The following is a 57,671-nucleotide window of genomic DNA, read 5'->3' as shown; positions in this document are numbered from 1 at the left end:
GATACAACTACGTTTTTGAACTCAGGGTTGATTTTCACAACTTTGAACTCCATAGTTTTTCCTACGAACTGATCGTAATCTTTAATTGGCTTAACGTCAATTTGAGAACCTGGTAAGAATGCTTCGATTCCGTGAACGTCAACGATCATACCACCTTTAGTTCTAGATTTAACAAAACCGTTAACGATTTCTCCAGTTTCGTGAAGTTCGTTTACTTTATCCCAAGCTTTAAGCGTTCTAGCTTTTCTGTGAGATAATTGTAATTGACCAGTTTTGTCTTCTCTCTTGTCAACCATTACTTCTACCTCGTCACCTACTTTTAGGCCTTGGTTGTAACGGAATTCGTTAAGAGAAATAACACCTTCAGATTTGAAGTTGATGTCTACGATAGCTTCTTTGTCAGTTAATCTAACTACTCTACCAACTAAAACGTCATTATCGTTTAGGCTGTTAAGAGATCCGTTATAGATTTCTTCTAAATCGCTTTTTTCTTTTCTCGCATCTGCATCAAGACCTGATTCGAAAGAATCCCAATCAAATTGTTCTGGTGCTACGTTTTGGTTTAAAATAACCTCTGCTGAATTTGTCTCTTTTGACATTTTCTAATAAAATTTGTATTCCTTCTTTTTTAACGGTTTGAATAAATGTGGATTTAAAAAATACGGAAGTAATTAATTATAAGTATTTTACTCATCAAACCTTTTCGCCACAAAAGTGGGTGCAAAGATAAAAATTTTATTTGAGATAAACAAGAGCTTTTGTGTTTCAGAATTCTTCTTTAAACAACTGGCATCCAGGGAGTTTATTAAAATATTGAAGGATTTAAAAATTTAAAGATTAGGAAAGATCCGAAGGTTAGCTCATCAATGTTTTTTCTAAAGCTCTTTCAAATTCTCTTTCATTTTCATGGTTATAAAACGGTACAGCAGTAATTAAATATTCATCTGTATGAATGGTAATGGTTTTCTTTTCACCACCCATCTCTCTCAAAAAATCGTCTTTCCATTTATCGTAGTCAAGTAAATGAGTTCCTTTTGGCTCTATAAAAACCTGGTAGCTCAACTGTTTGTCTTTTCTCTGACTGCAAAACAAAATAAAATCCGGTTCAAAAGCACGTCCTAATTTATCAAAGATCTTAACTTCTCTTTCATTACGGATCAGATGAATATCCTGAAATTTTTGGTTCAATCCTTTAAAACGCCTGGAAAACAACTCTACAAATCTTTTTTCTTCACTGGTTCCATAATTGGCATTATAAGCATACCAGGATCCTTCAGCAACTACATTCTCCTGACCATCTGCTTTTATACTGCCTTTTGTGACCCGTATTTCTTTATCTCTGAAAACCTTATGAATAGGTTGCGCCTGAAACGATGAACCTTCATAATCAGGAGCATTATGTTTAATATCCGCTTCTATAGTTTGCAATAATCCATTCAGTGCCTGAAGGTAATCAAAATGTGAAATTTCCTGAAGACGGCTTTGCGTTCCATAGAATATGATTTCCATTCCGCCCAAATACTTCTCATCATCTATAAAATCCCAGATGGATGTTATATTAGGGAAATAGCGGGAAAGATTATCAAAATAATAAAATGGATTTCTGCTTAAGGCATATCTTATTACATGTTTCTGAATATCCTGAATTCTGACGCCTTCAGATTTTATGTTTTCATCAAAAAGCACAGATTTCTCTAATTCAAAAAACACATTGGATGTTTTTCCGCTTCCAGAAGAAAGCTGATGCCTGAAATTGGGTCTACTCATTCCAAGATCTTCAAAAGACTTTATTTTCGTAAAACTTTTGGGGATTTTTTTATTGGAAAACACTACTCCATTTTTATATAATTCTGTGGTTTTAAATATGGGTTTTAACTTAAGTTGTTTGGTTTCAAGATTAGCTTCATCTTCATATATTCCGGAGTCTACCAATGCTTTTTTAAGTTCTGAGATATATCGGCTGTCTTCTTTCGTATGATAATATAGTTCTTCTAAAATTTTCAGATCATTTGCAATATCATCATCATATTTTCGTACAAACTTATCTTCTCCTTCCCGCACTGTAAATGGATAATACCTTGCTCCACGACCAATTAACTGAGCTTCAGAAAGAGTTGTTTTTCCTGGTTTACCATCCTTTCCGTCACGGTCTTCATACAATCTTACAATATCAAATAAATTGAGAACATCCCAGCCTTCATTAAGTTTCTGCACCGCAAATACAGCACGGATTGGGTTGTTTTCTTCTTCCAGTGTATTGAGTAAAATCTGGTTTTTCTCTGCTTCTGAATCATTATTGGCGCTCAGGCAATTTTCTTCTCTGAAATGAGTACGTATCCGTTTTACAATATCGCTTTTTGAGATTTTTCTAGCTTCAAAAAAATTGAAAGCCTTTTGAACAACAGGAACAGTTGAGGTTTTCCTGATCTTCTCTATTATCTCTTCAGAAAAATCATCAATTAATTTGTGAAAATTTTCTTTATTCTGCTCAGATTCTTTAATGGTTTTCTTGGCTTTGAATAGAATAACAGGTTTCAGATTAATATGATGGGTTGTCGCCAATTCCTGTCTGTACAAATTCAAAATCAAAGCCTGAACAATCCTTTCCTGCTCGTCATACAGGGAACGGACAAGATTAATTTCTTTAGAAAATTTATCCGTCCTGAACTGTGCCAGATCATATTTATAAATGACTTTATCTTTGTATTTCTCTGTTATTTCCCGGCTTTCATAATCCAACGTGGCTGTGAATTCCAAAAGGATATTCTCCAAATTCTGATGTAGGATCTGCAAAACAGTATCCTCCCAGCTTCCGAACAGGTTCCCACTTTTGGTACCACTATTCAGGTGATGAGCTTCATCGGCAATCAAGACGATCTTTTTATCCTGAAAATCCTCATAGGTAACACTGTTTTCTTTGGTATTGTTTAAATCAATGTGAAGCTGCTGAATCGTAGTAAATTTGATATTGATATTTTCGTGATCGGATTCATCAAAGTTATCAACCTGTTTTAAAAAAACTTCTTTACCATCAATGATTATTTTATCCCGGAATAAATATTTAGAAGTCTGCGGATTGAGAAAGTTATCTTTCGTTTTCTGAATAATATTATTACTATTCACAAAAAACAAAAAATTACGATATCCTTTCTGATAAAGATGAAGCATCAAACCACCCATAACCATTGTCTTTCCACTTCCTGTTGCCATATTATAAAGAAGATGTAAAGGTTTTCTGGGTTTGCAGTCAAAATCTTCTCTTTCAGTATATAAATATCTTCTGAATGCTTCTTCCTGATAAGAACGGATACTGAACTTCAGATTATCATTGATTCCATTAGGCAAAGCAACTTCCGCCAAAGCTTTACGAGCAAACGGATTATTGAATATTTCATGTAAAAATGCCATCTGATTACTTTTTAAGTTGATAAAATGCTTTCGTTACTTTTTGCTCTTCCGGAGTACACTCAAAGTTTCCATCATTAAGAGAAGAAAGATTGACATAGAGCTGATTTTTATCGAGCAGTTCGCAAAGGTGTTGCTTTTGTTCCTGTAGGCTTAACTTTTTAAAATCTTCAATATATTTCTCCTGCTTTTGAATATCTACATTATAGTTAAGAAAAGATTTCGCTTTCATCTCTTCCCAAATCTGAAGAAGCGTTTCTTCATTCTTTGCTTCTTCTATTTTTTCGATGAAGGTTTGGTTGTATTTTTTGAGTTCGAGGTAAGTATAATTCATTCCCTCAAATCTGTCTTTGATAATCTTATGTGTATTTTCGAGTTGCTCAATCAGAATAAATTGTCGTTCCAAATAATTTGATACAAAACCTGTCGTTCCACTACCTGCAAAAAAGTCTAGTATAATATCGTTTTTATTTGTGTGAGCTTTAATAAATCTTTCTATAAGTTTGTAAGGCTTTTCAGTTAAATAACCCGAACGTTTTTTACCATCAACTCTAATTCTTGCTGCAACAGCCATCTTCCACCAATTTTTATTTTTAATTTTTTCATATTCATCATAAAGATTAGACATTTCCTCTACAAATTCCTCTTTATCTCTCCCCATTTCCCACCAATCTTCAGGAATTTTTCCTCTATCTGTATATTCACTGCTTACATTTGCATTCATTTCATTATTAAAACCACCAACATGAACTTCGGACGACATTCGAACCTCGTCTCCATTAAAAATCCAGTCAGAAGTAGATTTTGAATACCATAAAATATTATCATGTTTTCTATTATACTGTTTCATTTTAGGAGAGCCTGGCCCATGGTATGCCCAAATTATTTCATTTCTAAAGTTCTCTCTATTAAACACAGAGTCTAATAAAACTTTTAAATAATGTATTTCATTCCAGTCTGCCTGAACTAATATACTTCCATCATCTGTAAGTAAACTTTTTGCAATATCCAATCTATTCTTCATAAAAGTTAACCAAGAAGAATGATTAAACCTATCATTATAATTAAAAGAATCACTTCCTGTATTATAAGGCGGATCTATATAAATAAGCTTCACTTTTCCTGCAAATTCTTTTTTCAAAGAATGCAATGCTAAAAGGTTGTTTCCTTTGATAATCAGGTTATCAGTAATCGTTCCGTTTTCATTTCTGTTGAAAAGAGATTCTTCCCTGTGGTCTGAATGACAGAGTGCCTTTTCACCACTTTCATCAAAACGTTTGGCATTGGTTAGTACTTTTGGATCCAGCAGTTCTGTAATTTCATCCTGTGCCAGTATTTCATTAAAGAAAATCTCTTCTCTTTTATCTTCCTCACGGCTTTGCCCTCCTTCCAACACACAATCTTTGAATGGCCAGACCAAGGATACTTCATTGCGTTGTTTTAAATGCTTACCATCAATCGTTAATCCTACTTTGTTTTTGAATTGAGTATAGCTGTCATTCAAATAATTCTTCTGTTCAAGAAACTGGATGAAAAGATTTTGTTTAAATACCCAGATATCTTTTACTTTTACAAAAAATTTGTCTTTCAAATCCGAGTCTTCTAACAGCAATCCGATCAGCTCTTCATCAAAGTTTTGGGCTTTATTCAGTACTACCCATTTTTTGATTTCTCCGTTATCAGAAACATAATTAGGTTCTTTCTTAATCTGTTTTTCAAGAGTTTGATAGAGTTTCATGGCTTTAAGTTTTTTATTGCCTCAAAGCTACTATCAGCTGATAGTTTAAAATTATGGGAAACCATAAATAGTCTAAAAACGCCAATAGTGAATTTTGCTAAGCAAATCATTCATCAATTATTATAATGTGAAAAATCACCGGTTCTGCAGATCGTTTATTTAACACCAATCTATATTAAAAGGCTTCGACTTCGCTCAGCTTGACCATGTATAATTGAATAATATGGTATTAACAGCATAGTAGTGGTCATGCTGAGCGGAGTCGAAGCATCTATAACTAGTGTAGAAGGCAAAATAAGATTCTTCATTTCGCTACGCTCCATTCAGAATGACAGCATTCCCAATCAAAGAAGAGCAGTAATTCCTCCCTACTCTCAAACCCTCAAACTCCAAAATTCACTACCTTTGTACCCATGGAACTACAATCAATTTATCAAAAACTGCAGATTCAGGATATGAATCAGATGCAGAAATCTACTTATAAAGCGTCTGAAAACAATACTGATATTGTTTTGCTCTCTCCTACCGGATCCGGAAAGACGCTGGCTTTTTTATTTCCGGTTCTTAGAAATCTGAAAAAAGATGTTCAGGGAGTACAAGCTTTAATATTAGTTCCTGCCAGAGAATTGGCGTTACAGATTGAACAGGTTTTCAAATCGATGGGAACAGATTTTAAAGTATCTGTTTGCTATGGTGGACATGATAAAAAGATTGAAGTCAATAATTTAATTGAGGCTCCAGCTGTTTTAATCGGAACCCCGGGAAGAGTTACTTATCACGTAAGAAATAACAATTTTGATCCGAAAACAGTTAAAACTCTAGTTCTTGATGAATTTGATAAGGCTTTGGAATTAGGTTTCCATGATGATATGGAATTTATTTGCAGTTCTTTAAAAGGGCTTTCTCAAAGAATTTTAACGTCTGCAACTGCGATGGATGAAATTCCTGCATTCACAGGGTTGAAAGATGAAAAAATTATTAGTTTCCTTAAGGAAAATGATGTAAAACCAGACATTCAACTGAGAAAGGTAATGACTATTCCCGAGGAAAAACTGGATACACTATTCAACCTTGTTTGTAAAATCGGGAACAAAAGAACTTTGATCTTCTGTAACCACCGTGATGCAGTAGACCGTATCTCTGAACTTCTTCACCAAATGGGAATCGACAGAGAAACTTTCCACGGGGGTATGGAACAGGACGAAAGAGAACGTGCGTTACTGAAATTCAGAAATGATTCTGCAAGAATACTTATTACGACAGACCTTGCAGCCCGCGGATTGGATGTTCCGGAAGTAGAGTCTATTGTACACTATCAACTCCCTCCTAAAGAAGATGCTTTCATTCACAGAAACGGACGTACTGCAAGAATGAATGCAAAAGGTTTTGTTTACCTGATCATGAATGAAGATGATAATTTTCCCTTCATCAAGAATGATACTCCTGAAGAAAGTGTTGCAGGATTTACTAAGGTTCCGCAAAAAACACCTTTCCAGACCATTTACATTAGTGCAGGAAAAAAGGATAAAGTCAATAAGGTTGATATTGTAGGATATTTACTTAAAAAAGGAGAACTACAAAAAGAAGATGTTGGAATCATTGAAGTAAAAGATACTACCTCTTACGTAGCTGTTGCCAGAAATAAGGTAAATGCTCTTTTGAGAAAACTTCAGAATGAAAAACTTAAAGGGAAAAAAGTGAAAATGGAAGTAGCTTATTAAAATACCTCTAATCAGATATATTTTAAAATTGCCCCGAATTCATGAATGATTTATTCATGAATTCGGGGCAAAAAATTATTTTATTCCTCTCACTCTCATTGGAAAAGTATACACCGATTTTGAAGCGGTAATGAATAAAACATCATTATTTTCTCCTCCAAAAGTTACATTGGACGTCCATTTTTCAGGAATTGAAATGTGATAAATCTTTTTCCCTTCACGGTTAAAAACATGTACTCCATCGCCGGTTAAATAAAGGTTTCCGTGTTTATCTAGGGTCATTCCGTCTGAACCCATTTCACAAAACAGTTTTTTCTCAGATAGTTTTCCTTCGTCTAAAATATCATAAACATAAGTTTTCCCGGCATCAATATCTGAAACATAAAGTTCTTTTAAAGTTTCACTACCTACAATTCCGTTGGGTTGTGTGAAAGTATCCAATTTACTGATCTTTCCTTCTTTATTCCTATAGTAAAGACTTTTATTAGGTATTTCCTGTTTGAAATTTGTCCAATAGTCTCTTTCATACAATGGATCTGTAAAATACATTCCTCCAAAAATATCATTCCAAACATCGTTAGGTCCATTAAGTCTTTTACCTTCAAAATTACTGAATAAAACCTCAACTTTTTTGTCCTTCGAAATCTTCCACATTTCTCCGTTATCATCTGAACAGGTAATCAGGAAACCGTCTTTATCAAAGTGAGTTCCGTTTGCTCTTCCTGTTTTATCTAAAAATTCGATGACCTGATTGGTCTTCCAGTCCCAATAATAAATTTTATCATTAGGCTGATCCGTAAAGTAGACATTCCCTTCTTGATCTGCTGACGGACCTTCTGTAAAGCTAAATTTATCCGAAATCATTTTCGGTTTTACTCCTTCATAAAACATTTTACTGGTATTTACTGATTGGCAGTTTACCAATGCTAAAACCAAACCAATCATTCCTATTTTACAGATATTCTTCATTCTTCATTTTTAAAGCTGCAATTTACGATATGCTTATCGGTTTCAAAAATATTTTCTCATTTTGATTTATTATCAATCTTAAAACATAATGTCCTAATTGTCCTATTTTGGAAGTAGATCATATTAGTAGTTCAATGATATAATCCGGAGCTTTGCAGTAACAGAATCAATAAGTTTTTTCAAGCAAAAAAACGGATGGAAAAACAAAATTGATCAGGATGAAAAATATTACCAAAATACTTTTATAGCATACGACAATGAGCGCAGAGTCTAACAACATCAAATCCTTGGAAATTGAAAATGAAGAGTTTAGAAACTCCGTGGGAACAATGGATGAAACCGGTAAAAGAAAATGGATCTTCCCCCGAAAACCAAAAGGAAAATACACCAATTACAGAGACTATACCAGTTATGCCTTATTAGCTTTATTCTTTGGATTACCTTTTATAAAGATTAATAACAATCCTTTTTTCCTCTTTAATGTTATCGATAGAAAATTCTTTATCCTTGGGCAGCCTTTCTATCTTCAGGATTTTTTCATTCTGGCATTGGGAGCGGTAACTTCTGTTATTTTCGTGATGCTGTTCACTGTGGTTTTCGGAAGAATATTCTGTGGCTGGCTTTGTCCTCAAACTTTATTTATGGAAATGGTTTTCCGTAAAATAGAATATTGGATCGAAGGTGACCGAAATAAGCAGATGAAGCTTGACAGACAGGAATGGGACGCTGAAAAAATCAGAAAAAGACTGACAAAATGGGCTGTATTTCTTTTGATTTCGATAGTTATTTCAACCTTTATGTTCATGTATATTGTAGGCTATGAGCAAGTTTTCCAGATTATGCTTGAAGGTCCGTCTGAGCATCCTTTAAAGTTTATCACGATGATCTTTTTTACCATGACATTCTATTTTGTTTTTGCATGGCTTCGTGAGCAGGTATGCACTCTGGTTTGTCCTTATGGAAGGCTTCAGGGAGTTTTAATAGATAAACAGACTATCAACGTATATTATGATTTTAAAAGAGGCGAAGGTCGTTCAAAATGGAGAAATAATGAGGACAGAAAAGCGGCTGGAAAAGGAGATTGTATTGATTGTAACCAATGCGTGGTAGTCTGCCCTACGGGGATTGACATCAGAAACGGACAGCAATTGGAATGTGTAAACTGTACCGCATGTATTGATGCCTGTGATGAGATCATGGATAAGGTAGGTCTTCCAAAAGGATTGATCCGTTATGCTACAGAATCTGAGATTGAAAATAGCGAAAAGTTCAAGTTTACTTCAAGAATGAAGGCTACGACAGTTATTTTAGCTTTATTAATCGGATTCCTTGGATTTTTGATGTATGACCGTGGTTCTATGGAGGCTAAATTCATCAAACCTGCCGGCTCTACATTCTTTATTAAAGATGGTAAAATTACCAATACTTTTATCTATACTCTATTGAATAAATCTAATGAGAAAAAAGTACTGACTATAAAAGTCATCACTCCTGAGAATGCAGAAATCACCTATTTTGGGTCTGAAAAAATCATTTTAAAAGGTGATCAAATTCTGAAAGGAAATATCAATATATCTTTCCCGGAAGATAAAATCAAATTCTCAAAACAAAATATGACCATTGGAGTTTTTGATGAAAATGGTAAGCTGGTAGATTCTTTTGAGACAAATTTTGAAGGACCATTTAAGCTGGCATTATAAGAAAATTAATCAATAACCATAAAAACTTTGAATTAAATTAAGCCTTATATTTCCTCATAAACTGAGTAGGAGTCATTCCGGAGCTTTTTCGGAAGACTCTTACAAAGTAGGAATATTCTTCATATCCTAACCTGAAAGCAATTTCAACCAGACTTTCATCCAGGTACATCAACATTCTTTTGGCTTCAAGCACTACTCTTTCCGTGATGACCTCTGTAGCTGTCTTTTGCACCACGGTCTGCGCAATACGGTTAAGGTGTTTAGATGAAATACCTAACAGATTTGCGTAATACGCAATTGATTTCTGTTCTGTAAAATGCTGTTCAACAAGACTCTCAAAATCCTGATAATGTTTAAAGTACGAAAGCCCTGCAGAAGAAGCCTGAACATCAAAATCTTTTGTAAATAAACGGGTCGCGTTGATGAAAACCTGAGACATCAATGACAAGATAAAGCCATCTTTCATAATATCTTTTCTCTCGTGTTCTTTTCCCAGCTCCTGAAATAAGTGAATATTCTTAAGCAGTTCCTCTGCATCCAACTGAAGTTTTCTGGGAAACGATACAGATCCAAAAAATGGAAAATTTCTAAGTTTCTGATTCACGTAATGCATTTCATAATACTCTTGTGAGCAAAAGAAAATGTAACCGTCTATATCTTCTGATAATTCCCAGCTATGAATCTGCCCGGGTGAAAGAAAGAAAAGGCTACCTTCCGAAACATCATATTTTTGAAAATCGATCTCATGAATTCCTATTCCTTTGGTAAATAGAACAGCTGCATAAAAATCATGTCTATGTGGCTTTTCTATATGCTTATGCCCTACTACCAAATGATTTTTCATGGTATTAAAATAAAAATCTGAGGGATTTTTACCTGCCTGAAAAAGGTCGATATGAAGGACAGAAATAGAATTCATCACTTATATTTTATAAGAAAAATTGATAACGACCTATAAAAGTACTATAAATAATGCCACGCAACAAGTTTAGAAACAAAAAAGGACCGACAAGAATGTCAGCCCTTTTATAAAATATTCACAGTGTTTATTTGATAATCAATTTAGTATTATATATTCCTTTCTGAGAGTCAATGCTTATCACATATACTCCTTTAGGTACATTTACATTAAATTCTTTAGTGTTATTCCCTTCGCTTTTATAGGATGAAGAGTAAATCAATCTTCCACTAGCATCAAGCATAGTCACTTTTATATCTCCTTTTATATTTTGAGATTTGATGAAGAAATTTCCGTCACTTGGATTAGGATAGATTTTAATATCATCAGCTAAAGGTGAAGCGGCATCTTTGGTTCCTAAACTTTGGGTTTCCTGTGTACACACTTCAAGAGACCAGCCGTTAATGCTTCCGGTAGTTCCTTTGACATTATCTGTAGCATATAAATTCCAAACTCCCTGAGCAGAATGTCCTTTGAATACATTTAAAGGTTCATTAGATTTTACCGCCCCCTGAACAGGTGATGTACACCCTACAGTATTTCCTGTATCACTGAAACTTCCCGTTATCCCAGATACTCCTGGGCACTCTCTATTCCATAGCAATGCAGCAGTTCCTACCGGGCTTTCAATACCAATTGCTATCTGACCAATATTAGAATGAGTTACATTTGGTGTTACTTTAATCTTAGTAATAGTTCCGTTATTGTTTACTGTTAACGGAATATTTACTCTTGGCGCTGAAATTCCATTACCTCCAGGTCCATCAGGAATTGCAACTGTGCCTGCATTATAAGTATAAGTAGTACATGTTTCACCTGTCACGGAATAATCAATAACAAAACTTGGGCTTACCGTATAATAAATATTTCCTACTGCTTCTATCATTATAAATGCATTGGCAGAAGTAGATCCTGCAGGAATTATCACTTGTTCTGAACCATCGTTTGGTGTGTTAGCAGCAAGTGTTGTAAATGTCTGTCCTCCATCTGTAGATAATTTAATATTAACATTTGCTGTATTAATGGGTGCCTGATTAGTATTCGCCACATCCCAGGTTACATTAAATGCACTTCCTGAACTTGCAGATTGCCCGAATGAAGGCGCTGTCACCTGAAAAGGTCCTGCTCCGGCATTTACCGTTACCAGCATATTATCATTATTGGTCTGCGGGGCTAATGGATTATTATTTCTTACTGTTAATCTGAAATTTAGGTTTCTTCCTACACTTGAAACAGATTCCCAACGGGTAGATAAAGCTCCCGCCAATACTTTATTAAACTCAGGTAAATATCTTACCGGTGTACTTTTTGGAGGAAGAGATCTGAAGTTAGGACCTGAGGGTTTAGCTGGATATGCAAGAGAATTCATACCTGTTTGAGAATTGGGGGCATTATTCATTTGCTCCCAAACATACGTGTATGATGAACTGTTGCTATCATCAGTTGTTCCTTTTAATATATATGGAGTAGATTTTGGAATAATATAATCTAACCCTGCATTTACGGTAGGAGCAGCAATCCCGAAGGGTGTTGTTACTCCACAGCTTATATTGCTTATTCTGTTCTTTATTTCTGTTAAATTATAAGTATGGTAATAATCATTAGAATTATACTGAATATCGTAAACTTCACCCATAATTCCGGTATAAGCCATAATAGTACTTCCTCCTCCAGGTTCCATTTCTGATGACCCATTACCATTTAAATACTTGGAAAATGTGTGATTAGCTCCCATTTGATGCCCCATCTCATGCGCTACGTAATCGATATCGAACTTATCTCCTTCCGGAAAATTGTGGGCTGTCCATCCTCTTCCCGGCTTACTACCACATAAAGCATCAAGATAGGCAGATCCATTACCACCTTTCTTATCCAATAAGTGTCCCATGTCAAAATTCACAACAGGAATAACAGAAGTTATACCTACATGGGCTTCGTCCGGACCTGCAGTTGTTGTGTAAGGATCTGAAGCTGCATCTAAAAATATAATAGCGTCATTATTAGCGATCAGATTAAAATGAAGTGATAGTTCTTTTTCGAAAACACCATTTAACCTTGTTAAAGTAGCATTCATCGCGGAAAGAACTACTGCTTTCTTTTGAGCATCCGATGCTGTTACCGGAGTTCCAGCTGCTGTTAAATGATATTGTGCATATTCTCCTGTACAGGAAAGAGCCATTCTGAAAACATTAAAACCTGCTGTTCTTCTATTTGTTTCGCCGGCGCTTTTTTTTTCAGCAGCGCTTTTTTCTATATGATCAATAGTAGAACATTCAAAAGGTTCTTTATCCTGTCCACGTTTTGCATTAGAATCAAAAACTGCATAAACAGTTCTGTCTTCAGTATAAGGTTCAATAAATTCTGATATTCCCGAACGGGTAATCATCGAAGAAAACCCTACAGGTGACATACTGAACCTCAAATAAACAGTAGGATCTTCTACACTGGTCCCAACATAGGATTTAATATCCGGAAACTTAGCCTGTAATTCCGGTGCCATATTGGAAAACTCCCAAACCTGAAATCTTTCTATCTTTCCTTTGGCTGTAGGAAGAGAAACAATAGCTCCTTTTTCATTTGAAAAACGTTGAGGGGCATTTTTCAATGCAATTTTAAGTTCATCAGTATTTAAGGAGTAAAGTCCAGAAAACTCAAGGTTTTCCTGTGATTTTTTTACTTTTTGGGATTTAATTTCAGTTCTCGTCCATTGTGAGTACCCTAAAAAAGGAACCAGAAATGTTAAAATGTAAAAATAACGTTTCATATCATTATAGCTTTTTGAATTTAACGAAATTACACAAAAAAAGTATTGAACAATTATTTTTCACACAATAAAGAGTAAAATTCCCGTCACCACATTACTAAATATGATAAATCCTTTATAAAATATATTTGGATGAAACTTTAAAAAATTTTTATCTTTGAAGTTTAGGAGCTGTAAAATGAAAATAAACTTACCTGATAAACTGTATTATTCTATAGGAGAAGTAGCCAAAGCATTCGATGTAAACACTTCATTAATACGTTATTGGGAACAGGAATTCCCTATTATCAAGCCTAAAAAAAACAAAAAAGGAAATCGATATTTCACTCCGGAAGACATTAAAAATCTACAGATGATCTACCATCTGGTAAAAGAAAAAGGATATACTTTGGACGGTGCACGTGTTGCATTGACAACAAATAGTAAAATTTCCGAAACAATTACGATTATTGACCGCCTTGAATTTGTAAAGGCTGAGCTTTTAAAGCTGAAAGAGTCTTTAGGAGATAGTCCTGAATAATTTAACTGCTTTATAATTCTTAACGACTTGTTTTCATTCAATATTGGTTGATATTGAATATGGATGTCATGTACCTGGTTTCTGATTAAATGACTATTTAAAATAACATTTTTTTATCAGAAATTCTAAGTAATAATTTATTCAATAAGTTTAAATATTCCTATAGAAAACTTACAAACCTTTTAATTTAAAATCAATTACAGACATTATATATCTTAAACTTAACCATTTAAACCTTCGATATTGCTCCACTTTGTTTTTATCAATATGTTTACTGCATGATGAGAAAAAACTATTACCAGAAACTGGCATTAATGGTTATTGTACTGACTATTTTATTAGCCTTTCAAAAATACACCAGCAAAAGTAGAGAGTCTTTTCCTGATGTAAAGTTTATTGCAGCTTCAACTTCAGTTAATTTATCAGACTTTGATCCTAATATTTTAAATGAAGAACAATGGCAGAAACTTGGTTTTTCTGAGAAACAGGTCACTACTATTCTCAAATACAAAGATATTATTGGCGGAGCTTTCACCTCAAAAGAACAACTGAAAAAATGCTATGCAATTTCTGAAGAAAAATTTGAGCAACTTGAATCTTTTATTTTGCTTCCTGAAAGCAGTGATAAAAGTAAATCCAAAGAATTTAATACGTTTGCAAAAAAAGAAATCAGTATCTCTGGAAAATTTAATCCTGATAGACTTTCTTCTGGAGATTGGATAAAGATGGGTTTCAGTGAAAGACAATCCGAAGCTATTTTAAAATATAAAAATTATTTGGGTGGAAGTTTTGTGAGTAAAGAGAAATTCAAGGAATGCTTTATTATTTCTTCTGAAAATTATAGTAAACTTGAACCTTATTTGATTTTACCTGCAAAGACACCGGAAAATTTCAAATCCTTTGCTTCCAATTATGTTGAAAAGAACAAAATACAATATCGTAATTTTGATCCCAACACACTGAATATTGATGATTGGAAAACTTTGGGTTTCTCGGACAAGCAAGCTAATATTATTGTTAATTACCGTGACAGAAATCTCCGTGGAAGTTTTAAAAATCTTGAAGATATACAAAAGTGCTTTGTCATTTCTACTGAGAAATTTCAGGAGTTAAAACCTTATATAAAACTCAATTCTGCAACAATAAAAAAAGAGGAAACCAGACAGGAAAAAACAGATTTTTCAAAAACGGATCTTAATGTTATTACATTTAAACAGCTTATAGAATTTGGATTGGACGAAAGAGGTGCAGGCTCAATTATTGGTTTCAGGAAAAAACTACGCGGTTTTATGAACAAAGAACAGATATTAAGTACTTATAATATTGACAAAGAGGTGGTACAAAAGTTACTTTCTATTGCTCCTCTTGACAATTCTAATGTTCCGAGATACACTTTAACAGACGCTCCTGAAGAATGGTTAAAAGATCATCCTTATTTCAAATATTCTGCTGACAAAATTATATTCTACCGCACTACCTATCCTGATGATAAGAAAATATGGAGGTTTCTGAAATTAAAGCCTGAATATGAAGAAAGAATGAGACTATATTTAAAGTAATCTGATATTTTTCAGCGAATATAAAACACCCCAAAACAGTATCACTATCTTGGGATGCTTTTAATATTCAAAATTGGATTATGCTTTAATGATGCATATAACTGCTTGGACCATTGGTTCCTTCAATTGATTCAGGAAGTATTCCGTATTTGCCACGTAGATCAACTGTCCCTAGCGTTTTTCCTGACTCGATTTCAATGACGCTAATGGTTCCGGAATTCAAATTAGGTATATTCAAGAGGTTATTCTGTACCGCCACAACTTCTTTTCCTTTTTTGGTTTTAAAGAAAACCATATGGTGGGCTCCTTTATCTGCTGTAAGGGTTTTTAAAAGTTTTAATTGAGGAAGATTACTGATGTCAAAGACAAGCACTTTTCCTGGGTCGGCAAAGCTTACGTAAAGTCTGTTATTATCATCAATATACATTTCGAGAGTCCAGCCTAACCCTTGTGTACTTCCATCAAATATTTTGGTAAAAGCATCATATTTTTTGGTTACGGCATTGTATGGGGCAATCCAAATATCTCCTCCAAGCATGGTAGTAGCAAGGGCATATTGTGGAAATTTACCACGAAGCAACAACACTTCTACAGGACTGGACATATCTGTTGGTGAATCTGCAATCTGATAGGTTTCTTTTAACTCGTAAGTGTTTAAATCCAGCAAAGTACACGTATTTCCAAAACCACTGGTAAGGTCTGGATGAATTGTGGAGGTAACCATCATTAATCCTTTTTCTTCATTTACAGAAATGCCATGCGGGTACATAATAAATTTATTTGGATTGTCCTGAATTGAAGCTTTAATGGTTTTGATAAGCTTATTATTACTGGCATTAAAAACACCTACACTTCCATCTCTTAATCCGCCTGCTCCGCCCATGAAAGTCATAAAAAATCTCCCGTCATTGGTGAAAAATAAATTTTCTCCTACCGTATTCTCTCCTGTATTGATAGGTGTAGCACTTACTAATTTTGGTTGTCCGATTTTGTCCTTTTCACTTTTTATTTCATATAGATAGCTTCCACCTAATGCAGTTGTATACAGCTTGTTTGCATTTTGATTATAATAAATATGATGAGGCAGTACACCTACACCTAATTCAAGTTTACTACTTATATTTCCAAAGTCTGGAGCTTCAGGATCGAGCTCTATGACAGCAATACCATCTGATTGTCCCGTGAGGCTTCTATAGTCAATATAAAAAGCTGTATCATGTGGAATCTCTGGGTGATTATCATGTTGACAATTAGAAAATATCATCAGAATCATGATAAATGAGGGAATGTAATTAAATTTTAATTTCATGGTTTTCAATTGTTTAGTTGTTTATATAAATATAATACTATTCCAATAAAAAAACTTAAAATATTACACCAATATGTGAATTTAATAAAAATTATTCATTATCACTTTAATAATTTGATCATAAAAAAAGCAGGAAAATACTTCCTGCCTATCATTTATATCTGATATATAATCTTAATCAATTGTTTTACTTGAATCTGTGAGTAGTTCATTTAACGAATTCAATTCATCATCTGTTAAATCTCTCCATTTCCCGATTGGGAGATCAAGTTTGATATTCATGATACGAATTCTCTTCAGTTTTTTTACTTCATAGCCAAGGTATTCGCACATTCTACGGATCTGTCTGTTTAAACCTTGTGTAAGAATAATTCTGAAATTCATTTCATCAATTTTCTCAACCTCACACTTTTTGGTTACTGTATCCAAAATAGGAACTCCATTTCTCATTTTTTCAAGAAATCTTGGAGTAAGGGGTTTATCTACCCGTACAATATATTCTTTTTCGTGATTATTTCTTGCTCTCAATATTTTATTTACAATATCACCGTCGCTGGTTAAAAGAATAAGTCCTTCACTTGGCTTATCTAACCTTCCAATCGGAAAAATTCTTTTCGGGTGATTAATATAATCTACAATATTATTTTTCTCACGTTTTGTGTCTGTAGTACAAACAATTCCTACCGGTTTATTAAAAACAATATAAACAGGCTTCTCTTGTTGCTCTCTGATAGGTTTTCCGTCTACTTCCACAAGATCCTCATCGGAAACTTTAGTTCCCAATTCAGGAATCTTACCATTAATTTTTATTCTTCCTTCTTCCAACAGCTTATCTGCTGCTCTTCTAGAACAGTAACCTACTTCTGATAAATATTTATTGATACGTGTCTTTTCCATTAGTCTCTTCCGTAAACGGTATAATTTTTATTACTGAAAATGCTTATTCCATAGCTTAATCCGATGAAAAAGCCATCATGCCCTTCTTTCAGTTTATGTGATTCAAAAACAATTCCTCCTTCCTGGCTTAATTTCTTTGAGTAGGAAACCTGCATTCCAAATCTTGCTCCCCAGAATTCAGTGCCAGAAACTGCAGAACTGTTAATCTGTTTCCCATAATTCACATCAATATAAAAAGGACGATCACCAGGGGAAAAAATAAATTTCGGCTGAATAACCCAATAAATCAAATGATAATTATCCTGAGCAAAACTGTATTTAAGTCCGGTTCCAATGGCAAAGTTAGGAAGAAAATTATATCCACCAATAGCTGTGATACCATAGGTCAAATTTCCTAATGCTGAAGGAGTTTCAATGTATTGTGAATCGTTTTTATTCTGAGACTTGTTATTAATATTAAAGCCAACATTCAATGATGGATTGAAATAAAAATCCATTTTTTGTTTTTTCTCTGTGTCTTGAGAGAATGCTTTAATACAGGTAAATACAATTAAAAAAAAGGATAATTTTATTTTCATTCGCCTTGGAATCTAAAGTCATTATTTAAAAACTGATCTGTAGCATCTTCGATTTTATAATCTCCGATTTTTGTTCTTCTCAATTGTGTTAAATAAGCTCCTACTCCCAATTCCTGTCCTATATCATGAGCAAGACTTCTGATATAGGTTCCTTTTGAGCAACCTACTGTAAAGCTTACCAAAGGAAATTCTATTTTAATACCCTGGATATAATGAATCGTTGTTTTTCTTGACTTCATTTCTACCTCCTCTCCTGCTCTGGCAAGATTGTAAGCTCTTTCGCCATCAATCTTTATGGCAGAATAAACGGGAGGTTTCTGTTCTATTTCTCCAACGAATTTTTCTAAAGCTTCTTTTACCAGCTCTTCAGTGATATGCGAGATATCCTGATGCAGAATTTCCGGTTTTTCAGTATCATAGGATTCTGTCTGTACACCTAATTTGATCTCTGTCCAGTATTCTTTTGGAGCATCCTGAATTTCAGGAATTTTCTTTGTGAATTTTCCGCAGCAAACGATCAAAAGCCCCGTAGCTCTTGGATCAAGGGTTCCTGCATGCCCTATTTTGAACTTTTTAGGAAGATCAAACTCCCTTTTAAGTTTATATTTCATTTTATTGACAGCCTGGAAAGAGGTCCAGTCCAAAGGCTTATCTAATAAAAATATGTATCCTGATTTCAGTTCTTCCGCTGTCATGAATGGATATGATAATTTTTTATTTAAAGAAATAAAAATAGATTAGTAAAGCGATTCCTACAAAGATTCGGTACCATCCCCAAGGTTTGAAACCATATTTATTAAGGACTCCGATGAATGCTTTGATCGCTATTAATGCAACAATAAACGCTACAACATTTCCAATAACAAAGATCATAATGTGATCTTGTGATGCCATGATCATTTCATATCCTTTCTGTGGATTTGGAGTTTCTTTACCCCAAGTCTTCACAAAAACCGAGTACACTGTCACTGCAAGCATCGTAGGAACAGCAAGGAAGAAAGAGAATTCTGCGGCTGCTTTTCTGGTCAATCCCTGAGTCATTCCACCAATAATAGAAGCTGCACTACGGCTTGTTCCCGGCATCATCGCCAGACATTGCCAAAATCCTATGGTAACAGCTTTTCTTATGGTAATTCCTTTTTCATCATCAATTTTAGGGTTTTTGAACCATTTATCAGCAAATAGCAATACTACTCCTCCTAATACCAATACGGAAGAAATAGCAATCTGATTTCCAAGAACAGCCTCAATCTTATCATCAAATAAATATCCTAAAACCAATGCAGGAACTACCGCAAAAGCCAGTTTGAAATAAAACTGAATATTATTTAAATCAAAAAATTTCTTCCAATAAGCCACTACAACAGACAAAATTGCCCCAAACTGAATGGAAACCTGAAACATTTTTAAAAATTCATCATCCGGCATTCCCAGTAAATTAGCAGTGAATCCCATGTGTGCTGTAGACGAGATCGGAAGATATTCCGTTAATCCCTCTACGATGGCAATAATAATTGCTTTAATTAAATCCATATTCCTTTAAAAAATTAAAAGATTAAAAGATTTAAGAATTGAAAGACTGGCGATGAGCCAAAATAAATATTAATTATTTGATAGATGAAAGTGTATTACCTGTATACATTTTCAAATTAATATTTAATCTTTTAATTCTTAAATTTTTTAATCCTTAAATAAAAACTGTTTATTTATTTTCTTTTCAAGATCGCATAGACCTCTATGACAAAACCTATAACAACAAATAACGGTGCAATTCTGATTCTTCTGATGGAAAAGATATCATCATTCCATACATTCGGATCAAATTTTCCGTCTACTGTATTAGCATCCGGTCCCATCATCAATAGAAACCCTACTACAATAAACGCTAGTCCTATCAGCATCCACTTGAAGTTTTGCTGTCCGAAATAGAATGTGTTTTCCTGTGGCACTTCTGCTTCATTCCCAAAGTTTGAAGCGGAAATTTTATTTGTTTTTTTGCTCATTTTTAAGAGTAATATAAATCGTCAACGTTTGATTTTAAGAATCTCCATGTAGCGAAAATCGTACTTAAGACAGAAATAAAGATCCCTACTCCCAATACAAGAATCACTAACCAGAAGTACTGATTGTTGTCCTGTACAAAAGCTGAACCGATCTGACTTGTGAAGTAATACCACACCCCTCCTAATGCAATAAGACCAATTACAGAACCTATGGCTCCTAAAATAATTGCTTCAATGATAAAAGGTTTAAGGATAAATCTTCTTTTCGCTCCTACCAACTGCATTGTTTTAATGATAAATCTCTTAGAGAATATTTTCAGACGGATAGAGTTGTTGATCAACACTACAGCCAATACTAAAAATAATACAGAGAATCCCAGAATCCATTTCAAAATTCTGCTCAGGTTATTGTAAACATCCACCATCAGGGTGCTGTCGTTTTTCACGTCAATAATTCCAGGAACAGATTTGATCACCTTGATTGCTTCATCAATTTTTGCTGGGTCTACATATTCAGGTTTCAAAGCAACTTCGATGGATGAAGGGAAGATATTTTCTTCAAACAATGCATCACTATCGATTCCCATACTTTTTTTGGCTTCTTTTGCAGCCATGCTTCTTGAAATATAGGTCGCTTTTTTTACAGGAGCTAACGTCTGTACCTTTTTAAAAGTTTCTTCCTCTAGTTTTGCAATTTTTACAGAATCTTTCGCGTCATAGTTTTCATCAAAGTAAGCGTTTACCACCAACTGTTCTTTGATATAGTCAGAATACTTTTGAGCATTAATTAAAATAAGCCCCATTAATCCCAACAAAAATAACACTAAGGCAATACTTATCACTACTGTAATATTGCTGGACCGAAGCCTTTTCTTATTAAACTCATCTACAGATTTAGCCATTAATATTAAAATTTTTGGCTAAAATAGAAAAAAACTTCCGAAATTTGGGACGAAAAAAAGAAAATCATTGTTAATAAAATCATAAAAAACTTTGAGTGTAAAAGCAAAAAAACATCTTGGGCAGCACTTCCTGACAGATGAAAATATCGCAAGAAAAATCGTAGAAGGTCTTAGTTTTGAGAACTATAATAATATCATGGAGGTAGGTCCCGGAATGGGAGTTCTTACTAAATATCTTCTTGAAAAAGACCAGAAAATCTATCTTGCAGAGATTGATACGGAATCTATTGAATATCTAAAAAACAATTATTCCAAGGTTACAGAAGATACTTTTGTAGGAGATTTCCTGAAACAGGACTTTAATTTTATTAAAGATGAGCAGATTGCCATTATCGGTAATTTTCCATATAATATTTCTTCGCAGATATTATTCCAGATTGTAGATCACTACGAACAGGTCCCTGAAATGGTAGGAATGTTCCAGAAAGAAGTTGCTGAGAGAACGGCAGCAGTACCAAGAACGAAAGATTATGGTATCCTTTCAATCCTTATCCAGGCATATTATGACGTATCCTATATGTTTACAGTTCATGAGAATGTCTTTAATCCGCCACCAAAAGTAAAATCAGGTGTTATCAGGCTTACAAGAAACCCTAAGGAAGGTCTAGCGGGTAACGAAGTTCTTTTTAAACAGATCGTAAAGGCTGGTTTCAACCAAAGAAGGAAGAAGCTTTCCAACGCATTGAAAGTCTTAAACATTCCTGAAGCCTTAAAAACTCATGAGTTTTTAGATAAGAGAGCGGAAGAACTTAGTGTTTCTGATTTCATTTCTTTTGCCAACCTTTGGAGAGAAAATCAATAAGACTTATATAAACACGAGTTTCTTTATGGGAAGCTTTTGTTTTTTTGGATAAAAAAAGCCTTTCAATTTTACTGAAAGGCTTTTTTATGTATTTAAAATTTTATTCTCTGTTTTTCAACATGATCCATCCAGACCAGTCCATCTGAGCTTTTGATTTTGGATATTCAAAATTGAATTTGTACCAGTATGTTGCTGAAGGTAATCTCTTACCACCTACCGTACCATTCCAGATTGGTGTTTCTTTTGAAAATTTGAATATTTCAACTCCATATCTGTCATGAATAGAACCTGTAAAGTTATTAAAGCCTGTAAGAGCTGTAAGATCCAGAACATCATTAATTCCGTCTTCATTAGGAGTGATTATATTATTGATCTGCAATGTAAAGAAGTCTAATGTTCCCACGCAATGAGTCCCTACTCTTCTTACCATGATTGTATAGTTTGTATTATCCAGAAGATTGGTAAATACATTTGACGACTGCCATGTAATTCCGTTGTCTATTGAATACTCCAAAGTGCTTGGTAAGTTGTTCATTGGTGGGTTTTCAGCTGTAACAGTCAAAGTCTTTTTAATACTTTCGTAATTCAATCCTATGACATAAGGTTTGGCTGCTCCCATCACATTCGCAGAAAACACTTTCTTACAGATACCGTTATCTATTTCTACCGTATAAATTCCCCATTGATCAACATCTATCTTTTGTGTTTTAGCACCTGTACTCCATAAATATTTATAGTTAGTACCTGCACCTGCATCCAAAGTAACACGGTCATCACGACACATTTCAACGTCTGCTAAAGGTGAGGTAATTTCAGGAGTAACTTCAACTCGTATTGTTGCCGGGTTTAAAGATCTACATCCTTTTGCCCCCACAGCATATACTGTAAATATTGTAGTCTGATATAAAGTAGCTGTCTGTGTATTGCCCGTTCCAGGGAAATTTGTCCATTGATAGGTATCTCCTCCTTCTGCAGTCAACGTCACAGATTCTCCCGGACAGATTTTTATTCTGGAAGATTTTACTTTCGCTGTAGGTGTTGTTTCTTTTAATAGTGTCAACTCAACAATTTTACTACAGAAAATACCGTTTGAAACCACTACATATAATATCTGTCCGTCATTACCATTATAATTAAGGATGTTTTGTATATAATCATTGTTTTGAGCAATAGCATCGTCTTGATCTTCATAAAATTTGAAGACTGCACCAGGTGTTGTACTTATTGATGGTTTGATGGTACTTAAATCAAAAGTGGTAATATCCGGCGTGGTACAGAGTAATAATGTAGCATTATTTGCCTGCGGGGTTGTTCCGCCATGAATTTCTATCGAAGCGGTTCCGGGACAAGGATTTCCGGGCACACTTACTTCAATCGTATAGGTTCCCGGTTGTGTTGCTGTAATAGTATTGGTGTTTGCGTTGGGTACAGCTACACCGTTATGATACCATTTATATAATAAGTTAGGATCACTTACAGAAGCAGTGATTACCTGAGGAACGTTGTCACATACATTAATATCAGATGGCAATTGAGCTCCACTTGGGTCTAAAAGTTCTACTCCGATATTGAAAGATCCTCCTTCAAGAAATACAGCAGTATCATATCTAAAGTCAGTGTAATCTGCCACTACCATTTTAAAGTGATATTCCTGTCCTGCCGTTACATTAGCTACAGCAGTAAGAGGTATTGTTCTTCCGTTAAAGTTTGTTTCAATATTAGCATTATTGAAGCCACCGAAATACATTTCATTCACTGCTGGGCAGCCTCCAGGGATCGCCGGGTGAATATTGGTAATACTTACCGGTCCTGCTCCTCCGGGAAGCACAGCCATATTCACATAAGGACCTCCTGTTGTAGGTTTTAATAATATTGCGAAAGCATCCGCAAAATTACAAGGAAAGGTTAAAGTATATTCTTCAGACGCTAATAAGTAATTAAACTTAATCTGCGAAGTTGTAGGAACAAAATCAAATTCTAAAAGTACAGCATCTTTTAAATTATTTGATGGTACCCCTATTGCCTGTGCAAGGTCAGTATCTGTACCACCACCGTTTATATCTTCAAGAGTTGCTGCGATTCCTGTATTTCCGGCATTTTTTGCAAATCCTGTAGAAAGTATAATTCCATCTTTAAAAGGGAAATTGGTGGTTCCTTTATGAAAATATCCCCATGATCTGTTTGCATTTCCTACCGCGTGGTTAGGAGTAATCTTTACATTAGTCACATTCGGAGTAACACAGGTATTAGTTCCTGATGAAATTAAAACATCTTTTACTAATTTTTCTATGTCAAAAGCGGATTCAGTATAACCTGGAGCATTTACATCAATAAAAGCCCCTGCTCTTCTGGACTCTGCAGTAAGGGTTTCTCTCATCCCTTTTCTGGGCGGTGGAGATTGAGTTTGTGAAAATAAAAAGGTCGAGACGACCAGAAAAAGTAAACAAAGCGGTAGATATCTTCTCATAATATTTTTGTTTCAACAAATTTAATTTTTTTTTAAATATACCATATACATATTTATATTTTTTACAATAAAAATATAAAAAAACACACCTCTTATAGCTAATTTCCTCATTATACAATTTTAAATCATTATCAAAATTTGTATCTATAAAGCAGACTATTTAAAGGCTTTATGCTATATCCTTTTGAGAATTAATATTTTACAACAAAAACACTCATTTACTTTTATTATTACAATGTGAAGAACACCATATTCTAAACTATTTTCAAATTTAAAGAGGGATTGCTATAAAAAAATTAAAGTCCTCCAGATTTGGAGGACTTTGTTAATTATTATTTTATTAACTGTTTAGTTTCTATTTTTCAACAGGATCCAGCCTGAGCGTTCTTCCAGTTTTTTACTGGCAGGATTTTCCCATTGAACTCTATACCAATAAGTACCGGTTGGCAGATTTATTCCTCTCAATGATCCTCTCCATATAGCTTCATTTTTTGTTGCTTTAAAGACCTCGGCTCCATATCTATCGAAAATCGAAGCTGCAAAATCTTTATAACCACTGATTCCTGTAAAATCAATCGTATCATTTACGCCATCCATATTAGGAGTAATTGCATTACTTATGATCAATGTATAATACTCTACAGATGTACCACATTTTGCATCTTTCACTCGAACCATTAAATGGTACATTGTATTATTTAAAATATTATAAAATACATTGGATGATTGCCATGTTGTACCTCCATCTGCTGAATACTCTAAAGTTCCACCACTAGGATTACTTGCTGTAAGAGTTAAAACATTCTTTTCATAAACAACATTGGTAATCTGGGGAAGATCCGGATTGATCAACTGGGCTGTGAAGACTTTTGAGCAGACTCCATTACTAATCGTTACAGAATAAGTTCCCGGAAGATTTGTTGTGATCGTTCGGGTTGTTGCTCCTGTATTCCAAAGGTAAGTATAATTAACACCAGGTCCGGCATCAAGAGTTCCATTATCTCCGGCACAAACATAAACATCCTGTAATGTAGAAACAATAGCAGGAACCACCTGTATTTCTACTGTTGCAGGATTTACAGAACTACAACCATTTCCTCCTAATGCATGTACTGAGTAAGTAGTCGTTACTGAAGGGGTTACTACCTGAGTATTACCATTTCCAGTAAGACCATTACCCCAACTGTAAGTAAACCCTCCTGAAGCTGTCAATGTTACAGATTCTCCTTCACAAATTTTCATTTTAGATGCTGTAAGCCCAGCAATAGGTGGTCCCACCTGAACCGTTACCGTTGCAGGAGTAGCAGATACACATCCGTTAGCTCCTACAGCTGTTACCGTGTAAACAGTAGTATTGGTAGGTGACACTACTTGAGTACTTCCATTTCCTGTAAGACCGTTGCCCCAGATATAAGTAGCGCCTCCTGAAGCTGTCAATGTTACTGATTCACCCACACAAATACGTGGTTGTGATGACGTTAATCCCGATGTTGGAACTACAGTATCCTGTGTTACAGTTACCGTTGCAGTATATGGACAGTTTAAATTCCCTGGCTGTGATACATTAGTAACCGTAAGAGTATAAGTTCCTCCGGCACTTACTACAGGTGTAAGTGTAGTGCCTCCTGAAACAATAGTTCCTCCAGTTGTAGACCATGCAATAGTAGATCCGGGAGGAATAACAGAAGTAGACGCATCCAATGTAACCTGAGGTGTTGTACAGGTAACGGTTTGCGGAGCATTAATAATTAAAGTCGTTTCAGCAGTTTTTATCAATTGCAGAGAAACCACATAGCTACATCCACCATTGCTTACCAATACATAAATAGTTTGGTTTCCGGGAGCTGCATATGTTGTAGGTGTTGTAATAAAGCTTCCGTTAGCTGCATTGGCATCTGCCTGATTCACATAATAAGTAAAATTAATTCCGGCAATATTTGTAATCTGTGTTTGTGCTTCGGTAAGGTCAAAAGTCAACCCCGGCTGATAGCATTTATGCAATGTTGCATTTTGTGGTGTAAATGGCTCAGATACCTCAATAGTCAAAGTACCTGGATTTTGAGAAGCACATCCGTTAGAACCCACTGCCGTTACCGTATAGGTAGTTGTAGTAGTAGGTAATACGGTTTGGGTGTTCCCATTTCCTGTAAGCCCATTCCCCCAGTTGTAGGTTGCCCCTCCTGAAGCTGTTAATACTACAGATTCTCCTTTACAGATCTTTAACTTAGGTGATGTAAGATTTGTTACGGGAGGTGCACTATTTCCTGTCACTACTACATTTGTTACCGTTGTACAATTTACATTACCTGGTTGATAAGCTTTTGTGATTGTTAAAGTATATGTTCCCGGAGCATTGATAACAGGGTTCAGCGTATTTCCTCCTGAAACAATAAAGCCTCCTGTAGTAGTCCAGGCAAATGTAGATCCTGTAGGGAAAACTGAAGCAGATGCATCCAATGTAATTTGAGAATTGGCACACGTCAGTACCGTTGGAGGTGCAATAGTAGCAGTCATCTGTGGTGCTTTAATAAGCTGCAGTTCTGCAACTTTTGAACAGAAACCATTTCTTACTCTAACGTATACGGTTTGCCCTCCCGGACTTGAATATGTTGCAGGAGTCGGTATTGTACTTGCATTTCCGGCATTAGCATCGGCGAATGTTGTATAATATGAAAAAACAGCGCCCGGCGTTGTACTTATTGCAGATTGTGCTGAAGGTAAATTAAATATTGCATTTCCAGCAGCATAACAGGCTGTCAATGTTGAATTCTGAACCGTTGGTGATGTTCCTCCTACTACAGTAATTGTGGCTTCTCCCGGGCAGGAACTCCCTTGAATATATACTTTAACAGTATAAACTCCCGGTTGAGTTGCTGTATAACTTGCTTGGTTCGCCCCTGTTATAGGATTGTTATTTAAAAACCATTGATAGGTTACATTAGGAACCTGTACAGAGGCCGTAAAGGTTTGCGGAGTATTATCACACATATTTACAGAAGAGGGAAGCTGAACACCTCCATCACCTAAAATCTTTACTCCAATATCAAACGATCCCGCTTCTAAAAACACAGCCGAATCAAAGCTCCTGTCCTGATAATCAGAAAGAACCATTTTGAAATGATACGTTTGTCCAGGAATTACTGTCGCTTTTGCAACAAGTGGAACTGTTCTTCCACTGAAATTTGTTTCAATATTATTTGGATTGTATCCTCCGAAATACTGCTCATTTACAGCCGTACAAAAAGGATCAACATTAATTGCAGGATGGATATTTGTAATACTTACCGGTCCGGCTCCTCCTGGAAGAACAGCCATATTCGTATAGGTAGGATCACCTGCTTTCTTCAATAATAATGCAAAACCATCACTGATGGTACATGGAAAACCATTCTGGTATTCTTTGGAAGCAAATAAATATCTGAAAGTAATTTCTGTTGAAACAGCTACGAAATCAAATTCAATATAAGTAGCGTCTTTTAAATCAGTACTAGCAAGTCCTAATGCTGCTGCCAGATCATTATCACCTCCGGTTCCGATATCATCATTCAAATCTGGTTGATATACGTTTCCTGCTTTATTTGCGTATCCCGTAGAAAGAAGAACTCCTCTGCTAAAAGGGAAATTCGTGCTTCCTTTACTAAAAAATCCCCAGCTCCTGTTTGAGCTGCTTGCTGATAAATTTGGAGAGACAGATACATTACTTATATTAGAGCTGGCACATGTACCTCCAGATATAAGAACATCTTTTACTAGCTGAGTAATGCTATAAGCGGATTCAGGATAGCTGGCTGCGTTCACATCTATAAATGCCCCGGCTCTCAAAGCTGCAGCATTCGGTCTTCTGGCTTCCTGTGTTCTTCCTCTGTTCTGAGCAAAAACAATGTTTCCAATAAAAGCAAAAAATAACGCTAAAAATAAATTCCCCGTCCTCCTATTTAACATTTTATATTGTTTTAAACAAAAATACTATTTTTTTTAATTAAAATTCAACTTAACACATTTTACATTATTACTAATGCAAATTTATTTATAGTAGAATATCAATTTTATTTATTTGATAATAATAAAAAAAGACTGACAAAACTGCCAGTCTTTTAATCATAGTTTAAAACTACTCTATATTTTTAAGAAGTATCCATCCTGTCTTCACTGTAAGCAGCTTACTTGCAGGATCTTCATAGGTAACCTGATACCAGTATGAGGCGGTAGGCAATCTTTTCCCCTGGAAATAACCATCCCAATATGGTCTGATTCTCTCCGCTTTAAACACTTCCCTTCCATAACGGTCAAAAACCTTACCACTAAATTCTTTATAATCACTTATTCCTCTGAAATCAATAATATCATTAATATTATCACCGTTTGGAGTAATTACATTTTTCATCACAAAAGTAAAGAACTCAAGGAAGCCTTCACAGCTTGTATATTTCACTCTTACACGGATAGATATAACTTTATTCTTAGGAACATCTGTAAATACATTGGAAGCCTGCCAGGTCACCCCGTTATCTATGGAATATTCCAAGACTCCATTACTAGGGTTGCTTGCTGTAAGGATCATTGTTCCTTTATCATTATAGTCTACATTGATTACTTCTGGAACAACGGCTTTAATTACCTGTGTTTTAAATTCTTTCGAACATACTCCATTGTTAATTGTCACACTATATTCTCCCGGAGTATCTACAGTAATCGACTGAGTAATTTCTCCCGTACTCCACTGATAAGTATATGCGGGACCCGAACCTGCATTAAGAAGAATTTTATCTCCCTGACAGATATGACCACCTTTCAATGTAGAAACAATAGCCGGAACTACTTCAACTTTAATTGTTGCCGGAACTAACGATTTACAACCTTGTGCTCCGATTGCATACACAGTATAAGTAGTCGTTTGAGTAGGGCTCACTGTTCTTATCCCAGCAGTCGTGGAAGAATCGCTCCATTCATAAGTAACCCCGCCGGATGCCGTTAGCAGCAATGATTCTCCTTCACAGATTTTTAACCTTGGAGCCGTAAGTGTTACTACCGGAGTAGCTTCTTTTCTTAAGGTCAAAGTGGTTATTCTACTGCAAAATGCTCCATTAGAAACCAGAACATGTAATACTTGACCGTCCGTTCCATTATAATTCGTAAGAGCGGTGATATAGCTATTATTTTGAGCCTGCGCATCCGCCAGATTTGCATAAAAACGGAATACAGCTCCCGGAGTTGTACTGATCAAAGGTTTTGCATCTTCTAAATTAAATGTAGTAACCGTAGGGGTTGTACAAAGCTTTAATGTCGCTGGTTGAACTGTAGGGCTCGTTCCTCCAATAATTTTAATTGTAGCTTCTCCCGGACATTGATTCCCTGGAATCATTACTTTTACAGTATATACACCTGGAGCAGTTGCAATATAAGTAGCACTGGTTGCGCCAGGAATTAGAACTCCATCTTTATACCACTGAAAGGTCATTCCAGGAATTGTAGCTACTTGAGCTTTTAATACTTTAGGAGCATTGTCACAAACATTGATACTTCCCGGCAATCCTACTCCAGCTTCGTCTACGATTTTAATTCCTATATCAAATGATCCTCCTTCCAGAAAAACAGCAGAGTCATGACCGGTATCCTGAGCATCAGCCAAAACCATTTTAAAATGATAAGTCTGCCCCGGAATAACATCAGCAGTTGCTGTCAATGGAATGGTTCTTCCATAAAAATTAATGCCTACGTGAGGTTTATTCATTCCGCCAAAGTACGCTTCATTGATGGGTCCACAGCTGAATCCATTACCCGCAGGCACAATATTGGTTGCACTTACAGGACCCGCAGTTCCGGGCAATACAGCAAGGTTTACATAAGCAGGATCGCCCACTTTCTTCAACAATAAGGCAAAAGCATCCGAATAATCCGAGCAAGGAAAGTCTGATGTATACTCTTCTGAAGCGAATATATAATTAAATTTTACCTGCGTCGAATTAGGGATAAAGTCAAACTCGAGTGCCACTGCATTTTTCAGTGTTACAGTAGGATTGGTAGCTGCTACAAGATCAGGATCACTTCCAGTGTTTACATTCTGACTTAGCAAATTAATAAACTCGTTTCCCGCTTCTTTCGCAAAACCGGTACTCAGTACAATTCCATCTTTAAAGGGAAAATTTGTAGTTCCTTTATGAAAATATCCCCAAAATCTGTCTTCATCATATACTGCATGGTTAGGACTTACCGTAACATTAGAAACATTAGCGGTTGTACAGGCAGTTCCCCCATTGATCAAAATATCTTTTACAAGTTGTTCAGGTGTATAACCGGATTCTGTATAAGACGGTACATTCACATCTATAAATGCACCTGCCCTGAGACTTGCTCTCGAAGGTCTCGCATCTACCGCATTGCGATTATTACGATCGGGTCTTTGCTGTGAAAATACAGAAACAGAAGCTAATAAAAACGTTAAAAGAAAAGAGTAGTTTTTTAATCTATAGTTCAACATTTTAATTTCATTTCCTCAAATGTAACAAAAATATCTATACAAAAACCGCATCACAATCAATTATTACTTATTTCACCAAATAGATTCACAACAAATATTTTTTATTTTTACATTTTCCGCAAATTTAAAAAAGAGAAATATTAAGCAAAAAAAACAGATCAATATCACTGACCTGTTTCTTTATTATTTTAAAATATAAATTAAATTTTTATAGATTATTCGTCTTTCTTCAACTCTTTTATTTCATCCTTAAGCTGAGAAATAATATCCTTTAAAGCTTTTATTTCGTTTTTATTTGAACTTACATTGCTTTTCAGTATTACATTTTTGGCTCTTTCATTATGATCTTCATCATCTTCTTCCTCATTGATCTCTTCAATATCTTCCTGAATATCCTCAATATCCTCATTGATCTCTTCAATATCTTCACTGATTTCCTCAATATCCTCGCTGATCTCCTCAATATCTTCCTGAATATCTTCAATATCCTCACTGATCTCCTCAATGTCTTCCTGGATATCTTCAATTTTCTCGTGGCTTTTATTTACAGACATCTGGATAAAAATAGCAAGATAAATAGCTTCCAGGGAAAGTACCGTTGTAAGAATAAGAAGCATTTTATCAAAATCTACAATATTCAGCATCGGAAGCAAAAACGAAGTAACAAACAGCAAAGTATGTACAATCAGAGATTGGATGGATCCAATCCAGGACGTAATGCTATCTGCTATTTTCTCAAGAACCTCTGTTTTTTCGTTATAATTTTTCATCCTTTAAGTTTTTTACATAAGTTCTTTGGTTACTCCTAATCCAAACAGGGCAAAATCATATTTTGCCGGATCTTTTTCATCAAATTTTCTAATGGCAATATCCAATTCTTCTACCGTTTTCCAATCGTTCTGGGTTCTTAACACGAGCCCCAGTTTTCTTGAAATATTTCCGGTATGTACATCCAATGGTATAGACAAATGTTTTTGATCAATATTTTCCCAAATTCCAAAATCTACGCCATGTTTATCTTTTCGTACCATCCATCTCAGAAACATGATGATTCTTTTTGCAGATGAATTTTTATAAGGTGAGCTGATATGTTTATGACTTCTGTGTTTTTCAGTTTCCAGAAACCCGCTTCGGAATCTTTCTATGGCATGTAGAAAATTGGTTTCGGAATCTTTCACTTTAAACAGATTCTCCAGACTTTCATTTTCTTTATAAATCCGGTTAAACTGTTTAATAAAATAAGAAAAATCTTCTCCGTTAAAGGTTCTGTGAATGCTTTTATCCTGAATATCTTTTAAGTCTTTTTCAGAGTAATTCAGTACGAAATCATAGGGTGAGTTTCCCATGATCTCAAGCATTTTATTGGCAGAATTAATGATCGATTTTCTGTTTCCCCAGGAAATGGTTGCCGCAAGAAAACCTGCAATTTCGATATCCTGTTTTACGGAAAAACGATGCGGAATCTGTATCGGATCATTTTCAATAAAATTGGGAGCATTATACTGATCTGCCTTTTCATCAAGAAAACTCCTTAATTCTTCAAATTTCAGCATATTCATTTAAATTTTTACACTTTCCAACGCTTTTGGTAAGAATGAATTTGGAAAGATATTTCTGGCTTCATCTGTAAATACTGTCAGATCCCCATATCTGTTAGAGAAATGCCCCAGAATCAACTTACCAACCTGAGCTTTTTGTGCAATCGTTGCAGCCTCCAATGCAGTCGTATGTCCTGTGTAATCTGCCATTTCTTTTAAATCATGCAAAAATGTAGACTCATGATAGAGAACCGTCGCATTTTTAATGATCGGAATGACAGATTCAAGATATCTTGTATCACTACAGAAAGCATACGATACAGACGGTGCGGGATCTACGGTCAGAATTTCATTTTTCAAAACGTAGCCATCGCTTAATACAAAATCTTTCCCTGCCTTTATATTATGATAATCGCAGCTCTCAATTTCACTGTATTTGGCGATTTCCTTCATATTAAGATGTCTGTCTTTTGGTTTTTCCTTAAAAAGGTAACCATTACAGTAAATCCTGTGATCCAAAGGAATAGTATAAACTTCTACTCTATTGTCTTCATAAATCTTTTCAGAATAGTCTTTATCCAATTCATGATAAATCACCTCAAAACCACGATGCGTTTCCGTAATCTGGAAAATAGTTTCCATCATCTTTTTGATTCCTTTTGGACCGTAAACATGCAGTGGATTTTCCCTTCCTAAAAGACGGAATGAAGCAATAAGTCCCGGAAGCCCAAAACAGTGATCACCATGAAGGTGAGAGATAAAAATATGGTTGATTTTTGAAAATCTGGCTTTTGCTTTTCTCAGCTGTACCTGTGTACCTTCCCCACAATCGATCAGGAAGTGTCTTTCTTCCATTTCCAGCAGCTGAGCTGTTGGTGAAGAATTGATGGTAGGAATCGCCGAGTTAAAACCTAGTATTGTTAAATAAGTACTCAAATCAATAGTTTAGTATAACAAATGTACGACAGAAAATTGAAAACGTATATTTTACCTTTAAATTTAAAAGGAAAAGCATACAAAACCACTTCCCCAAGCAGAGAAATGGTTTTATAGTTATCTGCTTATATTATTCAGCAACTTTTAAAAAGTCCATGAACAGATCTAATGCCTGCTTACGGTGGCTGATTTTATTTTTATCTTCCGGATCCATTTCTGCAAAGGTTCTTTCATATCCTTCAGGAACGAAGATAGGATCATAACCGAATCCTTTGAACCCTTTATTTTCAGTCAATAGATTTCCGTGAACTCTTCCTTCGAAATACTGAGCTCCGTTTTCGTCGTAATAACATAAAACCGTAACGAAGTAAGCTTTTCTGTTTTCTATTCCTGTCATTTCTTCCAATACCTTTTCGATATTCTTAGCAAAATCATGGTCTCCTGCATAACGCGCAGAGAAAATCCCTGGTCTTCCGTCCAAAGATTCCACTACCAGACCGCTGTCATCTCCTAAACTTGGAACTCCTGTCTTTTCGAAGCAGTATTTTGCCTTGATTAAAGCATTAGCATGAAAAGAGTCTCCGTCTTCAATGATTTCTTCATGAATATTGTAATCTGTAAGACTTTTTACAGTACAATCACTTCCTAAAATCTGTTGGATCTCTTCTTTTTTATGCTCGTTGTGTGTTGCTACCAATAATTCCATGTCTATATTCATTTTCCAATTTTACTTTTTTAGCTGTAATTCAATTAAAGTTCAGAATAATGTACTTTATATTTCTTCATAAACAGATAGTAGAATAAAGAGAAAAGTACAAGTCCTACGGCTAGTATCAGCCATTCTGAAACATTAAAAAATTTTGCAAAACTTTCATTTTTCCCGTAAAGCACCAATAATGAAAGGGTCAGGTTATTAAATCCATGCAAAAGCATCGGCATCAGCAAGGATTTTGTTTTATGATATACCAACCCTAAAACACATCCCAACATCACTGCACTGATGAACTGCCATGGATTCCCATGAACAATTCCAAAAATAATGGAAGCATACAAAATAGCTTTCCACGGCTTTACGCCTTTATTAATCAAACCTTTCTGAATAATCCCTCTGAAGATAATTTCTTCAAAAATAGAAGCCATGATCACCGTCATGATCAGCATAATCACCGGATCATCGGTCAATTGACTCATCAATTGGGTAAAATATTCATAGAAATCTCCAAAAAAAACTCCTGTTGTAGGAATCAGTGAGGTAATAAATTCTGAGATCAGCATCATCCCTGCCATCATAGGGAAAATCAGAAGATAAGTATAGAAATTAACTGATGAAAAGTTGAAATTCAGCTTCATCTTTGTTGTGGGTCTTACAATGAAGAAATCAAAAAAGGCGATCGCTGTAAGAAAGCCGGCTGAATTTGCCACCATCAGAAACCAATCTTTAAGTTCCAGGTTTTCCTTGAAAACTACTTTCCAAAAGGTACTGAATAAAGAAACACCCATTGTTCCGGCAAACAACCCAGCTACCAGAGCAACTGCGCCCAACCATGTGAAAGTAAACTTCGGATACCTGCTATTTTCCATTCTTATTCTCTGTAAAAGTTTATAGAAACAAAGATAATTTTTTTGAATGCTACAGACAACTAAAATGAAAAATGAAATTCTTATTTTAGTAGCCTTATCCATGAATCACCAAAGCAATGAAGAACGAAGAATTAAAGTTTCCGCGAAAAGAATCTGTCATCAACTGGTGGACGACAGGATTACTGAGACTTGTCTTCTTTCTGATCCTGGGTTCTTTTTTTACACTTTTTATCTTAGGTCCCGTTTATGGAATTTATAATAAAGGATTTAAATATATGCTTCCAGTAGCTTTGGCGTGTTGGGCTTTTTCTTTACTTATTTTAATTCCTATCGTTCGATATTATATTATCCGAAGAAAGAAAACAGCAGATAAGATCATTATAGATTCTACAGGACTTCTTTTTTATAATTCAAAAAATGAAATCGTTGATCATATCTTATATAAAGAACTTCATACTTCAAATCAAAATTTTGATATTTATACGGTAACGCCGGTAGGTTCCGGTATTGTTCCACTGCTTGAAATAACTTTACAACCTGACCAAAAAGATATTACCAGAAGGCGAATTGACATGAATCTGCCTCTTTATGCTGTAAAGAATAAATCTGATCTATATGCTCATTTCCTAAAAGGAATTACAATATTCCGCCCCGACTTAACAATAGATCCAATGGCATTGAAAAGTTTTTCGATTGATCCCAATACCTGGAAAGTAAATAACAAAGGAGTATCAAAAGGAGGCTGGCTTTTACTACTGGCAGTAATTATTGTCGTAGGAATTATTCTAGGAATTACCCGTTTATTATTTTTATATAAAACAGGAAACTAAATGACAGAAAAATTTCAGAGTTTAGAATCTAAGATAAACAAACCTCTCACTTACCTTCTGATTGGGCTTATCTGGCTGATCGTACTGATGGTTGCTTATCTGGTATTTTATATAATGTATGATCTTTTTGATTATGGTATAAAAAACTATTTTCTTAATAAAACCTCAGATTTATTTTTTAATATATTGATTTCTGTTGCTCTTAGTTTATGTTGCCTTTTTCTGGTGTACACACTGATTCTTCCAAGAAAAAAGTTCTTTCACAAGGTTATTGTGAATGAAAAAGGGATTGTCATTTATAATTACAAAGGGGAAATCGTTAAAGAAGTTTTCTATTCCAACCTTCAGCCTTCCCGGCAAAATTCTTATTCAGATATACATCATAGGGATAATGCACAACTGACAAAAACAACGATTGTCACGCATACAAAAAATGAAACAGGAACCATAGAAGAAGACGTTATTGATTTGTATTTTGATTATTTCATGATTAAAAACAGATACTATCTTCACAGACATTTTCTCCTGGGAATACAGACTTTCCGACCGGATCTAAAAATTTATCCTTTAACTCTGGAAAGATATTACCTGACTCCCGAAAATAAAAATATAAAGCCAAACACTACTGGAGCTGTGCTTATCATAAGTGGTTTTATAATCATTGTCTTTGGGGCAATATATGCTTTGGTATTATTGCTACAATGGTATTATAAGTAAAAAATGCAGTATTTATAATTTGACATCTCCATTCTATCCTTTTTCGATCAAAAACCTGTTATTATCAGCCTCTACCCTTACAATTAAGATTCCCTTCATTTAAATTTGAAAACCTCATAAAAAATCACGATTTTTGCAAATTCAAAATACGATATGTCAGACTTAATCAAAGAAATACAAAAAAGAAAGACCTTCGGGATCATTTCCCACCCGGATGCCGGTAAAACCACTCTTACGGAAAAGCTACTTCTTTTCGGGGGTGCTATCCAGGAAGCGGGTGCGGTAAAATCCAACAAAATAAAAAAAGGAGCTACCTCCGACTTTATGGAAATTGAAAGACAGAGAGGGATCTCCGTTGCTACTTCCGTATTGGCTTTTGAATATAGAGACCATAAAATAAATATCCTCGATACACCAGGTCACAAGGACTTTGCTGAAGATACTTACAGAACTTTAACGGCTGTAGATTCAGTAATTGTTGTAATTGACGTTGCAAAAGGGGTTGAGGAGCAGACTGAAAAATTGGTTAAGGTTTGTAGAATGAGAAACATTCCGATGTTGGTATTCATCAACAAACTTGACCGTGAGGGTAAAGATGCTTTCGATCTTTTGGATGAAGTGGAACAGAAATTAGGATTAACAGTTTGTCCACTTTCTTTACCAATTGGTATGGGAAGTGACTTCCAGGGAATTTATAATATCTGGGAAAACAATATCCAGCTATTCTTAGAAGAGAAAAAACAAAAAGTTGGAGATTCTATTAAGTTTCATGATATTAATGACACTTCAATAGATGATGTTATTGGTGAAAAAGCGGCGACTACTTTAAGAGAAGAGCTTGACTTAATTCAATCTGTGTACCCTGAATTCAATCGTGAAGATTATATGAAAGGTGATCTTCAGCCGGTTTTCTTCGGTTCTGCATTGAACAACTTTGGTGTTCGTGAATTATTGGATGCTTTCATCGATATTGCTCCAATGCCACAACCTAAAGAAAGTGATACCCGTTTAGTAAAACCCGAAGAAAGTACTTTCACAGGATTTGTATTTAAGATCCACGCAAACATGGATCCTAAGCATAGAGATAGATTGGCTTTCGTAAAAATTGTTTCCGGAACATTCAAAAGAAACGAAAACTATCTATTGGTAAGAGAGGGTAAAAAGATGAAGTTCTCTTCTCCAAATGCTTTCTTTGCTGATAAAAAAGAGGTAGTAGAGGAAAGTTTCCCTGGAGATATTGTGGGGCTTCACGATACAGGAAGTTTCAGAATTGGTGATACTTTGACTGGTGGTGAAAAGCTAAGCTTCAAAGGAATTCCAAGCTTCTCTCCTGAGCATTTCCGTTATATCAACAACAGCGATCCGCTTAAAGCTAAACAATTGGCAAAAGGTATCGATCAGCTGATGGATGAAGGAGTTGCCCAGCTATTTACTTTGGAAATGAACGGAAGAAAGATCATCGGAACTGTAGGAGCCCTTCAATATGAGGTTATCCAGTATCGTTTAGAGCATGAATATGGTGCAAAATGTACTTATGAACCTCTTTCAATGCACAAGGCTTGTTGGGTAGAAGCAGATGAGAAATCTGAAGAATTTAAAGAGTTTGCAAGATTAAAACAGAGATTCCTTGCGAGAGATAAATATAACCAATTGGTATTTTTAGCAGATTCTTCATTCACTATTCACATGACACAGGAGAAGTTCCCGAATGTGAAACTTCACTTCATCAGTGAATTCAGAGATAGCTAATCAGAACAAAAAGCAAAATTGCTAAAAAATATAGATCCGTAGAATTTTTTCTGCGGATTTTTGTTATTACCACCCCGTCAAAAATTCTATGAATTTTTGCCACCCCTCCGGAGGAGGAGAATTATCACGTCTTCAATTATAATACTTCCCACTGCTGGAATGTTCAAAATCTAATATTCAGTATAAAAAAAGTTTGTAAATCTTTTGTAAAACAAATACAAAACACTGATAATGCTACAGTTACAATTTTACGATTAGAATACATTTCATTTACAAGTGCTTCAGAAGCTTCATGACTAATTTTACTTCATCAAAAAATAATATTATGAAAAAGTTCATATTACTAGTTACGATATCTGGCGCTTTTATTGCGTGTAGCCAAAAAGGTGGAGTTTCCAAACTAGAGGAAGCCGCTAATAGTATAGACAGTACAGCTGCTGTTGCATCAGATGCTATTGATAATGCCAGCAAAACAGCAAGCCAGGCACTTGATTCTGCAAGTATCAGAATAAAAGATATTGAAGGTGTTAAAAATGACATTCAGGATAAAATAGAAAATACTTCGAAAATGGTAGATTCTTTATCTGAAAAAATTGCTTCTACAAAACTGGAATCGAAAGTCGAGAAAAAAGATTCTACAGCTCAGAAGTCTGAAAAAATCGTTGTCAATGTTCCCGCACCCAAAGTTATTAAAGAAACAAAGGTTATTTATAAAGAAAAACCTAAAAATGACAACTATGAACTAAATGTACCTAAAGATAAAATGGTGAAAACCGGTTATCTTGTGATAAAAGCGGATAATGCAGAAACTGTAAAAGAAATAATCAGAGAAGAAGCTATCAAAAATAACGGATATGTTAAAAGTGAAAACCAATCTTATATTGAATCAGCCAATCAGCGTGATGAAAACCAAAAGGTTTACAGTTTGAACATCAAAGTACCAATTCAGCATTTTGATGGATTAATAGAAGCCTTAAACAGTAATATCGGAGATATTGAAACCAAAGACATCCAGGTTACAGGACGTAACTATGTTGACAATACTATCTGTAGCATCGACGTCAATATCACAGATAAAACCGAAATTGAAAAAGAGCCTAAAACCTTTGGCGGAAAATCATTAGCCGCCATTGAATCAGGATGGGATGTCATTACTTCCATTTTCCTTTTCCTTCTTCCGTTATGGCCTATATACCTGATTGGTGGTGCCGGATATTATTTTTATAAAAAGAAAAGCAACAACATTCCTAAATAAGTATTTTCAATAGATTTTAAAGTCCATCCTTAGGGGTGGATTTTTTGATTTTGAATATGGAAAGTATTTATTTTAAACCATAGATTCTCTTTCTTTGATTATAGGGTGAGATTGCTTCGATATACTCACCATCACACAGTTGTGATATTTGTGAAATTATTTGTGGGATTTGTGTTTTAATTTTTAGGTTTTGGCTAAAGCCCACCTCTATTGATGTTGATATCCGAATGGATAATGATTATGGCTATAGTTATTTAACGACAAGATCTTTTATCACTCATAAAATTAGCCCCGATAGTAACGGTTACCCCACAGCAAGGATTGGGCAAAGCTTGGCGCGAGGAGTATAAGTGGATAGCGGGAAAAAGCTACTAAAAGAAAAAGACTCCCAATACAATTGGAAGTCTTTCAAATTATTTCATGTTCACTACTTTGTCTACGACAAATTTTGTGTTTCCTCTCCACGGAAGCGCACCATTGTATTCTTTGTAATGGAGATCAAAGGTTTTACCGCTGTTTGTTTCCAATTGCTTGAAAACTTCAGGATCATCTACAGAAAATTCAAACTCATAGCTTGTAATTGTTCCTGTTTTACCTTTTCCAAATCCTTCCTGAATCAGTTTACCTTCATAAGTTTTGAAGACATAGCCTTTTTTCATAGCATAATTCAGGTATCCAGATTTTACACCTTCTCCAAAAACGAAGAAGTACTTATACCATACAAATACTCCTAACAATAGCAGTACGACGCCGAGGGTAATCCACAAAGATTTTTTCATAGGTAGTGTGTTTTGTTAATTTTTATTTTGCGATACTTCTTGAGATCACAATTTTCTGGATTTCAGAAGTTCCTTCGTAGATCTGAGTGATTTTTGCATCTCTCATTAATCTTTCTACGTGATATTCTTTAACGTATCCATATCCACCGTGAATCTGTACAGCTTCAATAGTAGTATCCATTGCAACTTGAGAAGAGTATAATTTTGCCATAGCTCCGCTTTCAGAGATGTCTTTTCCTGCATCTTTCTCACAAGCTGCTTTGAAACATAACATTCTTGCTGCTGTAATCTGAGTAGCCATATCAGCTAATTTGAATGCGATAGCCTGGTGGTTGATGATCTCTGTTTTGAATGCTTTTCTTGTCTTAGCATATTTTAAAGCCAATTCATAAGCACCAGAAGCAATACCTAAAGCCTGAGAAGCAATACCGATTCTTCCTCCGTTCAATACAGCCATTGCAAAATTGAAACCAAATCCGTCAGCACCAATTCTGTTTTCCTTTGGAACTTTTACATTGTTGAAGATCAAAGAGTGTGTATCACTTCCTCTGATTCCCAATTTATCTTCTTTTACTCCTACTTCAAAACCTTCCCAACCTCTTTCTACGATGAAAGCGTTGATACCTTTATGCTTTTTCTCAGGATCTGTCTGTGCAATTACGATATAGTAAGTAGCTGTTCCACCGTTAGTGATCCAGTTTTTGATACCATTTAAAAGGTAATAATCTCCTTTGTCTTCAGCAGTTGTTTTCTGAGAAGTTGCGTCAGAACCAGCTTCTGGCTCAGATAAAGCAAATGCTCCAATCACTTGTCCGCTTGCCAGTGGAGTAAGATATTTTACTTTTTGTTCTTCTGAAGCAAACTTTTCAAGACCGGCACAAACCAATGAGTTGTTTACAGACATTACAACCGCAGCAGATGCATCTACTTTTGCAATCTCCTCCATTGCCAGCACGTAAGAAATACTGTCCATACCTGCTCCTCCGTATTTTGGGTCAACCATCATACCTAAAAGTCCCATTTCACCCATTTTTTTCACCTGTTCAACAGGGAATTTCTGGTCACGGTCTCTTTCAATAACTCCAGGTAATAGTTCGTTTTGTGCAAAATCTCTTGCCGCCTGCTGAATCATCAGCTGTTCTTCCGATAAATTAAAGTCCATAAAAAAAATAATTAGATAGCCGTAAATTTACACTTTTTAAGCAAATCTGAAAAAATAAATTAGGTTGATGGAAAAGACTGTAATAAAGGGAGATGGAAATGCATACAATTCGGGATATAAGATACAGGATATGAATATAAAATGTAATCTATAAAATTCATATTATTTAACAAAAATGAGCAATATCTCTAAAAAAAGGCTTATAATTTTCCGAATGTTTTTGACGGTATGGCATCCCTTATGATAGAATATATTATGGCAGACATTCAACTTATTTCTAATTATCACATTCAGATGTCTACAATTAAAAAAAATGCTTATATTTAAATTTCTTTATAAATTATTTAAAAAATCATGACGATCAAGAGATTATTCGATATTCCGCACTATGCTTTAGAAAAATATCCTAAAACGGATATGTTTGTAACAAAGTATCATGGTGAATGGAAAAAAACTTCTACCCAGGAGTTTATTAATGAGGGAAATAAGATATCCAGAGGATTATTGAAGCTAGGTATAAAACCTGGTGATAAGATCGCTTTGATTACTACCAATTCCCGTACGGAATGGGCAATTATGGATTTTGGATTATCACAGATTGGTGTGGTTTCAGTACCGGTATATCCAAGTATTTCTCCAGAAGATTATGAATTTATATTCAACAACGCAGAAATACAATATTGTTTTGTTTCGGACAAAGAGCTTCTTAATAAAGTAATGAAAGTAAAGCATAACATTCCTAGTTTACAGGGAATCTTTACTTTTGATAAAATAAGTGGTGCCGCCAACTGGAGTGAAATTATTGATCTCGGGGAAGACGAATCTACCCAAATTGAAGTAGAAGATCTTTCCAATGCTATCAATACAGAAGATCTTGCCACCATTATCTATACTTCCGGAACCACAGGAAGACCTAAAGGAGTAATGCTTACTAACAATAACATTGTTTCCAATGTATTGGGTTCTATTCCAAGAATTCCGAAGAAAAAAAGCCTGGATTATAAAGAAACAAGGGCATTAAGCTTCCTTCCTATCTGTCATATCTTTGAAAGAATGCTTTTCTACCTTTACCAATACAACGGTTTTTCTCTTTATTTTGCTGAAAGTATCGAAAAAATGGGTGAAAATGTAAAAGAGGTAAAACCTCATTACATGACTGTTGTTCCAAGGTTAGTGGAAAAAGTATATGATAAAATTTATAACACAGGTTCTTCTGCAGGAGGATTAAAATCAAAAATCTTCTTTTGGGCTTTGAACCTTATTACCAAAAAGAAATCCGTATCAAAACCATCAGGAATTCAAGAGCTTATTGCTGATAAATTGGTATTCTCTAAATGGAGAGAAGGTTTAGGAGGAGAAATCATAACTTTAGTTTCAGGATCTGCTGCATTATCTACAAGATTGAATTTAATGTTCCAGAATGCTGGAATTCCTATTCTGGAAGGATATGGTTTAACGGAAACCTCTCCGGTAATTTCCGTAAACAGTTTTGAAAAAATGAAAGTAGGAACCGTTGGCGTTCCTTTAGATAACCTACAGGTAAAAATTCAGGAAGATGGTGAGATTACAGTAAAAGGTCCATCTGTATTTAAAGGATATTTCCAGAATGATGAGATGACAAGAGAAGCATTCACAGAAGAAGGATTCTTTAAAACAGGAGATATAGGACACATTGACAGTGATGGTTTCTTACAAATTACCGACCGTAAAAAGGAAATGTTCAAAACATCCGGAGGTAAATATATCGCTCCACAAACCATTGAAAACCTTGCAAAAGCATCAAAGTTCATTGAACAAATTATGGTAGTGGGTGATGGTGAAAAAATGCCTTGCGCACTGGTACAGCCTGATTTTGAATTTGCAAAAAGCTGGGCAATGAGAAACAATCTCAACATTGGTTCCACACCGGCTGAAATTGCCAACAGCCCTGAGCTTAAGCAAAGAATTGAAAAGGAAATGGATGGCATCAATGAACACCTTGGAAACTGGGAAAAAATCAAAAAAATTGAATTAACTCCTGAAGTTTGGAGCATTGAGACTGGGCTTCTGACTCCTACTCTGAAACTGAAGAGAAAGGCTGTTAAAGAGAAGTTTATTGCTCTCTATAATAAGATGTATGAACATCATGAATAAATAATATAAACCGCTTCGTTTTGAAGCGGTTTTTTTATGCGTTTTAATCTTGATGGATGATTAGATTTTGGCTAAAGTAAATGGATTTTTTTTATTTTTTAAAACGGGCTAAAGTCCGTTTCTATTGAATTCTTTAATCTCTCGCAGATTTTGCTGATGACGCAGATTTTTTAAATACAACTTACTTTATTTTGTAAGAATGTAGCTTTATATTTTATTCTGTTATCATTCGTCGGAATAATAGAGGAACTGCTGGATAACTTGTGTTATTTGGTTTAAACAAAAAAAGCTGTTTCAAAATGAAACAGCTTTTATATTGTTGAAAATCAATAATTAGAATTTAATTACAGAATTCATTCTTTCGTTTTCTTCCATTACCAACTCATCGTCAACAAGGATTTTCCCAGAGTGCTCATCAATGATGATTTTCTTTCTCTGAGCGATTTCCATTTGCTTTTGTGGTGGAATAGTGAAGAAAGATCCTTTTGGAGCTCCTCTTTCTAATCCTACTACAGCAAGACCATTGATAGAGTTTGTTCTGATTCTGTTGTAAGAAGCTAATAATCTCTCATCGATTTTACCTGCATATTCTTTAGACTGCTCTAATAAATATTCTTCTTCTTTTTGAGTTTCAGAAATAAGCCCTTCTAGTTCTTCTTTCTTGAATTTCAAGTGGTTTTTCAAATCGTTGATCTTTGTGTTCAACTCGCTTAAAGTTTCGTTTTTGTGAGCAATTTTAGCTCCGAATTCTTTAATTCTTTTTTCAGCAAGTTGAATTTCCAGATCCTGGAATTCCATTTCTTTCCCTAAAGCTTCAAACTCTTTATTGTTTCTTACGTTATCCTGTTGAGATTTGTATTTCTCAATTAAAGTTTTTGCATGGTTAATAACTTCATGCTTTGTTTTGATCTGATCGTCCTGATCTTTGATGTCTGCATGAAATTTTTCAGCTCTTTTTTCAAGACCTTCAATCTCGATTTCAAGATCTTCAACTTCAATTGGCAATTCTCCTCTAGTATTTCGGATTTCATCCAATCTTGAATCAATGATCTGTAAATCGTATAAAGCTCTTAATTTTTCTTCAACTGAAATATCGTTGGTTTTTGCCATATTTAAATGAAATAATTTACTGGGTTTGTTTTTTCAATAGATTTTGAAATTGCAAATGTACTAAATTTTTGTGATAAAATTTCAAATAATTGTTGACTTACAAATTGTTCTGATTCATAATGTCCTATATCACAGATCAGCATTTTAGACTCAGCAAGAAAATAGTCGTGGTATTTAAGATCTCCTGTAAGGTAAACATCACATTTTTTGGCAACTGCAGACCGAATTCCACTGGCTCCAGAACCTCCCAACACTCCTACTCTTTTAATTTTTTTGTTATTAAATGCGGAGTGTTTAATGACTTCCAAACCAAATTTTTCTTTTACAAATTTAAGGAAATCCTGTTCCTCCATTTCCTCTTCCAATTCACCGTACATTCCCAGCCCTGCATGATGATTCTTGTTATCAAGACTATATACCTGATAAGCGACTTCTTCATATGGATGAGCGGATTTCATTACTCCAATAATCTGTCCTTCTTTAGGAGTTTCAAAAATTACGGAGATCATATCTTCATCTGCATTCTCACGAACATTTTGTTGCCCTGAAAATGGATTTGAACCTTCAGTTGGTCTGAATGTTCCGTTTCCATTGACTGTAAAACTGCATTCATCATAAAAACCTATACTTCCGGCGCCGGCAGAGAACATTGCTTCTTTTACTTTTTCCGAATAGTCTTTAGGCACGAAGACAGTCAGTTGTTTTAAATTATTCTCTTTTGGCTGAAGAATTTTCATGTTTTTTAGCCCCAGTTGACTGCATATTCCATGGTTTACACCAAAGAAGTCATTATCAAAAGCTGTATGAATGGCATAAATGGCAATTTTGTTTTCTATAGCTTTCAATACTGCTCTTTCTACATAATTTTTTCCGGTTAAAGATTTTAGCCCGGAAAATATAATAGGATGAAAACATACAATCAGATTAAGGTTTTTCTCAATGGCTTCTTCTACCACGTTTTCCAGAGCATCGTGACAAACCAGAATTCCTGATACTTCACGGTCCGGCACTCCGCATAATAATCCAACATTATCAAAGTCCTCTGCCTGTCTGATACTTATCTCCTCTTCTATTTTTGAAATTACAGTTCTTAGCTTCATTTAGTCTATATTTTACAGTACAGCGAAGATATTAATTTTACGAGGATTCATGAAAACTTATCTGTAATAAAAAAGCCGGACCTTACGGACCGACTTCATTTAATCTTAATCATAAAAAATTTTCTTAGTCTTTGAACAGTGATACTCTTGTAAATGACTCTACAGTGACGTTACAACCTGTATCTGATTCCACAAAAAGCTGATATCCTTTTCCCGGTGCTAGACTTGCAGGGTCTGCAATGGTATAGAAATAAAATGTAAGAAGTTTTCCCGAACCACTTGAACCGCTCGGAAGAAGCTGGATAGAATTTACTTCAAACCCTGAATCGGGATTTAAAAATGTAGCCTTTACTGATCCTGATGAATTGGACCCGGGAGTAACATTGGCAATAAGTCTCCAAACATGTACCTGTCCTGAAATTTCGTTTTCCCTCCATTTTCCGGATGTACCATCATAAATATTTGCGGTAAGACCAGGGAACGGCACTGTTGTTTCGGGCCAGCTAGTAGTGGGACTTGCTGCAAAAACTAATGGTGTAGCATAGAGCACCTGCTGTCTTGGACCATATGTATTTCCTGATGCTACTAAATTGAGGGAAGGTTTGGCATTTGCGTTTCCAGAATTCACTTTAACGACACCGTCATTACCAGCCTGAGAGGATGTGGGAACAAAAAGCTGTCTCCAGAGGGTACCGTCCCAATACTGGAAGTTGTTCGTTGTCGTATTAAAAATAAGGGTTCCTGCAGTAAGACTCGTATTGACAACACCTGCAGGAGGTACTGTTAAAACATCATTATCAGCAAGGTAGGTATCTCTATCGGTATCGGTAAGACGGGGAATAAGAATACCTTTCTGATTGGATACAATATCTAGTATTGTAGCTCCATTTGGAGATGTAGTATTAATCCCAACCTGAGCATACGAAAAACAATATACCAAAATCGGAATAAATGTGGTTAATAATTTTCTCATGATCGTACTTTTTGTAGGATAAAATTACAAACTCCATTTAAAAATATGTTAAAAAATAAATTTTTATTTGTCATATTTTATTTGTAAATTAAATAACATAACTAACTGAAAACCATGATATTTAATTGTAATAATTCACTTTTAAATGATGAAAAAATCTTTAACAATTTAAACTTTCTTTTAACAGTCCGATATTTAACACATACTTGGCTAAAATTATTAACTTCGCTGGGAAATAACTTAATTTAAATGGAAAGAGAACATAACCTTGTTCCTGAAGACAAACTTTGGAAAAGATTCCTCTATCGAATAATTTATCGCTCCGATACGAGACTCGGTAAACTCTTTGATATTATATTGTTATCATTAATTCTTGCAAGTACTGCCATTATCATGATGGAAAGTGTGCCGTTATTGGACAAAAGATTCCACTATACTTTTCTTGTCTTGGAATGGGTAATTTCTATATTCTTCACTGTAGAATATACTATGCGAATTGCGGTAGTAAAAAATAAACGGAATTATATTTTCAGCTTCTTTGGGGTCATAGATTTTCTCTCTCTGGTACCTTTTTTTCTTAGTTTTTTCTTTCCAATCACAAAATACTTCTTGATTTTCAGAATGTTGAGAATGTTGAGGATTTTTAGAATCTTCAATTTGCTGGATTTTATGAACGACGGCTATCTTATTGTAAGAGCATTAAAAAACAGTTCAAGAAAAATCTATATATTCCTTTTATTTTTAATCATTTTCTCGGTCATTGTCGGATCTTTAATGTTTATGGTGGAAGGAGGAAGACAAGGGTTTGAAACAATTCCACAGTCTATTTATTGGGCTGTAGTAACGGTAACCACTGTTGGATACGGGGACGTCTCTCCTATCACTCCAATGGGTAAATTCTTTGCTGTTATTCTGATGCTTGCAGGTTATTCTATCATTGCAGTTCCTACCGGAATTGTAACGGCTGAAATGAGAAATAAAAGACAGAACCTGGAAATGATTTGCGAGCGCTGTGGTAACGAAGATATTGATGATGATGCAAGATACTGCAAACAATGTGGCAAGAAATTAGCTTAATATTTGGTATTAGTTTAATTTATTCACCAAATACCACAAAATCATGGAACCAAAAAAGAAAAACAAACCGAATGGTCTGGTCATCATTCTCTTTGGACTTATCGTACTTATGATTATCATTTATTTTATTCTTGTCATGTTCTTCCCTACTGTTTTTGATCTGCTGAATACAGGTGATATACAACCGGTACCGGATAAATAATAAACAACAGGTAATAGTGATAAGCGACAAATAGTAGTTAGAATAAAAAAGATGATCGGAATAATTCCGATCATCTTTTTTATAGATATTCAAAAAAATAAAACTGAAATTCATTGAATATAAAAAAAGACGGATCAATGATCCGTCTTTTATGAATTACTAATTATTTTTTAATGGCTTTTACGGTTTGTTTTGATCCGTCTTTCATATTTAACACTATGATATACATTCCTTGTTTTAAGTCTGCTAAATAAAGAGATGAAGAAGGTTTATCAATCGTTTTCACTATTCTTCCGGAAACATCCACGATATAAACAGATTTCACGTCCTCTACTTTTGAAATATTTAAAACCTCAGCGAATGGATTCGGGTAAACTTTTATTTCTTTTTTAACTTTAGAAGTTTCTGAAGTTCCCAACGTTTCTTTGTTAATCGTAATCGTAAACGTTCCTTCGATCTGATCTTCATCATCAGCATAACCACCTACATTTACATAGTACACAGTTCCCGCAACCGTTGAAACTGATATAGCTTCTCCTTCTCCTGAAGAACCACTATCAGCTCTTCCTACGCAAGTAAGGCTACCACAGCTCCCTGAAAATACTCCAATTTCGGCATCAAAATAACTATTTGCCGGTATTGATAGAGCAATATCATAAACGGTACCATCACCTGTAAAGGTAAACCATGTTCCATCATTCATTCCATTGTTAGCACAAGCAGTGATAAATCCATTATTATTAGTTGCTCCAGCTGCATCAGATTGAGTATAGTTGTAAGGGAATACAGATGCTACTAAAGCATTTGCACAATCATCATTTGCAGGAACCGGAGGTAACGTTCCAATACAGATATCAAAACTTTGAGCTTCATCAGAATACTCAGTAAATACTCTTATATAATAGGTTTGTCCTACCGTAAGACCCGTAACTAATTTTGAGCCTTCATATGATTGCGAACATACCACGCTCGTTAAATTTGTACAATCACCATTAAATACCTGGAATGCCGCTCCATAACTATATTCCTCTCCAATAGAAACCATGTTACTTAATGAAATAAAATGAGAAGTTGCAGTTGCTGTAAATTTATACCAAACATCATCATCTGCTTCACCTTCACAAGGAGTTATATCTACACCAGAGTCACTAGCTCCCAATGTATGCCCAGATGTTTTAACTCCGCAATTCATATCTTGGTTAACAGTTAATGTTACTGCTGTTGCACAATCATCATTTGTAGGCGGCGGTGGCAATGTTCCTACACATATATTAAAGTTTTGAGCATATCCGTCTCCAAAATAACTGTAAACTCTTACATAATAGGTTTCACCTACTGTAAGGTTTGAAGCCACTGCAGATCCACTATCACCGCACACGAGACTTGACAAACCATCACAACCACCACTCAAAATCTGAAAATTAAGAGAGGTACTATTCTCGCTCCCCGCAGAAGTGATATTCATAAGTGATACAATATGAGAAGTTTGCGTAGCAGTAAATTTGTACCATACATCATCATCAGCATTACCATAGCAAGGATCTGGATCTAAACCTGAATCCGTTGCAGAAAGTGTAGATCCTGCGACTGAGCTAGCACAATTCATATCAGGATTCACCGTCAGATTGACAGCACCTATACATTCATCATTTGCTGGCTGAGGAGGTACAGTTTTAAATTTGAATTCAGTACAGCCTGAAGCATCTCCTCCGGTCCCTACTGAAATTACTCTTAAATAATGAGTAGTATTAAGTGCAAGCGGCGCTGTTGGAGTAAAGGTTGTCGTTGCTACTAATTGTTGATTGACAACATCTGTTCCGCCTGGTGTTGTTCCTATTGATATTTTATAACCGGTAGCTCCAGACATTGAAGACCATTTAATTTCAGGTAAAGCGGGTACTGCATTTGAATTATTCGCAGGATAATTTATTGTAGTACATAAAGGTATTGAACTTGGAGTAAGCCCTGTAAAAGTAACAACAGATCTATATTCTATAAGGCTTCCGGTTGGAGGCGTTGCCGGATCCGGATTGGTATCATCATTTCTGTAGGCAATTGTCTTGTATTGAGTTGAGCTTGCTCCAAATACATGAAATATATTATTACCGTCATAACCCGGGGCATTTTCATCTATTGCAACTACTAAATTCTGGGTGTTATTATAAGGGAAGGGTGTTGTAAACACTACCTCTACCACTCCATTGTCGTTAGTTACCGTTCCTGAGTATACTTCCGTTAATTCACTAAGAGGAACCCAACTGGTAGTGGAGGCAAAATTGGTAACTCCAGTATGTCCAAGATAAACAGTCCATTCATCAGAATCATCAATATTTTCATTAGGTCCTATATAAAACTTAAGTCCCGTAATGTTTCCTGCTGCATTAGCATTGATTTCCTGTTTTGTAAAAATCTGCTGGGTATAGGAGTACCCATAGTATGTATTTACCGGTGCAATTCCGGTGCTTGTGCTCCCTTCACCTAATGTAATTTGAGCACTAAGAACCATGCTTACTGTCAGCAAGCACAAGAGTAAGAATTTCTTCATATACAATTTTTTAAGGTGTTAATAGATTACCAATTTAACAATATTTTTAATACAACATTAAAAAAATATTAAAAAAAAGCGACAACTTTTAAGTTGCCGCTTCAAATAACTATATTAACAGATTTATTTCTTAATTGATTTAATAATCTGTCTTGATCCATCTTTCATATTTAATATCACAAGATACATTCCCTGTTTCAAATCTCCCAATTGAAGAACAGATGACGGTGTATTAATAGTTTTCACTACTCTTCCCGCAAGGTCTACAACGGAAACTGACTGTATTTTGGATATATCTGAAATATTCAGAACATCAGTAAATGGATTTGGATAAACTTTGATCTCGTTTTTAACTACTGAAGTTTCAGAAGTTGCCAATGATGCATCGTAAGCTGAGATCTTAAAATCACCATCTGGTTTTGATCCATACCTCCAAACACTCACATAGATTACTGAACCTGGAGTCTGTCCTGTAACAGAAACTTTAGAGAAAATATTAGTTGTTGTAACAATATCATCATTACAACCCAAAGAAATAAATGAACCACAAGTTCCGCTATACACTTCCATAATAGAATCATTGAATGATGAACCTGGCGCGGCACCAGTCTCAACCGTAACACTTCCTGATGGCGGCACCACAACGGTGAACCATACATTATTTACATTGTTAGATGCTGTAGTTACACATGAAGAAGTCCCATTGGTACTAGCAGATGTGTTGCTTGCTATAATTGCATTGGCATTAAAATTCGCACCAGGCGTCAAAGCTATAGCACCCGCACAATCGTCATTAACAGGCGGCGGAGGTGTTGTTCCTACACAAATCTTAAAGTTATTCGAATATCCTGAGCCATTCGAATTATAAACTCTTATATAATAAGTCTGTCCAGCTGTCAACCCTTCAACTACAGCCGTACCTGAAGTAGAACATTTAACACTGGTCAATGTTCCGCAAGCCCCGCTAAATACCTGTAAATATAAGCTGGTAGAAGAATTAATTCCCGTAGAAACGATATCAGATAACTTAACTACATGTGACGCTCCAGTAGCTGTAAAAGTATACCAAACATCATCATCAGGAGTTCCTGAACAAGAACCTGTTGATACATTAGAATTCGTTGCACTTGTTGTAGTTCCCGCAGTTACCGTTGTACATGTTAAAGTAGGATTTACCGTTAAAGGTACCGCATTTGCACAATCATCATTAGCAGGTGGCGGAGGTGGCGTTCCTACGCAAATATTAAAGCTATTTGAATATCCTGAACCATTTGAATTATATAATCTAATATAATAAGTTTGTCCTACTGTAAGCCCTTCAGCCATAGTTACGGATGCAGTTGTACATTTAACACTGGTTAATGTTCCACATGCACCACTCATCACCTGCATATATAAGCTGGTAGATGAACTACTTCCCGTAGAAACAATATTGGATAATGTAATAATATGAGAAGGATTTGTAGCTGTAAAAGTATACCAGACATCATCATCTGCAGTTCCTGTACATGGAGATATTGGCACATTTGAATTGGTAGCACTATGAGTAGTTCCCGCAGTTACTACTGCACAGTTGGTCGTTGGATTTACTGTTAAAGCAATAGCACCTGCACAGTCATCATTAGATGGTGGTACCGGAGTTGTCACACAAATATTGAATGTATTAGCATTTCCAGGACCTGTACTGGAATTATAAACTCTTACATAATAAGTACTTCCCGCAGTCAAACCTGTTAACACAGCTGGTGAACCATAACTAGTATCACATAAAACACTTGTCATTGATCCACAAGCACCTCCTAATACTTGTAAATATAAACTTGTAGAACTAGTTGTACCTACCGATACCACATCTGTTAAAGCAACAACATGAGATGCAGAAGTTGCCACAAATGAATACCAAACATCATCGTCCGCAGTTCCTGTACAAGGAGCAATTGCCACTCCTGAATCGGTAGCACCTAATGTAGTTCCCGCTACCGGGTTTGTACATAATGAAGTAGCACTTACCGTCAAAGGAACAGCAGTAGAACATTCATTATTTGCAGGTGCAGCAGGTAATGTTCCAATACAAATATCAAAACTCGCTGTATAACCTGCACCTGAATCAAAAGTATAAACCCTTACATAATAAGTCTGTCCGGGAGTTAACTCTGAAATAGTAGCACTATCAGGATCATTACAAATTAAATTGGTGAAATTTCCACAAGTACCACTCAATACCTGAAAATACATATCTGTTGTAGAGCTAGCTCCCGTTGATACAACATTAGATAAACTAACCGTATGCGCTGCTCCGGTGGCTACAAAACTATACCATACATCATCATCCGGTGCCCCGCTAAATCCTGAACACGTTGGCATTCCTGAAGAAAGCGTTCCTCCAAGCGTATTTCCTGTTCCTTTAATCGTACAGCTACTCATATCGGGATTTACTCCTAAAGGAATAGCATTTGCACAATCATCATTAGCAGGTGGTGCATATTTTGTTGTAAATTTTCTCACCGTACATGATGCAGAAGTACTATTTGATCCTTGATATGAATTTACCGTATAATGATAAGTTGTATTGTAATTTAAATTGGAAGGGAAAGTATATGTCAATACATCACCTAAATCTACATTATTAAGAATTTCAGTCCCACCAGCAGTAGTTCCTACCGTCAATCTATATCCTGTAGCACCAGAAACGGCAGTCCAGCTTATAGTAGGAGTAATTACTGTATTTGTAGCATTGCTTGCGGGTAAAGAAACACTAGGACAACCTATAACTGAGGTAGTAAAACTGGTTTCTGTACATGCCGTAGCATTCCCAAAGCTATTTGCAGGAATAATTTTCACATAATAAGTCGTTGAATAATTTAAAGGAGTAGCAGTAGGAATTGTATAGGTAAGAACATTCCCAACATTTAAATTATTAATCACATCACTTCCTCCAGGAGTAGTTCCTACATTAATAGTATATGATGAAGCTCCTGCCGCACCATTCCATTTAAGCACAGGTGTTCTGGAAATACCGGTAGCCGCATTTGTTGGAGCAGTTAATGTTGTACAACCTGGAACATCCACAACAGGCTGATTTAATTTTACCTCATCAAAACCTATATAAAAATCTGCAGGAGACGTAAAACTTCCAGTAAGTTTGAATTTAAAATTAGCTCCAGCCGGAACAGCTCCCGCGGGAAGCGTTCCTGAAACAGTAGTACATGGAACCGGAGATGAATTTGGGTTATTAAGAACCACAGGAGTCATTAATGGCACCCAGGTAGTTCCGCCATCAATTGAATACTCTGCTGAAACTCCCCCCTTAATAGCTCCGGAAGTTCCAAAACCTTTTGCAGCATACTGAAAAGAGTAATCAAGAGCCAAACCATTGGAATAAGTTGTAGAATAAATAACATTTTGAGCCGTAACACCGGAATAGATATTTCTGTATACCATATTGGTTCCGGCACACGCTGTACCATTTGTCCACATTCCGATAGAAGCGTTTTGTGTAGCAGAAGAAGGTAATGCAGAATAGCTCCATCCCGAAGGAAGTGCACTACTACCCTCAAAGCCGTCATTGACCTGAATCTGTGCCGAAGCTCCTATTCCGAGGGACATCAAACACATCAGTAGAGTTTTTTTCATAAATAGTAATAATAATAGTTAAGGCAATAAATGTATAAAATATTTAACACAATATCATAAATTATTAAAAATTATTAATTACAACACTAAAAAACAAAATTATTTTTAAATAAAATTAAACATATATTTAGTTTTTAACATATTTGAAACAAATATCAACATAAAACCATAAAGCGATAATAATCAATTAATTAACCAAAAATCTAAAACCCTACCTAGTCTATTTTATTTGATATTAATGTAAACTATAATAACTCTTAAAAACAAAAAAAGTGACAAAAATGCCACTTTTAAAAATTTATATATTTTTATTATTTTAATTTAAATAGAACTCATATTTATTGAGCAACTGAATTTCTTTAATCAAGTCTCCGTTCAAATCAACCGAATGTTTCATAGACTGAACTTCAATATGAGAATCATCTTCAATATTTTTAATAAAGAATTTTAATTTTTGATTTCCTTTATTTCGATCAAGAACCGTTCTGAAGAAATCAAGGTCTTCAGGTCTTACATCCATCACATCCATGACAAGAGAGATACTTTTTGCAAATCTTTCAAATGCTTCCTGAAGCTCAATCACATCATTCACATTTACAAAAACTCTTCCGTCTTTCACCTGAGCAAATTTGATTTTAAAAATCACAAATCTCTGAACCTCAAGCTTTTCCTTCAATCTCATGTAATCTCTATCTCCCAATCTGAAAGAATAAGAACCGGAATAATCTTCCAGCGTCACAAAAGCTACTTTCTCACCACTTCTGAAACCATCCTGAACTCTATATTCAGTAATTAAACCTGCCACGGTATACTCTTTTCCACCGCCGCCATTTTCTCTTTCTTTCTGAAGCGTCTTCCAATCTTTCTTTTTTTCTTCAAACAGTTCATCCGGCTTATTGGCAAAAGCCTGCTCTTTATAAGCATCCACCTCATCAAGGTTCAAAAATCCGAAAGTTCCTTTTGGTTCAGCTTTTTTAGTAGTTTCTTCTATTACTTCTTCTTCTCCCGCAACAACATCATCTGAAACAATTTCTGTAATATCAACTGTCTCATCCTGAGAATCCTGCTCTAGAACAGGAGCTTCATCTGTTACCGCTTTTTCTTCCTCCTCTTTTTCTAATACATTCTTCTTGGAAAGCCTTCCCTGCATAAACTGGAACTGATATTTAAATTCATCCAGCGGGTGGGCAGAAAGATAGAATCCAATGATTTCTTTTTCTTTATTAAGCAAATGCATGTTTGGCCACTCCGGACAAGGAGGTAATTTCGGCTGCTCGATCTGAACTTCATCAGCAAAATCAGCAAATAGAGAGTGCTCCATCTCATTTTTACTTTCCTGGAAGCTCTGCCCATATCTGATCAGTCTTTCAAGATTTGTTCTTCCCGCCATGTCAATATCAAAATACTGACCTCTGTGGAAAGCATCCAATTCGTCAAATGCTCCTGCAAGTACTAAACTTTCTGCAACTCTTTTATTCATTTGAGATGGCAAGATCCTTTCAAAGAAATCATAGATATTTTTAAATCGTCCGTTTGCTCTTTCTCTTGTTATTCCTTCACTCGGTCCTTCACCAATTCCCTTAATCGCTCCTAAGCCAAAACGAATCTGTCCTTTTTCGTTTACAGAGAATTTGTATTGAGATTCATTTACATCCGGTCCTAAAACATCCACTCCCATACTTTTACAATCTTCCATGAACATGGTAATTGAATCCGTATTGTTAATGTTGTTACTCATTACACTTGCCATGTATTCGGCAGGATAATTTGCTTTTAAATAGGCTGTCTGATAAGCAATAAAGGCATAACAGGTAGAGTGAGATTTATTAAATGCATATTCAGCGAAGGCTTTCCAGTCATTCCAGATTTTCTCCAGTCTTTCTTCATTCAGATTGTTTTTTCTTCCGCCTTCAATGAATTTAGGATACATTTTATTAAGAACATCGATCTGTTTTTTACCCATTGCCTTTCTCAAGGTATCGGCTTCACCTTTTGTAAAGTTTGCCAGTTTTTGGGATAAAAGCATTACCTGCTCCTGATAAACAGTAATTCCGTAAGTTTCCTTTAAGTATTCCTCTGTTTCAGGCAAGTCATAAACGATCTCTTCAATTCCGTGCTTTCTATTAATAAAGTTTGGAATATATTTAATAGGACCCGGTCTGTACAATGCATTCATGGCAATAAGGTCGGCAAAAACTGTAGGCTTCAGCTCCCTCATGTATTTTTGCATCCCTGGACTTTCATACTGGAAAATCCCGACTGTACGTCCTTCTTTAAATAGTTGATAGGTTTTTGTATCATCTAATGGGATCAAATCGGGGTCAATATCAAGTCCATATCTTGCTTTAACCAATTTCAATGCATCCTTAATGATGGTTAATGTCCTAAGCCCTAGGAAGTCCATTTTCAAAAGACCGGCACTCTCTGCAACAGAGTTATCAAACTGTGATACTAAGATATCCGCATCTTTTGCAGCAATTGTCACCGGAACAAGATTACTGACATCTTCCGGGGTAATGATTACACCACAGGCGTGAATCCCGGTATTTCTGATACAGCCTTCCATCTTTTTAGCACTTGCCAAAACTCCATGTCGTGCATCATCAGGACTGTTAAGAACATATCTCATTTCATCAACGAGCATCTGGTCTTCCGGTTTTAATTTATCATATTTAGCTAAAGCTTTTGCAATATTCATCCCCGGACTTGGAGGAATCAGCTTAGCGATATTATTTGTATCAGGAATAGGTACGTCCAAAACTCTTCCGGCATCTTTAATGGCAGATTTCCCACCTAATACCGAATAAGTAATAATCTGCGCTACCTGAGTTTTTCCATATTTTTCAACTACCCATTTGATAATTTTGTCTCGACCTTCATCATCAAAGTCAATATCAATATCGGGCATTGAAACCCTTTCCGGATTCAGGAATCTCTCAAAAAGGAGGTCGTATTTAATAGGGTCTACATTGGTAATTCCAATACAGTAAGCCACTGCAGATCCCGCCGCAGAACCCCTTCCGGGACCTACCCAAACGCCCATATTACGAGCTTCATTACAAAAATCCTGTACAATAAGGAAGTACCCCGGATATCCGGTGTTGGCAATTACTTCAAGCTCGAAATCAAGACGTTCTTTAATTTCATCTGTAATGCCACCAAACGGATCATATCTCTTCTTTGCTCCTTCATAAGTAAGGTAGGTAAGATAAGCCATCTCCCCACGTTTCCCTCCATCTACCTCATCTTCTGCATGAATAAACTCTTCAGGAATATCAAATTTTGGAAGAAGTACATCTCTTTTTAATGTATAGGGTTTAAACTTTGCAAAAAATTCTTCATAAGCCTCAAACGCATCAGGATACGCCAAAAACGCTTCCTTAATTTCATCGGAATTTTTAATATAATATTCTCCGGTTGAAAGCCCTCTTCTCTTACCAAACCCCTTCCCTACTGGAGTTGACAGTTTTTCACCATCTTTAATACAACTCACAATATCCTGAATATTAGAGTCGTCTTTA

Annotated in this window: 41 protein-coding genes (2 of these 41 running past the window's edge); 12 read left to right on the top strand and 29 right to left on the bottom strand. The window is 35.3% G+C overall.

Annotated features, from left to right (window positions below):
* From rpsA to BW983_RS15950, 3 genes are all read right to left on the bottom strand, one after another.
* On the bottom strand, positions 1-599 hold the 5' portion of the coding sequence (rpsA, locus tag BW983_RS15960) for a 30S ribosomal protein S1 (RefSeq protein ID WP_045494893.1). Its footprint begins 1,192 nt before the window's first position; 599 of the gene's 1,791 nt are visible here — the first part of the coding sequence; its start codon is at positions 597-599; its stop codon lies off the left edge, out of view.
* A gap of 256 nt (positions 600-855) precedes the next feature.
* Positions 856-3,408 (bottom strand): DEAD/DEAH box helicase family protein, encoded by a 2,553-nt coding sequence (locus BW983_RS15955; RefSeq protein WP_076552884.1) that lies wholly within the window; start codon positions 3,406-3,408, stop codon positions 856-858.
* 4 nt (positions 3,409-3,412) lie between these two features.
* Positions 3,413-5,143, bottom strand: coding sequence for a DNA methyltransferase (locus BW983_RS15950; protein WP_076552883.1), 1,731 nt, complete (start codon positions 5,141-5,143; stop codon positions 3,413-3,415).
* Positions 5,144-5,556: 413 nt separating this feature from the next.
* Between BW983_RS15950 and BW983_RS15945 the strand changes: the two genes are divergently transcribed.
* Complete coding sequence (locus BW983_RS15945; protein ID WP_076552882.1) at positions 5,557-6,864, top strand: DEAD/DEAH box helicase; 1,308 nt, start codon at positions 5,557-5,559, stop codon at positions 6,862-6,864.
* 75 nt (positions 6,865-6,939) lie between these two features.
* Here BW983_RS15945 and BW983_RS15940 read toward each other — a convergent pair whose 3' ends face one another.
* Positions 6,940-7,833, bottom strand: coding sequence for an SMP-30/gluconolactonase/LRE family protein (locus BW983_RS15940; RefSeq protein ID WP_076552881.1), 894 nt, complete (start codon positions 7,831-7,833; stop codon positions 6,940-6,942).
* A gap of 257 nt (positions 7,834-8,090) precedes the next feature.
* On the opposite strand from BW983_RS15940, the gene ccoG reads away from it, so the two are divergent.
* A complete protein-coding gene (ccoG, locus tag BW983_RS15935) occupies positions 8,091-9,533 on the top strand; it encodes a cytochrome c oxidase accessory protein CcoG (protein ID WP_076552880.1) in 1,443 nt (480 codons plus the stop codon).
* A 37-nt stretch (positions 9,534-9,570) separates the two neighbouring features.
* On the opposite strand, the gene BW983_RS15930 is transcribed toward ccoG, so the two are convergent.
* Complete coding sequence (locus tag BW983_RS15930) at positions 9,571-10,452, bottom strand: AraC family transcriptional regulator (protein WP_076552879.1); 882 nt, start codon at positions 10,450-10,452, stop codon at positions 9,571-9,573.
* A 127-nt stretch (positions 10,453-10,579) separates the two neighbouring features.
* The gene (locus tag BW983_RS15925; RefSeq protein ID WP_076552878.1) at positions 10,580-13,255 is read right to left on the bottom strand and encodes a reprolysin-like metallopeptidase; all 2,676 of its coding nucleotides are present in this window, start codon (positions 13,253-13,255) and stop codon (positions 10,580-10,582) included.
* A gap of 178 nt (positions 13,256-13,433) precedes the next feature.
* On the opposite strand from BW983_RS15925, the gene BW983_RS15920 reads away from it, so the two are divergent.
* A complete protein-coding gene (locus BW983_RS15920; protein ID WP_065393769.1) occupies positions 13,434-13,775 on the top strand; it encodes a MerR family transcriptional regulator in 342 nt (113 codons plus the stop codon).
* Between the two features lie 278 nt (positions 13,776-14,053).
* A complete protein-coding gene (locus BW983_RS15915; RefSeq protein WP_076552877.1) occupies positions 14,054-15,334 on the top strand; it encodes a ComEA family DNA-binding protein in 1,281 nt (426 codons plus the stop codon).
* An 85-nt stretch (positions 15,335-15,419) separates the two neighbouring features.
* Here BW983_RS15915 and BW983_RS15910 read toward each other — a convergent pair whose 3' ends face one another.
* The 7 genes from BW983_RS15910 to BW983_RS15880 all read right to left on the bottom strand — a co-directional run bounded on the left by BW983_RS15910 (position 15,420) and on the right by BW983_RS15880 (position 21,023).
* Positions 15,420-16,643, bottom strand: a complete 1,224-nt coding sequence (locus tag BW983_RS15910) for a YncE family protein (protein ID WP_076552876.1) — start codon at positions 16,641-16,643, stop codon at positions 15,420-15,422.
* A gap of 174 nt (positions 16,644-16,817) precedes the next feature.
* Complete coding sequence (gene rluF / locus BW983_RS15905; protein WP_076552875.1) at positions 16,818-17,540, bottom strand: 23S rRNA pseudouridine(2604) synthase RluF; 723 nt, start codon at positions 17,538-17,540, stop codon at positions 16,818-16,820.
* A complete protein-coding gene (locus tag BW983_RS15900) occupies positions 17,540-18,037 on the bottom strand; it encodes a hypothetical protein (protein ID WP_139329297.1) in 498 nt (165 codons plus the stop codon). Before BW983_RS15900 ends, rluF begins: the two co-directional genes overlap by 1 nt.
* 77 nt (positions 18,038-18,114) lie before the next feature.
* Positions 18,115-18,813 carry a tRNA pseudouridine(55) synthase TruB gene (truB, locus tag BW983_RS15895; RefSeq protein ID WP_076552873.1) on the bottom strand — a complete coding sequence of 233 codons (699 nt, stop codon included), beginning with the start codon at positions 18,811-18,813 and terminating at the stop codon, positions 18,115-18,117.
* A gap of 19 nt (positions 18,814-18,832) precedes the next feature.
* Positions 18,833-19,651, bottom strand: a complete 819-nt coding sequence (locus BW983_RS15890) for an undecaprenyl-diphosphate phosphatase (RefSeq protein ID WP_076552872.1) — start codon at positions 19,649-19,651, stop codon at positions 18,833-18,835.
* Positions 19,652-19,824: 173 nt separating this feature from the next.
* Complete coding sequence (locus BW983_RS15885) at positions 19,825-20,121, bottom strand: DUF3098 domain-containing protein (protein WP_185116869.1); 297 nt, start codon at positions 20,119-20,121, stop codon at positions 19,825-19,827.
* Positions 20,122-20,123: 2 nt separating this feature from the next.
* Positions 20,124-21,023 carry a cell division protein FtsX gene (locus BW983_RS15880; RefSeq protein WP_076552871.1) on the bottom strand — a complete coding sequence of 300 codons (900 nt, stop codon included), beginning with the start codon at positions 21,021-21,023 and terminating at the stop codon, positions 20,124-20,126.
* Between the two features lie 91 nt (positions 21,024-21,114).
* On the opposite strand from BW983_RS15880, the gene rsmA reads away from it, so the two are divergent.
* A complete protein-coding gene (rsmA, locus tag BW983_RS15875; RefSeq protein ID WP_076552870.1) occupies positions 21,115-21,885 on the top strand; it encodes a 16S rRNA (adenine(1518)-N(6)/adenine(1519)-N(6))-dimethyltransferase RsmA in 771 nt (256 codons plus the stop codon).
* Between the two features lie 100 nt (positions 21,886-21,985).
* On the opposite strand, the gene BW983_RS15870 is transcribed toward rsmA, so the two are convergent.
* From BW983_RS15870 to BW983_RS15835, 8 genes are all read right to left on the bottom strand, one after another.
* Positions 21,986-24,352, bottom strand: coding sequence for a choice-of-anchor L domain-containing protein (locus BW983_RS15870; protein WP_076552869.1), 2,367 nt, complete (start codon positions 24,350-24,352; stop codon positions 21,986-21,988).
* 348 nt (positions 24,353-24,700) lie between these two features.
* Complete coding sequence (locus BW983_RS15865; RefSeq protein ID WP_076552868.1) at positions 24,701-28,294, bottom strand: choice-of-anchor L domain-containing protein; 3,594 nt, start codon at positions 28,292-28,294, stop codon at positions 24,701-24,703.
* Between the two features lie 169 nt (positions 28,295-28,463).
* The gene (locus BW983_RS15860; RefSeq protein ID WP_076552867.1) at positions 28,464-30,830 is read right to left on the bottom strand and encodes a choice-of-anchor L domain-containing protein; all 2,367 of its coding nucleotides are present in this window, start codon (positions 30,828-30,830) and stop codon (positions 28,464-28,466) included.
* Positions 30,831-31,045: 215 nt separating this feature from the next.
* Positions 31,046-31,600: a DUF1003 domain-containing protein gene (locus BW983_RS15855; RefSeq protein WP_076552866.1), complete on the bottom strand. Its 555-nt coding sequence runs from the start codon at positions 31,598-31,600 to the stop codon at positions 31,046-31,048.
* A 12-nt stretch (positions 31,601-31,612) separates the two neighbouring features.
* The gene (locus BW983_RS15850) at positions 31,613-32,383 is read right to left on the bottom strand and encodes a TIGR02757 family protein (protein WP_076552909.1); all 771 of its coding nucleotides are present in this window, start codon (positions 32,381-32,383) and stop codon (positions 31,613-31,615) included.
* A gap of 6 nt (positions 32,384-32,389) precedes the next feature.
* A complete protein-coding gene (locus BW983_RS15845) occupies positions 32,390-33,304 on the bottom strand; it encodes a ribonuclease Z (RefSeq protein ID WP_076552865.1) in 915 nt (304 codons plus the stop codon).
* Between the two features lie 130 nt (positions 33,305-33,434).
* On the bottom strand, positions 33,435-34,022 hold the full coding sequence (gene rdgB, locus BW983_RS15840; RefSeq protein ID WP_394333190.1) for an RdgB/HAM1 family non-canonical purine NTP pyrophosphatase: 588 nt from the start codon (positions 34,020-34,022) through the stop codon (positions 33,435-33,437).
* A 32-nt stretch (positions 34,023-34,054) separates the two neighbouring features.
* Positions 34,055-34,885: a CPBP family intramembrane glutamic endopeptidase gene (locus BW983_RS15835; protein WP_076552864.1), complete on the bottom strand. Its 831-nt coding sequence runs from the start codon at positions 34,883-34,885 to the stop codon at positions 34,055-34,057.
* Positions 34,886-35,001: 116 nt separating this feature from the next.
* On the opposite strand from BW983_RS15835, the gene BW983_RS15830 reads away from it, so the two are divergent.
* From BW983_RS15830 to BW983_RS15815, 4 genes are all read left to right on the top strand, one after another.
* Positions 35,002-35,715, top strand: coding sequence for a hypothetical protein (locus BW983_RS15830; protein ID WP_076552863.1), 714 nt, complete (start codon positions 35,002-35,004; stop codon positions 35,713-35,715).
* Positions 35,716-36,432 carry a hypothetical protein gene (locus BW983_RS15825; RefSeq protein ID WP_076552862.1) on the top strand — a complete coding sequence of 239 codons (717 nt, stop codon included), beginning with the start codon at positions 35,716-35,718 and terminating at the stop codon, positions 36,430-36,432. It begins immediately after the preceding gene.
* A 153-nt stretch (positions 36,433-36,585) separates the two neighbouring features.
* On the top strand, positions 36,586-38,181 hold the full coding sequence (locus BW983_RS15820) for a peptide chain release factor 3 (protein ID WP_076552861.1): 1,596 nt from the start codon (positions 36,586-36,588) through the stop codon (positions 38,179-38,181).
* A 325-nt stretch (positions 38,182-38,506) separates the two neighbouring features.
* Positions 38,507-39,436, top strand: a complete 930-nt coding sequence (locus BW983_RS15815; RefSeq protein ID WP_076552907.1) for a DUF4349 domain-containing protein — start codon at positions 38,507-38,509, stop codon at positions 39,434-39,436.
* Between the two features lie 413 nt (positions 39,437-39,849).
* Here BW983_RS15815 and BW983_RS15810 read toward each other — a convergent pair whose 3' ends face one another.
* Both BW983_RS15810 and BW983_RS15805 read right to left on the bottom strand, forming a co-directional pair.
* Complete coding sequence (locus tag BW983_RS15810; RefSeq protein ID WP_076552860.1) at positions 39,850-40,215, bottom strand: hypothetical protein; 366 nt, start codon at positions 40,213-40,215, stop codon at positions 39,850-39,852.
* A 22-nt stretch (positions 40,216-40,237) separates the two neighbouring features.
* Positions 40,238-41,377 carry an acyl-CoA dehydrogenase family protein gene (locus BW983_RS15805; protein WP_076552859.1) on the bottom strand — a complete coding sequence of 380 codons (1,140 nt, stop codon included), beginning with the start codon at positions 41,375-41,377 and terminating at the stop codon, positions 40,238-40,240.
* Between the two features lie 354 nt (positions 41,378-41,731).
* On the opposite strand from BW983_RS15805, the gene BW983_RS15800 reads away from it, so the two are divergent.
* Positions 41,732-43,510 carry an AMP-dependent synthetase/ligase gene (locus tag BW983_RS15800; protein WP_076552858.1) on the top strand — a complete coding sequence of 593 codons (1,779 nt, stop codon included), beginning with the start codon at positions 41,732-41,734 and terminating at the stop codon, positions 43,508-43,510.
* 333 nt (positions 43,511-43,843) lie between these two features.
* On the opposite strand, the gene BW983_RS15795 is transcribed toward BW983_RS15800, so the two are convergent.
* From BW983_RS15795 to BW983_RS15785, 3 genes are all read right to left on the bottom strand, one after another.
* Positions 43,844-44,620 (bottom strand): zinc ribbon domain-containing protein, encoded by a 777-nt coding sequence (locus BW983_RS15795; RefSeq protein WP_076552857.1) that lies wholly within the window; start codon positions 44,618-44,620, stop codon positions 43,844-43,846.
* A 2-nt stretch (positions 44,621-44,622) separates the two neighbouring features.
* Positions 44,623-45,720, bottom strand: a complete 1,098-nt coding sequence (locus BW983_RS15790) for a Nif3-like dinuclear metal center hexameric protein (RefSeq protein ID WP_076552856.1) — start codon at positions 45,718-45,720, stop codon at positions 44,623-44,625.
* Between the two features lie 124 nt (positions 45,721-45,844).
* Positions 45,845-46,693, bottom strand: coding sequence for a hypothetical protein (locus BW983_RS15785; RefSeq protein ID WP_076552855.1), 849 nt, complete (start codon positions 46,691-46,693; stop codon positions 45,845-45,847).
* Between the two features lie 249 nt (positions 46,694-46,942).
* Here BW983_RS15785 and BW983_RS15780 point away from each other — a divergent pair, with 249 nt between their 5' ends.
* Together BW983_RS15780 and BW983_RS24115 are read left to right on the top strand one after the other, a co-directional pair.
* Positions 46,943-47,770: an ion transporter gene (locus tag BW983_RS15780; protein WP_076552854.1), complete on the top strand. Its 828-nt coding sequence runs from the start codon at positions 46,943-46,945 to the stop codon at positions 47,768-47,770.
* A 43-nt stretch (positions 47,771-47,813) separates the two neighbouring features.
* Positions 47,814-47,972, top strand: a complete 159-nt coding sequence (locus BW983_RS24115; protein WP_167370001.1) for a hypothetical protein — start codon at positions 47,814-47,816, stop codon at positions 47,970-47,972.
* A gap of 163 nt (positions 47,973-48,135) precedes the next feature.
* Here the strand turns inward: BW983_RS24115 and BW983_RS15775 are convergent, their stop codons facing one another.
* From BW983_RS15775 to dnaE, 3 genes are all read right to left on the bottom strand, one after another.
* On the bottom strand, positions 48,136-50,517 hold the full coding sequence (locus tag BW983_RS15775; RefSeq protein ID WP_084184525.1) for a T9SS type A sorting domain-containing protein: 2,382 nt from the start codon (positions 50,515-50,517) through the stop codon (positions 48,136-48,138).
* A gap of 123 nt (positions 50,518-50,640) precedes the next feature.
* A complete protein-coding gene (locus tag BW983_RS15770; RefSeq protein WP_084184523.1) occupies positions 50,641-54,150 on the bottom strand; it encodes a T9SS type A sorting domain-containing protein in 3,510 nt (1,169 codons plus the stop codon).
* Between the two features lie 316 nt (positions 54,151-54,466).
* A protein-coding gene (dnaE, locus tag BW983_RS15765) for a DNA polymerase III subunit alpha (RefSeq protein ID WP_076552851.1) crosses the window boundary here: on the bottom strand, positions 54,467-57,671 show its 3' portion. It continues 1,466 nt past the right edge of the window; the window shows 3,205 of its 4,671 coding nt (coding positions 1,467-4,671); the start codon falls outside the window, past its right edge; it ends in the stop codon at positions 54,467-54,469.

Origin of the sequence: Chryseobacterium ureilyticum, assembly GCF_900156735.1 — a bacterium.
Taxonomy (GTDB): Bacteria; Bacteroidota; Bacteroidia; order Flavobacteriales; family Weeksellaceae; genus Chryseobacterium; species Chryseobacterium ureilyticum.
The sequence above is the reverse complement of the archived record's forward strand: the minus strand, read 5'-3'. Positions and strand labels throughout refer to the sequence as shown.

Bases quoted from the DNA above. Each gene is read 5' to 3' on its own strand.
- BW983_RS15955 (WP_076552884.1), bottom strand. From the start codon at position 3,408: ATGGCATTTTTACATGAAATATTCAATAATCCGTTTGCTCGTAAAGCT.
- BW983_RS15950 (WP_076552883.1), bottom strand. From the start codon at position 5,143: ATGAAACTCTATCAAACTCTTGAAAAACAGATTAAGAAAGAACCTAAT.
- BW983_RS15945 (WP_076552882.1), top strand. From the start codon at position 5,557: ATGGAACTACAATCAATTTATCAAAAACTGCAGATTCAGGATATGAAT.
- BW983_RS15940 (WP_076552881.1), bottom strand. From the start codon at position 7,833: ATGAAGAATATCTGTAAAATAGGAATGATTGGTTTGGTTTTAGCATTG.
- ccoG (WP_076552880.1), top strand. From the start codon at position 8,091: ATGAGCGCAGAGTCTAACAACATCAAATCCTTGGAAATTGAAAATGAA.
- BW983_RS15930 (WP_076552879.1), bottom strand. From the start codon at position 10,452: ATGAATTCTATTTCTGTCCTTCATATCGACCTTTTTCAGGCAGGTAAA.
- BW983_RS15925 (WP_076552878.1), bottom strand. From the start codon at position 13,255: ATGAAACGTTATTTTTACATTTTAACATTTCTGGTTCCTTTTTTAGGG.
- BW983_RS15920 (WP_065393769.1), top strand. From the start codon at position 13,434: ATGAAAATAAACTTACCTGATAAACTGTATTATTCTATAGGAGAAGTA.
- BW983_RS15915 (WP_076552877.1), top strand. From the start codon at position 14,054: ATGATGAGAAAAAACTATTACCAGAAACTGGCATTAATGGTTATTGTA.
- BW983_RS15910 (WP_076552876.1), bottom strand. From the start codon at position 16,643: ATGAAATTAAAATTTAATTACATTCCCTCATTTATCATGATTCTGATG.
- rluF (WP_076552875.1), bottom strand. From the start codon at position 17,540: ATGGAAAAGACACGTATCAATAAATATTTATCAGAAGTAGGTTACTGT.
- BW983_RS15900 (WP_139329297.1), bottom strand. From the start codon at position 18,037: ATGGATTTTTATTTCAATCCATCATTGAATGTTGGCTTTAATATTAAT.
- truB (WP_076552873.1), bottom strand. From the start codon at position 18,813: ATGACAGCGGAAGAACTGAAATCAGGATACATATTTTTATTAGATAAG.
- BW983_RS15890 (WP_076552872.1), bottom strand. From the start codon at position 19,651: ATGGATTTAATTAAAGCAATTATTATTGCCATCGTAGAGGGATTAACG.
- BW983_RS15885 (WP_185116869.1), bottom strand. From the start codon at position 20,121: ATGAGCAAAAAAACAAATAAAATTTCCGCTTCAAACTTTGGGAATGAA.
- BW983_RS15880 (WP_076552871.1), bottom strand. From the start codon at position 21,023: ATGGCTAAATCTGTAGATGAGTTTAATAAGAAAAGGCTTCGGTCCAGC.
- BW983_RS15870 (WP_076552869.1), bottom strand. From the start codon at position 24,352: ATGAGAAGATATCTACCGCTTTGTTTACTTTTTCTGGTCGTCTCGACC.
- BW983_RS15865 (WP_076552868.1), bottom strand. From the start codon at position 28,294: ATGTTAAATAGGAGGACGGGGAATTTATTTTTAGCGTTATTTTTTGCT.
- BW983_RS15860 (WP_076552867.1), bottom strand. From the start codon at position 30,830: ATGTTGAACTATAGATTAAAAAACTACTCTTTTCTTTTAACGTTTTTA.
- BW983_RS15855 (WP_076552866.1), bottom strand. From the start codon at position 31,600: ATGAAAAATTATAACGAAAAAACAGAGGTTCTTGAGAAAATAGCAGAT.
- BW983_RS15850 (WP_076552909.1), bottom strand. From the start codon at position 32,383: ATGCTGAAATTTGAAGAATTAAGGAGTTTTCTTGATGAAAAGGCAGAT.
- rdgB (WP_394333190.1), bottom strand. From the start codon at position 34,022: ATGAATATAGACATGGAATTATTGGTAGCAACACACAACGAGCATAAA.
- BW983_RS15835 (WP_076552864.1), bottom strand. From the start codon at position 34,885: ATGGAAAATAGCAGGTATCCGAAGTTTACTTTCACATGGTTGGGCGCA.
- BW983_RS15830 (WP_076552863.1), top strand. From the start codon at position 35,002: ATGAAGAACGAAGAATTAAAGTTTCCGCGAAAAGAATCTGTCATCAAC.
- BW983_RS15825 (WP_076552862.1), top strand. From the start codon at position 35,716: ATGACAGAAAAATTTCAGAGTTTAGAATCTAAGATAAACAAACCTCTC.
- BW983_RS15820 (WP_076552861.1), top strand. From the start codon at position 36,586: ATGTCAGACTTAATCAAAGAAATACAAAAAAGAAAGACCTTCGGGATC.
- BW983_RS15815 (WP_076552907.1), top strand. From the start codon at position 38,507: ATGAAAAAGTTCATATTACTAGTTACGATATCTGGCGCTTTTATTGCG.
- BW983_RS15810 (WP_076552860.1), bottom strand. From the start codon at position 40,215: ATGAAAAAATCTTTGTGGATTACCCTCGGCGTCGTACTGCTATTGTTA.
- BW983_RS15805 (WP_076552859.1), bottom strand. From the start codon at position 41,377: ATGGACTTTAATTTATCGGAAGAACAGCTGATGATTCAGCAGGCGGCA.
- BW983_RS15800 (WP_076552858.1), top strand. From the start codon at position 41,732: ATGACGATCAAGAGATTATTCGATATTCCGCACTATGCTTTAGAAAAA.
- BW983_RS15795 (WP_076552857.1), bottom strand. From the start codon at position 44,620: ATGGCAAAAACCAACGATATTTCAGTTGAAGAAAAATTAAGAGCTTTA.
- BW983_RS15790 (WP_076552856.1), bottom strand. From the start codon at position 45,720: ATGAAGCTAAGAACTGTAATTTCAAAAATAGAAGAGGAGATAAGTATC.
- BW983_RS15785 (WP_076552855.1), bottom strand. From the start codon at position 46,693: ATGAGAAAATTATTAACCACATTTATTCCGATTTTGGTATATTGTTTT.
- BW983_RS15780 (WP_076552854.1), top strand. From the start codon at position 46,943: ATGGAAAGAGAACATAACCTTGTTCCTGAAGACAAACTTTGGAAAAGA.
- BW983_RS24115 (WP_167370001.1), top strand. From the start codon at position 47,814: ATGGAACCAAAAAAGAAAAACAAACCGAATGGTCTGGTCATCATTCTC.
- BW983_RS15775 (WP_084184525.1), bottom strand. From the start codon at position 50,517: ATGAAGAAATTCTTACTCTTGTGCTTGCTGACAGTAAGCATGGTTCTT.
- BW983_RS15770 (WP_084184523.1), bottom strand. From the start codon at position 54,150: ATGAAAAAAACTCTACTGATGTGTTTGATGTCCCTCGGAATAGGAGCT.